General features: G+C 73.6%; 24 protein-coding genes and 2 pseudogenes (2 of these 26 cut by a window edge). 13 read left to right on the top strand and 13 right to left on the bottom strand.

The window, feature by feature from the left end:
* From ACZ7OH_RS21470 to ACZ7OH_RS21455, 4 genes are all read left to right on the top strand, one after another.
* On the top strand, positions 1-27 hold the final stretch of the coding sequence (locus tag ACZ7OH_RS21470; protein WP_470282371.1) for an NmrA family NAD(P)-binding protein. 864 nt of this gene lie to the left of the window's left edge; the window shows 27 of its 891 coding nt (coding positions 865-891); its start codon lies off the left edge, out of view; it ends in the stop codon at positions 25-27.
* A gap of 11 nt (positions 28-38) precedes the next feature.
* Positions 39-806 carry an SDR family oxidoreductase gene (locus ACZ7OH_RS21465; protein WP_470282370.1) on the top strand — a complete coding sequence of 256 codons (768 nt, stop codon included), beginning with the start codon at positions 39-41 and terminating at the stop codon, positions 804-806.
* A 78-nt stretch (positions 807-884) separates the two neighbouring features.
* Positions 885-1,778: a TIGR03619 family F420-dependent LLM class oxidoreductase gene (locus ACZ7OH_RS21460; RefSeq protein WP_470282369.1), complete on the top strand. Its 894-nt coding sequence runs from the start codon at positions 885-887 to the stop codon at positions 1,776-1,778.
* A 105-nt stretch (positions 1,779-1,883) separates the two neighbouring features.
* Positions 1,884-2,531: a response regulator gene (locus ACZ7OH_RS21455; protein WP_400905890.1), complete on the top strand. Its 648-nt coding sequence runs from the start codon at positions 1,884-1,886 to the stop codon at positions 2,529-2,531.
* A 1-nt stretch (position 2,532) separates the two neighbouring features.
* Here the strand turns inward: ACZ7OH_RS21455 and ACZ7OH_RS21450 are convergent, their stop codons facing one another.
* From ACZ7OH_RS21450 to ACZ7OH_RS21440, 3 genes are read right to left on the bottom strand one after another with little or no spacing between them, the layout of a single operon-like run.
* The gene (locus ACZ7OH_RS21450) at positions 2,533-5,274 is read right to left on the bottom strand and encodes an ATP-binding protein (RefSeq protein WP_470282368.1); all 2,742 of its coding nucleotides are present in this window, start codon (positions 5,272-5,274) and stop codon (positions 2,533-2,535) included.
* Between the two features lie 2 nt (positions 5,275-5,276).
* Positions 5,277-8,027 carry an AAA family ATPase gene (locus ACZ7OH_RS21445; protein WP_470282367.1) on the bottom strand — a complete coding sequence of 917 codons (2,751 nt, stop codon included), beginning with the start codon at positions 8,025-8,027 and terminating at the stop codon, positions 5,277-5,279.
* On the bottom strand, positions 8,011-10,581 hold the full coding sequence (locus tag ACZ7OH_RS21440) for a LuxR C-terminal-related transcriptional regulator (RefSeq protein WP_470282366.1): 2,571 nt from the start codon (positions 10,579-10,581) through the stop codon (positions 8,011-8,013). Before ACZ7OH_RS21440 ends, ACZ7OH_RS21445 begins: the two co-directional genes overlap by 17 nt.
* A 418-nt stretch (positions 10,582-10,999) precedes the next feature.
* Here ACZ7OH_RS21440 and ACZ7OH_RS21435 point away from each other — a divergent pair, with 418 nt between their 5' ends.
* The 3 genes from ACZ7OH_RS21435 (at position 11,000) to rfbB (ending at position 14,259) form a co-directional block, all read left to right on the top strand.
* Entirely contained in the window at positions 11,000-12,289 is a 1,290-nt protein-coding gene (locus ACZ7OH_RS21435) for a sensor histidine kinase (RefSeq protein ID WP_400904898.1), read from the top strand.
* 92 nt (positions 12,290-12,381) lie between these two features.
* Positions 12,382-13,269, top strand: coding sequence for a glucose-1-phosphate thymidylyltransferase RfbA (gene rfbA / locus ACZ7OH_RS21430; protein ID WP_470282365.1), 888 nt, complete (start codon positions 12,382-12,384; stop codon positions 13,267-13,269).
* An 18-nt stretch (positions 13,270-13,287) separates the two neighbouring features.
* The gene (gene rfbB / locus ACZ7OH_RS21425) at positions 13,288-14,259 is read left to right on the top strand and encodes a dTDP-glucose 4,6-dehydratase (protein ID WP_470282364.1); all 972 of its coding nucleotides are present in this window, start codon (positions 13,288-13,290) and stop codon (positions 14,257-14,259) included.
* Position 14,260: 1 nt separating this feature from the next.
* Here rfbB and ACZ7OH_RS21420 read toward each other — a convergent pair whose 3' ends face one another.
* A complete protein-coding gene (locus ACZ7OH_RS21420; RefSeq protein WP_470282363.1) occupies positions 14,261-15,715 on the bottom strand; it encodes an ArnT family glycosyltransferase in 1,455 nt (484 codons plus the stop codon).
* 206 nt (positions 15,716-15,921) lie between these two features.
* Here ACZ7OH_RS21420 and ACZ7OH_RS21415 point away from each other — a divergent pair, with 206 nt between their 5' ends.
* Positions 15,922-17,148, top strand: a complete 1,227-nt coding sequence (locus ACZ7OH_RS21415) for a macrolide family glycosyltransferase (protein WP_470282362.1) — start codon at positions 15,922-15,924, stop codon at positions 17,146-17,148.
* A gap of 4 nt (positions 17,149-17,152) precedes the next feature.
* Here ACZ7OH_RS21415 and ACZ7OH_RS21410 read toward each other — a convergent pair whose 3' ends face one another.
* Together ACZ7OH_RS21410 and ACZ7OH_RS21405 are read right to left on the bottom strand one after the other, a co-directional pair.
* Positions 17,153-17,992: an ABC transporter permease gene (locus ACZ7OH_RS21410; protein ID WP_470282361.1), complete on the bottom strand. Its 840-nt coding sequence runs from the start codon at positions 17,990-17,992 to the stop codon at positions 17,153-17,155.
* 4 nt (positions 17,993-17,996) lie between these two features.
* The gene (locus ACZ7OH_RS21405) at positions 17,997-18,968 is read right to left on the bottom strand and encodes an ATP-binding cassette domain-containing protein (protein WP_470282360.1); all 972 of its coding nucleotides are present in this window, start codon (positions 18,966-18,968) and stop codon (positions 17,997-17,999) included.
* Between the two features lie 141 nt (positions 18,969-19,109).
* Here ACZ7OH_RS21405 and ACZ7OH_RS21400 point away from each other — a divergent pair, with 141 nt between their 5' ends.
* The 4 genes from ACZ7OH_RS21400 (at position 19,110) to ACZ7OH_RS21385 (ending at position 22,807) form a co-directional block, all read left to right on the top strand.
* Positions 19,110-20,333 (top strand): macrolide family glycosyltransferase, encoded by a 1,224-nt coding sequence (locus ACZ7OH_RS21400; RefSeq protein WP_470282359.1) that lies wholly within the window; start codon positions 19,110-19,112, stop codon positions 20,331-20,333.
* An 85-nt stretch (positions 20,334-20,418) separates the two neighbouring features.
* A complete protein-coding gene (locus ACZ7OH_RS21395; protein ID WP_470282598.1) occupies positions 20,419-21,525 on the top strand; it encodes a cytochrome P450 in 1,107 nt (368 codons plus the stop codon).
* 352 nt (positions 21,526-21,877) lie between these two features.
* Positions 21,878-22,570 (top strand): helix-turn-helix transcriptional regulator, encoded by a 693-nt coding sequence (locus ACZ7OH_RS21390; RefSeq protein ID WP_470282358.1) that lies wholly within the window; start codon positions 21,878-21,880, stop codon positions 22,568-22,570.
* 69 nt (positions 22,571-22,639) lie between these two features.
* Positions 22,640-22,807 (top strand): hypothetical protein, encoded by a 168-nt coding sequence (locus tag ACZ7OH_RS21385; protein ID WP_400904872.1) that lies wholly within the window; start codon positions 22,640-22,642, stop codon positions 22,805-22,807.
* 177 nt (positions 22,808-22,984) lie between these two features.
* Here the strand turns inward: ACZ7OH_RS21385 and ACZ7OH_RS21380 are convergent, their stop codons facing one another.
* Together ACZ7OH_RS21380 and ACZ7OH_RS21375 are read right to left on the bottom strand one after the other, a co-directional pair.
* Positions 22,985-24,043 carry a ketoacyl-ACP synthase III family protein gene (locus ACZ7OH_RS21380; RefSeq protein ID WP_470282357.1) on the bottom strand — a complete coding sequence of 353 codons (1,059 nt, stop codon included), beginning with the start codon at positions 24,041-24,043 and terminating at the stop codon, positions 22,985-22,987.
* Entirely contained in the window at positions 24,040-25,254 is a 1,215-nt protein-coding gene (locus ACZ7OH_RS21375; protein WP_470282356.1) for a macrolide family glycosyltransferase, read from the bottom strand. The genes ACZ7OH_RS21380 and ACZ7OH_RS21375 overlap by 4 nt, the downstream gene beginning before the upstream one ends.
* 264 nt (positions 25,255-25,518) lie before the next feature.
* Between ACZ7OH_RS21375 and ACZ7OH_RS21370 the strand changes: the two genes are divergently transcribed.
* Positions 25,519-26,712 carry an aminotransferase class I/II-fold pyridoxal phosphate-dependent enzyme gene (locus ACZ7OH_RS21370; protein ID WP_470282355.1) on the top strand — a complete coding sequence of 398 codons (1,194 nt, stop codon included), beginning with the start codon at positions 25,519-25,521 and terminating at the stop codon, positions 26,710-26,712.
* A 43-nt stretch (positions 26,713-26,755) separates the two neighbouring features.
* Here the strand turns inward: ACZ7OH_RS21370 and ACZ7OH_RS21365 are convergent, their stop codons facing one another.
* From ACZ7OH_RS21365 to ACZ7OH_RS21345, 5 genes and pseudogenes are all read right to left on the bottom strand, one after another.
* Positions 26,756-28,006, bottom strand: coding sequence for an activator-dependent family glycosyltransferase (locus tag ACZ7OH_RS21365; RefSeq protein ID WP_470282354.1), 1,251 nt, complete (start codon positions 28,004-28,006; stop codon positions 26,756-26,758).
* A gap of 11 nt (positions 28,007-28,017) precedes the next feature.
* Entirely contained in the window at positions 28,018-28,776 is a 759-nt protein-coding gene (locus ACZ7OH_RS21360; RefSeq protein ID WP_470282353.1) for a thioesterase II family protein, read from the bottom strand.
* Positions 28,773-39,299, bottom strand: a pseudogene (locus ACZ7OH_RS21355) (type I polyketide synthase); the annotation flags it as partial. The pseudogene ACZ7OH_RS21355 and the gene ACZ7OH_RS21360, both read right to left, overlap by 4 nt.
* A gap of 19 nt (positions 39,300-39,318) precedes the next feature.
* Positions 39,319-48,204 (bottom strand): annotated as a pseudogene (locus ACZ7OH_RS21350) (type I polyketide synthase); the annotation flags it as partial.
* Between the two features lie 20 nt (positions 48,205-48,224).
* Positions 48,225-57,671: the 3' portion of a type I polyketide synthase gene (locus ACZ7OH_RS21345; protein WP_470282597.1), read on the bottom strand. It continues 14,979 nt past the right edge of the window; 9,447 of the gene's 24,426 nt are visible here — the last part of the coding sequence; its start codon lies off the right edge, out of view — the gene reads right to left on this strand; it ends in the stop codon at positions 48,225-48,227.

Here is a 57,671-nt window from a genome sequence, read left to right as displayed (position 1 = left end):
GGCAACGGCCCGTACTTCGTTTCCTGAGGAGCGAAACCATGGCATCCGTCCTCATCACCGGCGCGGGCAAGGGCATCGGCCGCGCCATCGCGCTCGAACTGGCCCGCCGCGGTCACCGGGTGATCGCCACCGCGCGCGATCCGCGGGTACTCGCCGACCTGCCCGTCGACCAGCGCCTGCGCCTCGACGTCACCGACTCCGACTCCGTCAGCCAAGCGATCCGGGACGCCGGCGAAGTCGACGTCCTGATCAGCAACGCCGGCGAAACCGTGCGCGCGCCACTGGAAACCGTTCCCCTCGACGAGGTCGACCGGCTCTTCCGGCTCAACACGCTGGGCGCGTTGCGGGTCGCCCAGGCCGTCCTCCCCGCGATGCGCGTCCGCGGCTCGGGTCACCTCGTCTTCGTTTCCAGCGTCCAGGGGCGGCTCGTGCTGCCGATCATCGGCCCGTACGCGGCCAGCAAATGGGCCCTGGAAGCGATCGCCGAGACGCTCGCCGTCGAAACGCGCCACTTCGGCGTCGAGGTGAGCATCATCCAGCCGGGCGCGGTTTCCTCGGGGGGCGCCGAACGCGCCAAGGTCTTCCTCGGCGACGAAGATCCGTACCTCCCGCTGTATGAGCAGCTCGCGGCCTTGCGCGGTGAAGTCGTGACACCCGAAGAGGTCGCTGTCACGGTGGCCGAGACGATCGAGCAGTCCGAGCCGCCGCTGCGCGTGCCCGCCGGGGCACCCGCCGCGAAAGCGTTGCGGGCCCGCAAGGACGCGCCGGAGGACGAACCGTTCTTGTTCGCGAAGATCGACTGGTAGGTGCTTGAACGAGCAACTAAACGCGAGTACTACTGGGGAGAGGATCCAAAGATCCGTTCGCTCTCCAGGGGAGAATTCATGCGTTTGGGTTTCAGCCTTCCGGTCTTCGGCAAGGCGGCCGCCACACCGGGCGGGGTCGCGCGGTACGCCCGTGAAGCCGAACAGGCCGGGGCGGCCAGTCTCTGGGTCGGTGACCGGCTGCTCTCGCCGGTCGCGCCCGTCGTGCCCTACCCGGGCTACGACACCATGCCCGAGGAGTTCCACACCGCCCAGGACCCGTTCACCGCGCTGGCCGTCGCCGCCGCCGTGACCGAGACCGCGATCCTCGGCTCCAGCACCATCAACGCCACCCAGTACCAGCCCGCGAACTTCGCCCGGCTGCTCACCAGTCTCGACGTCGCCTCCAACGGACGGCTGCTGCCCGGCCTCGGCATCGGCTGGTCGCCCGACGAGTACGCGGCCGTCGGCATCCCGATGAGCGAGCGCGGCAAGCGGCTGGACGACCTGCTCGACCTGCTCGAAACCTGGTGGACCAAGGACACCGTGTCGCACGAGGGCGTCGGCTACGCCATCGCCGAGTCCCACGTCGCGCTCAAGCCGGTGCGCAAGCCGCCGGTGCACCTGGCCGGCTTCGGCGAAAAGTCGTTGCGCCGGGTCGCCGAACGGGCCGACGGCTGGCTGCCCGTCTGGTCGGTGCCCGAGCAGTTCCCCGCGGACGTGCTCACCTCCACCCTCGCCAAGCTCCGGGCCGACGCCGAGAAGGCCGGGCGCGACCCGCAGGCGCTCGGCGTGGCGCTGCGCGTGAACGCCGCGCCCGGCACGGAAGCCGAGCAGATCGCCGAGGCGGTGACGAAGATCGCCGGCATCCTCGAGCCGGACCACACGTTCGTCGACCTGACCTACCTGACGAGCAGCGTGGACGAGCACCTCGACCTCACCGGCCGCCTGCTGGACCTGGTCGCCGAGGGCTGATGCGCGGGCGCGGAACCCGCCCGGGCGGGTTCCGCGTCCGGAGGCGGCGAGGGCCCGGTCAATGCGATACTGCGGGGTGTGCGCACCCAAGGGAAAGACGACAGCGTGATCCGCCTGGTGATCGTCGACGACGAGCCGATGGTGCTCGCGCACCTGCGTACGGTCCTGACCTCCGCCGGGGACATCGACATCGTCGGCCAGGCGCAGGACGGCGCCGAAGCCGTCGAGGCCGCCGGGCGCTTCCGGCCCGACGTCATGCTGATGGACCTGCGGATGCCCGGGGTGGACGGGCTGACCGCGATCGAGCGGATCGTCAAGCTCCCCGACCCGCCCGCCCTCGTCGCGCTCACGACGTTCGACACCGACAGCTACGTCCTCAAGGCGCTGCGGGCCGGCGCTTCGGGCTTCCTGCTCAAGTCGACGCCCCCGGAGGACCTGATCGGGCTGGTGCGCGTCGCGGCCGACGGGCACACGGTGCTGTCCAAGGAAGCCGCGCGCCGGATGGTCTCCGCGTCGGCCGGCGAGCACGAACGTTCCCAGGAAGCCCGGGAGCGCACAGCCGACCTCACCGACCGCGAACTGGACATGCTCGTCTGCCTCGGCGAAGGCATGTCGAACGCGGCCATCGCGGCCAAGCTGCACCTGTCCGAGGCGACGGTGAAGAGCTACGTCTCGCGGATGCTGACGAAGCTGGGCTGCGCCAACCGGACCCAGGCGGGACTGCTGGCCCACGAAGCCGGCCTCGCGGGCTGACTCACGCGCTGCTGCGAGCCCCGAACCCCCAGGCGCCGAACACTTCGGCGAGTTCCGCCCTCCCCGAGATCCCCAGTTTCCGGTAGCAGTTCGTCAGGTGCTTCTCGACGGCCCGCCGGCTCACGTTGATCTCGGCCGCGATCTCGCCGTTCGTCAGCCCGTCCAAGGCGAACGCGACCACCCGGCCCTCCGCCTCGCTGAGCGCGGCCGACGGCCCGGCCGGCTCCTCCACCCGCCGGCCGGTGAGCCACGGCGCGCCGCAGCCTTCCGCGAGCCGGTACGCCTCGCGGAACCGGTCGCCCGCGGCCGCGGCGTCGCCCAGCAACGCCCCCTCCGCCAGCAGTGCGCGCGCCAGCTCCAGCCGGTCGCCCGACGCCCGCGAGATCTCGATCGACTCAGCGAGCACGCGATCCGCCTCGGCACCCGAAGACAGGGACGCCTTGATCCGCAACGCGCGGCCGAGCGCGACCGGCGCGCCCCAGCCGCGTGCCCAGCGGACCTCGTCCTCGATCAGCTCGCCGGCCGACACGCGGTCGCCGAGCCGGCGCTGGAGCCAGGCACTCCACGTCCGCCACGGGAACACCGCCGGGTTCCGCCAGCCCGCGCGGTGCAGGGCCGCGCCGCAGTCGAGGAACCGCGCCAGCGCGCCGCGGGGGTCCTCGACCGCCGCCACCGCGCCGCGCAGCATCAGCAGCGCGGCCCGCACGTGCAGGCCGTGCCGCGTCAGTGTGGCCTCGTCGAAGTGCTCGACCAACGTGGCCGCGAGCCGCTCGTCCCGGGCGATGATCGCGACCGAAACCAGCGCCATCACCAGGGATTCGGCCGCTTCGGCCAGGTCGCCGCCGATCAGCTCGTACGCTTCCCAGGCCGTCGACCGCGCGCGGGTCAGCTGCCCGCTCTGGGCCAGCTCGGCCGCGCGCGCCGCGATCAGCGACGCCGGGCGGCCTTCGACCGTCTCCCCGACCGCGCTCTCCAGCCAGGACGACGGCTGCCCGGTCGAGCCCGCGGCGAACGCGCAGATGATCAGCAGCGGCGCGGTGCCCGCGAACTCCGTCGACGACGCGGGGGCGCAGCGCAGCAGCCGCTCGGTCAGCTCCGCCACGGTCCGCGCGGGCATCCCGGCGCTCAGCGTGGCCGCGTGGAGCAGCACGGCCAGCAGCTCGCGCTCGGCGAGCGTGCCGATCGGCGGCTCCGGGCCCAGCTCGCGCAGGCGGTCGACGGCGCCGGCCAGCAGCACCGGGTCTTCGCAGCGGGTGAGCCGGCTCCGCGCCTCCAGCCGGAGCCCGGCCTGCGGGCCGGCGTCCTCCGGCCGGACGCGCCCGACGAGGACGGCGGCTTCCGGCCGGAGGAACGCCGACAACGGCAGCAGGGTGACCGCCTCGGCCCGCTCCCGCGGCGTGGGCAGCAACCCGATCGCCTGCGTGAGGTGCCGGATCGCGGCGGGGACGTCGAAAGCGGCTTCGGTGAGCGCCAGGTCCACCAGCCGCCAGCCGCGCTCGGGGCCGTCGGGCGGCAGGTCGAGCAGCGCGCGGCGCAGGTAGCGCGCCGCCGTCCGGGGCCGCCCGCGCCGGGTCGCCGCGTCGGCCGCCGTGCGCAGCTCCTCCGGCATCCACGGCGACGGCGACGGCGCGGGCACTTCGAGCAACTGGGCCGCGACCGTCTCCGCGGCGAACCCGGCCTCGTGGAACACGGTCGCCGCGCGCACCCGCAGCCGCAGGTCCTCCGGCGCGGTCGTCGACGCCTCGACCGCAGCCCGCAGCACGGGCGCGGCGAACCGCGGCCGGGACGCCGGGCCGAGGATCCCCAGGCGCCCCAACGCCCGCACGGCCTCCGCGACGGCCACCGAGTCGCCGCCGGTCAGACGTTCGACCAGCCACAGCTCGGCGTGCTCGCCGAGCACCGCGATCGCCTTGGCGCACTCGCCCACGGCCGGGGGCAGCACGGCGAGCTGGGCGGCCAGCCGTTCCTGCAGCAACGACGGCCCGGTGCGGTGGTCACCGCGCACGGCTTCGGTGAGGAACAAGGGGTTTCCGGCGCTCGCCGCGTGACAGGCGGCGACGAACCGCGCGTCGCCGGCCCGGCCGTCGGACATCGCGCGCAACGCCGCCCCGACGCCGGCCTCGGAGAGGTTCGGCGGCCGGATCCGCGTCTTCGCCAGCTCCCACAGCTCGCGGATCGCGGGCCGGTCGGCGCCCGGGTCGCCTTCGCGGACCGCGACGACGAGCGCGCAGGGCAGGTCGCGGATCCGCCGCGCGCACTGCCGCAGCCACGTGAGGGACTGCCGGTCGCCGAGGTGCAGGTCGTCGACGAGCACGGCGAGCGGCCGGTCGGCGGCGACCGCGGCGAGCAGGCCGACCAGGCCGTGCGTGGTCAGGACGTCGTTCTGGCCGACCGGGTCCCACCCCGGCCAGCCCGGGGCGCCGGGGAACAGCCACCGCGCCGCCGAAGCGGGGCCGGCGAACCAGCGCGCGGCGTCGCGCTCGGCCGCGCCGGCGACCACCGGCTCGAGCACCTGGCAGGCCACCCCGAAGTCGAAGTCCTGCTCGGTCCGGCTCGCCGACGCCGCGAGCACCCGCATCGCGCCGGGCCGCGCCTCGGCGACCCGCAGGACTTCCTTGAGCAGTGCGGTTTTTCCCACGCCGAGCGGCCCGGTGAGCACCGTGACCGAGCCCTCCCCCGCCCCGGCCGCGGTGATCGCGCCGCACAGCAGGCGCAGCTCGGTCTCGCGTTCCGGCAGCGTCACGCCTACCCCTCCTCGCCGCCCGGGCGCCCCGCGGCGGCCAGCGCTTCGGCGAGCTGGCGCCGGCCCGCGATCCCCAGCTTGCGGTAGACGTTGGTCAGGTGGAGCTCGACCGTCCGCCGGGTCACCTCGAGCCGGTCCGCGATCTCGGCGTTGGACGTGCCCGCGGCGGCCAGGTCCGCGACCCGGCGCTGGGCTTCGGAAAGCACGGGACGCCGGTCCGGCACCCCGGTCAGCTCGCGCAGCCGGGCCAGCACGGCCGGCCAGCGGTACCGCGCCGCCAGCTCGCTCGCCCGCGCGAGGTGACCGCCGGCGTCGTCGGCGACCGCCGCCAATTCGCTCGCCCGCGCGAGGTGACCGCCGGCGTCGCCGGCGACCGCCGCCAGCTCCACCAGCGCCGTCGCGTGCCGCAGGTGGCTGCCGGTGCCGTCCAGCAGCCCGGCCGCCCGGGCCAGGTGCCCGGCGATGCCCTCCTCGTCAGGACCGAGGGCGAGCGCGATCGCCAAGTGCGCGCCGCCGACGGCGGCCCGGGTGCCCCACGCGTTCGCGGCCGCGAGCTCTTCGCCGAGCAGCAGCCGGGCGGCCGCCCGTTCGCCGGTCGCCACCAGGCACCGCGCCACGGCGGAGCGCCAGGGCAGCAGCTCGGGGTTTTCCCAGCCGCGCGCGGAAAGCCGGCGGCCGCACTCGCGCAGCGGGGCGAGCGCCTGGTCGGGCCGGCCCTCGCCGAGCAGCGTCGTTCCCTTGGCGTACAACAGGAACGCGCTGCCGAGCCCGGGCCCCGGCTCGACGTGGTCGCGGTCGAGCGTCCGCCGGGCGAGGTCGGCGCGGCCGGCTTCGAGGTGCACCCGCGCCTCGGTCGCGACGACCCGGGCGCGCAGCACCGAGTGCCAGTGCCGGGGCGGCACCAGCTCGTGCGCGTCGGCCAGGTCAGCCTCGGCGTCGTCGAGGAGCCCCGCGGCGAGGTGCCGTTCGGCCCGGTCGACGAGGGCCCGCGCGATCAGCGTGCGGGCGCCCTGGCGGCGTGCGCGCACGAGCACTTCTCCGCCGTGGGTGGCGGCTTCGTCGAGGTCCCCGGTCAGGGTCAGCGCGCGGACCGCCGCGGCGCGCGCGGTGAGCGAGCCGGCGTCGGCGATCGGCTGCGCCAGCGCGGCGCGCGCGAGCCCGCGCACCCGGGCGGGACGCCGGCCGCACCGGGCGAGCAGCACGGCGGCCACGGCGGCCTGCGCCGGCTCGGCCGGCCGCTCGGGCAGCGGCGGCATGCCGTAGCCGCCGACCGCGGACCGGTCCTGGGGTTCGCCGTCGGCCAGCCAGTACAGGGCGAGGAGGGCGTCGCGCTCGGCCGCCGAGACGTCCGGGCGGCGGAACGCGGCGATGAGCGTGCGCGCGCTCAGGCCGCCGCGCGCGTTGAGCAGGTCTGCGGCCAGCAACCGGTACCGGCCGAGCCCCGGACCGTCCACTTCGGACAGGACCTGGGCGAGGTGGCGGTCGCCCGCCTCCTGGTCCAGCAGCAGTTCCCCGGCGCCGAGGTCGATCAGCACGGCCGCGCGCCGCGCCGGGTCGAGCGGTTCCCGCAGCGCCCGCCGCAGCGACGCCGTCGCCTGCCCGTCGCGGCCGCCTCCCTCGCCCAGCCGGGCGGCCGCGCGCAGCACCTCGACCACCCACGGTTCGCCGATCACGCGGGTCCGCCGCAGGATCGCCGCGACGGCCGCGTTCGCGACGCCGTGTTCGTAACCCAGCTTCGCCGCGCGGGCGAAGAACGCGTCGCGGCTCTCCTCGTTCATCCCGCCGAGCGCGCGCTGGCCGACGTCCGGTCCGGCGAGCCCGCCGGCCGCGGTGAGCAGGCCGAGCGCGCGCAGCCGGGCGAGGTCCGCGGCGAGCCGGTCCGGCGGGCAGCCGGCGAGCTCGGCCAGCAACGCGGGCCCGAAACCCTCCTGGCACACCGAAACCGCGCGCAGCACCGCGAGGAGCCCGGCGGGCAGCCCGTCGACCAGCCGCAGCAGGCGCTCGGTGGCGACCCGCGTGAACAGCCCGCCCGGTTCCGGGGCTCCGGCCGGGTCCATGTGCAGCCGGGCGAGCGCCTCGCTCAGCACCGCCGGGTTTCCGCCGCTGCCGCGCACGGCGTGCTCGACGACCCCCTCGTCGGCGCCGGCGAGCCGCACGCGGACCAGGGCGGCCACCGCGGCGTCGCCGAGTGGCCGCAGCCGGACGTCGTGGGCGTCCGTCGCCGGCTCCCAGGTGTCCAGCCCGCTGGTCTCGCTGACCACCAGCAGCACCGGAACGTCGGCGCGGTAGCCGGAAAGCACGCGCAGCCACGCCCGGGTCGGGGCGTCGGCCCAGTGCAGGTCGTCGACGACGAGCACGAGCGGCTGCCCGCCGAGCCCGGCGTAGAGGTCCCGGCACAGCTCGCGCTCGTCGGGTGCGTCCGCGAGCGCCGGGAGCGCGACGCCGAGCCCGGCGAAAACCTCGTGCAGCACGGTGAATGGCTCGGTCCGGTCCGACGGGCAGCACGGCACGTGGGCCACGGGCAACCCGGCATCCCGGGCCGTCGCCACCACCGACGCCAGCAGCGCGCTGCGGCCGGAACCCGGCGCGCCGGTGACCGTCACGACCGCCGACCGCCCGTCGCGCAGGTCGCCGACCAGCCCGGTCAGCAACGCGGCTTCTTCGTCCCGCTCGGCCAGCCGCGTCCCCCGGACGCCGCGCTGGTACGGCACCCCGGCGACCGCGACGTCGTCGTCCCTACCCGGCGAGCCCATGCGTCCTCTTCGCGGCCTCCGGGGCCGCCGGTCCCGCGCTCGCCCGCAGCGCCGCGGCCAGCTCGGCGCGGCTGTCCACGGCCAGCTTCCGGTAGACGTTGGTCAGGTGCAGCTCGACGGTCCGCGGCGAGACGAACAGGGCGCTCGCGACGTCGCGGTTGCTCGCGCCGCCGGCGACCAGGTCGGCCACCTCGCGTTCGCGCAGCGTCAGGACGTCCGCGCGCGGCTGCCGCAGCCGGCCGCCGGACTCCTCGAGCAGGTCCCGGGCCAGCGCGCCGATCGAGCGCCACCCCGAGCCGGCGGCCAGCAGCGCGGCCTGGCGCAGGTGCCGGCGCGCGGTCTTGCGGTCGCCGGCGAGCGTCATCGCCTTGCCCAGCAGGAACTCCGACCGCGCGTACTCGACGCGGCACGGCGAGGTCGCCAGCACCCGGGCCGCCTCGGCCAGCAGTTCCACCGCCCGCGTCCCCGACGCGAGGACACCGCGGCCGACCAGCGCCAGGCCCCGGGCCGTCCCGGTCGGCCAGGTCGCGGCGAGCTCCGCCCCGCGTTCGGCGTAGCCGTCGGCTTCGCGGTGCCGGTCCGCGCCGGCGAGCAGCAGGGTGGCGGTGAACCACCAGGGCGCGAAGACGGGGTTGCCGATGCCGGCCTCGTCCTGCCGCCGGCCGGATTCGAGCAGCAGCTCCAACGCGCCGTCGACGTCGCCGCGCAGCGCGCGGCCCCGCGCCCGGCCGAGCAGCCAGAGGTGACGGTCCGCGGGCGCGGCGTCCAGTTCTTCCGGGCGCACCGCGTCCAGCAGCCGTTCGGCGGCGGCGAGTTCGCCGTCGTCGCGCAGGGCGGTCGCCAGCGTCGTCCGCACCATCAGGTCCGGGCGGTGGCCAGCGCTCGCCAGCACGGCGACGCGGACGTCGGAGAGCGCGCCGTCGCGGTCACCGCTCTCCCGCAGCACGCGGGAGCGGGCGGCCAGCGACCGGCCGAGCGCGGGTCCGTCGCCGCGCACCGCGGCTTCGGCGACCGCGCGGTCGAGGGCCCGCACCGCGTTCGGCGCGTCGTCGACCAGCCGCAAGGTCCGCGCGGCGGCGAGCAGGTCGTCGCTCGACGCGGCGGCCGCGGGCAGCCGGACGACGGCGCGGGCGCAGGCCGCGGCGACCTCGGTGCCGCGGCCGGTCAGCGCGAGCGCGGCGGCGCGGTCGGCGAGGTCCCGGGCGCCGGGGTGACGGGCCGCGGCCGCGTGGGGGGCGGTCGCGGCCCGGTCCCGGAGGAGGCCGCGCGCGGCCTCCCGGGTCGTGGCCGCGGCGGCGAGGGCCGCCACGGGCACCGCGGGCGCGGCGGTGCCGAACCGCCGGGCCAGCCGGTCGACGAGGCCGCCGACCGGGGCCCGGTGGCCGGGAGCCGGCGCGGTGGCCGCGAGCGCGTAGAGCACGGCGATGGCGCAGTGGTCACGCGGGTCGCGGGCGTGGCCGGCGGCCGTGCGCAGCTCCGCCATCGCCGCGTCCGGGTCGAGGCCGAGCCGGGCGGCGGCGAGCGCCAGCCGGACGTCGAGCCGGGCCGGCTCGGCGGCGGCCGCGCGGGACAGGTGGGCGACGGCGGTCGCCGGGTCGCCCCGGTTTTCCGCGGTGGCCGCGGCTTCCAGCGCGAGGTCGACCATCCAGCGCTCGTCGAGCCGCGGCAGCGCCCCGAGGTGCGGGGCGACTTCCGCAGCCGGGCGCGCGTCGTCGTTGAGCAGCCGCGCCGCATGCAAATGCATACGGGCGAGTTCGTCGGCGGCCGTTTCGGCGAGCAGGCGGGATCGGACGGACCGGTCGAGCACGCTCCCGGTGAAGAGATTGGCGCGGCGAATTGCGTCGAGCGCGATCCGCACCGGCCGTGCGGGCAGCCCGCACAAAGCGGCGACCCTGGTCACGTCCGGTTCGTCGAGGACCGCGACGGCGGTGGCCACGGTCCGCGCCTGCGCGGGGAGGCCGGCGAGCGCGTCGACCGGGCTCGGCGCGGTGACTTCCCAGCGGTGGCACCGGTCCTGCGCCCCGAGCTGCCCGAGCGCCCACACCCCGGGACCGGGCTCGCCGGGACGGCGGGACAGGACGATGAGAAACCGCTCTCCGCGGCCGCACCGGAGCAGGAAGTCCAGGAATCGCAGCGACGATTCATCGCACCACTGCGCGTCTTCGACGAAGATGACCGAATTCTTTTTCCGCAATGCGCCGGCCAGCAAAAGCGACCGCAATGTGCGGAATTTCCGGTGCAATCCGGAACCGTCTTCCGCGGGCAGTTCCAGGGTGCGCCGAATGGCGCCGCCGGGATCACCGGACTTCGTGAAGAGTTCGGCGAGCGCGTGGAACTCGACCGGCTCACCCGCCGCGTCGGCGTGAAAGCGAAAAATATTCGCAGACTGGCCCGGTGTCGCGGTTTCCAGGCCCGCGAGCAGGGCCCGGACGCCACCGCCGGGCGTCCCGTCCACCAGCACGGCCTGCGCGGACTCCGTCCACGCCAGTGCCGCGCACCGGGACAGGGCGCCCGGATCCCGGGCGAAGACCGGATTCGGAGTGGGATCCGACATGCCGCCATCGACCTTTCCTGCAAACCCGGCGAAACCGAGCCTTTTCCCGCAGCCCCCAGAGCCGCCGAAGGATCTGACCGTCCGAACAGTATTGACACCGCCGCCGGGAGGGAAACCACCGTCGGTGCCCGATGTGCGCCACTTCCTCCACTATGGAGTGACCGTACCAGGGGCGACCCTTGCTGTCAGCGAAGGCCACCACCCGTACGGGTGACATACTTGTAGCATTAGTCAGACCCCGAAACTGGACATTTAACCAAGACTTGAGGTGGGCTTCAGCGCTCGTGGGCCGTCGGGGTGAAGGGGAACCAACGAAAGTTGTCGGTCCGTCCACCGGCGGGCAACTTTCGTCGCTAGTCCGGCCCGGGAACCCGCGGACCACCGCCGGGACCGGGGTCCGGAAGCTACCGTGGAGCCCGTGTCGGACGTCACCACTCCCGGTCCCGGAACCACGCCGCGTGCGCGCCTCGGCACGCGGGCGGGGCCCAAGCACGAACTGGCGACCCTGCTCAGCCTGGCGGTGATCTTCGGCGCGCTCGACGTGGCGATCTGCCTCAACAGCCACCCGACCACCGGCTGGGCGGGCCCGCGCGCGGACCTGGTCCTGCAGCTGCTCGTCGACGTCTCGGTGCTCGGGCTGCGGCGGTTCCCCAAGACGGTCGCGGGCATCGCGCTGGCCGTGACGGTCGCGACGGTGGTGGCCGACGCACTCGCCCCGGGCCTGCTCTCCCCCGAGGACCCGGCCAGCCCGCTGATCCTGCCCCGCGTCACGTCGGTGATCGTGATCTTCCTGGTCCGCCTGGAGCCCCCGCGGGTGGCGTTCGCGTTCATCGGCGCGCTGGCGCTCGTCGGCAGTGCGCCGTGGGCGCCCAGCTGGACGCTCACCCCGGTCGGCCTGCTCAGCACGATCGGCCCCGCGGCGGTCGTGCTGTACCTGGACGCGCGCCGGCAGCTGCTGCAGGAACTGCGCGACCGCGCCGAGCGGGCCGAACGCGAGACGCACCTGCTGGCCGAGCAGGCCCGGTTCGAGGAACGCCGCCGGCTCGCCGCGGAGATGCACGACGTGCTCACCCACGGGCTCAGCCTGATGGTCCTGCACGCGGGGGCGCTCGGCATCAGTTCGAAGGAACCCGACGTCCGCAAGGCGGCCGAGGAGATCCGCGCCCGCGGCGCGATGGCGCTGGACGAGCTGCGCGACCTGGTCGGCGTGCTGAACACGACGTCGGCGGACGTGTCCGAGCGGCTGACGGGCCCGAGCCCCCGCACAGGAGCGCCGGAGCAGCCGGCGCCGGATCCCGCCACCCTGGTCGCGGAGTCGGTGTCGGCGGGGATCCCGGTGGAGCTGGACGTCGAGGGCGAGCGGTCCCGGCTGTCCCCGACGATCGCGCGCACAGTCCACCGGGTGGTCCAGGAGGCGCTGACGAACGCACGCAAACACGCGGCGGGCGCGGAGGTCCGCGTGAAACTGCGGTACCGGCCGGACGGGGTCGGGATCCGGGTCATCAACACCCGGCCGCGCCGGCAGCCGGACGAGGTGCTGGCGGGGAGCGGGTCCGGGCTGGGGTTGTCGAGCCTGCGCCATCGGGTGGAGCTGGTGGGCGGGACGCTGCAGGCCGGTTCGACGCCGGACGGCGGGTTCCGGATCGCCGCGGATCTGCCGGCGTACGTGCCCACGACGGAGACGCGCCAGAAGCCCGCGCACCGCTGACCCCGCTCCCGGGTCAGGACTGGAGATTCCCCTACTGCTCCCCCGCTTACTGTCGGCCCGTCACGAACTCCCGACCAGAACGCGGGGCCCCCATGAAAGGCATCATCCTGGCCGGCGGCAGTGGCTCCCGGCTGCACCCGGTCACGCTGGGCGTCTCCAAGCAGCTCGTCCCGGTCTACAACAAGCCGATGATCTACTACCCCCTGTCGGTGCTGATGCTGGCCGGCATCACCGAGATCCTGCTCATCTCGACCCCGCACGACCTGCCCGCGTTCAAACGCCTGCTCGGCGACGGCTCGGAGCTCGGCCTGCGGCTGGACTACGCCGAACAGCCCCACCCGAACGGCCTCGCCGAGGCCTTCATCATCGGCGAGGAGCACGTCGGCGACGACACCTCCGCCCTCATCCTCGGCGACAACATCTTCCACGGGCAGGGCTTCTCCGACGTCCTGCGCGCCGCCACCCAGGACCTCAAGGGCTGCGTCCTCTTCGGCTACGAGGTCTCCGACCCGCACCGGCACGGCATCGGCGAGTGCGACGCCGACGGCAACCTCGTCTCCATCGAGGAAAAACCCGCCCATCCCAAGTCGAACCGGGCGCTCACCGGCCTCTACTTCTACGACAACGACGTCGTCGAGATCGCCAAGGGCCTCAAGCCGTCCGCGCGCGGCGAGCTGGAGATCACCGACATCAACAACGTCTACCTCGACCGGGGCCGCGCCGCCTGCGTCGACCTCGGCCGCGGCTTCGCCTGGCTGGACACCGGCACCCACAAGTCGCTGCTGGACGCCGGGCAGTACGTGCAGACGATGGAAGCCCGCCAGGGCGTCCAGATCGCCTGCCTCGAAGAGATCGCGCTGCGCATGGGCTTCATCGACGCCGACCGGTGCTACGCGCTGGGCGAGCGGATCGGCAGCTCGGGCTACGGCGAGTACGTCATGGACTTCGCGCGCCGCGCGCGGCCGCTCACCGCGGTCTGACCCCGGAGGTTCCTTCCCATGCGCATGGTGGTCACCGGCGGTGCCGGGTTCATCGGCTCGGCCTACGTCCGCAACGTGCTTTCCGGCCGGTACCCGGGCTTCGAACCCGACGAGCTGGTCGTGCTCGACAAGTTCACCTACGCGGGCAACCGGGCGAACCTCGCGCCGGCCGCCGGCGACGAACGTCTGGACATCGTCGTCGGCGACATCTGCGACCCCGGCGTCGTCGAGCACGCGCTGACCGGCACCGACCTGGTCGTGCACTTCGCCGCCGAGTCCCATGTGGACCGTTCGATCGCCGGATCGGCGGAGTTCGTGCGCACCAACGTCCTCGGCACCCAGACGCTGCTGCAGGCCGCGCTCGAACGCGAGGTCGGCAAGTTCGTGCACGTCTCCACCGACGAGGTCTACGGCTCCATCGACGAAGGCTCCTGGCCCGAGACACACCCGATCGCTCCGAACTCGCCATACTCGGCGTCCAAGGCGTCCTCCGATCTGCTGGTCCGCGCCTTCCACACCACGCACGGTCTCAACGCCTCGATCACCCGCTGCTCCAACAACTACGGGCCCTACCAGTACCCCGAGAAGGTCATCCCGCTGTTCGTCACCAACCTCGTCGACGGCTTGCAGGTCCCCCTCTACGGCGACGGCCTCAACGTCCGCGACTGGCTGCACGTCGACGACCACTGCCACGGCATCCACCTAGTGGCCGAAAAGGGCCGGGCCGGCGAGGTCTACAACATCGGCGGCGGCACCGAGCTGACCAACCGCGAGCTCACCGAACGGCTCCTCGCCATCACCGGCCGGGACCACACCGCGATCCGGCCCGTGGAGGACCGCAAGGGCCACGACCGCCGCTACTCGGTGGACATCACCAAGATCACCACCGAGCTCGGCTACACCCCGCGCGTCGACATCGACACCGGCCTGCGCGACACCGTCGACTGGTACAAGAACAACCGCGGCTGGTGGGAACCGCTCAAGGGCTGAGTCACTGCGTGCGCAGCCGCGGCCACAGGGCGTCCCACGCGGTGGTCCGTCCACTGAAGACGGTCATCAGCTGCGGCACGACGTCCTGGTGGCGGGCGAACGCCCCGGCCACCGCCGGGCTCGCGTCGCCGACGAACAGGACGCTGTCGACGTTCTCGCCCGGGTGCCCGAAGTAGTAGTACCCGCGGTGGGCACTGTAGACGGCGGGAAGTCCCCGCTCCGCGCCGAAAAGCTCGAGGTCGGCGGCGAACGCGTAGCTGTCGGTCATGATCGCCGTCCTGGCCCGCTGCTCGGGCGGCAACGACCGGTACACCTGCACGACGGCGTCGGAAAGCTGGTCGAGCTGGCCGTCGGACTGCACGAAGACCTTGGCGGTCAACGGCACCAGCGGCAGGTCCGGGATCCGCTCGGCCCACGACTTCGGGTAGATCGGCAGCGCGACGAGCGCCTGGACGACCGACGCGGCGACGAGCAGCCAGCCGACGGCCTTCGCCACCGTGGGCCACTTGACGTCCTGCAGGCCGACGGCACCGGCGGCGAACAGCGGCGCGTACATGCTGTAGACGTAGTAGGACCGGCCGGAGGTCAGCAGGTAGGCCACCACGAGCAGCAGGAACGCGACGCCGAGGAAGCGGTACTCCCGCGTGATGAGCAGGCGCGCGAAGCCGAACAGCGCGAGCGGCACGCCGATCACCAGGCCCGGGCCCGACAGCAGTTCGAGCAGGAACGCGCCGGTCCCGGGGAACTCGGCCGAAACGACCTCGGACATCCGCGTGTACGGCCAGCCGTGCGCGGCCTGCCAGATCAGCGTCGGCACGGTGGTGAGCGTCGCGACCAGCGCGCCGAGCCACAGCAGCGGCCGGCGGACGAGGTCGCGCGGCCCGAAGACCAGCGACGCGGCGGCCAGCGCCACCCACAGCGCCGGGACCAGGAACTTCGTCTGCAGCGAGACGGCCGTGACGAGCCCGGCCGCGAGCAGCAGCCGGTCGTCGCGCACCCGGGTCCAGCGCACGACGAGCCACAGGATGAGCGACCAGAAGAACGGGTCGATCGAGTAGGTCGCGAGGTAGTGGCAGATGAGCGTCGCGCCGGACATCGCGTACGCGGCCGCGGCGAGCGTCTGCGCGACCCGGCGGCCGCCCAGCTCGCGCGCGGTCAGCGCGGTCAGCACGATCCCGCCGACCGCGGCCAGCGTCGCGGGCAGCCGCAACGCCGTCAGCGAGCCGGGGAACAGGTGATCCAGCCCGGCCGCGAGGAACGGCAGCAGCGGCGGCTGGTCGAAGTAGCCCCACGCGGGGTGGTCGCGGCCGGCCACCACGAAGTAGGCCTCGTCGAACGAGAACCCGTAGTTGCGGCTGGCGACGAGGAGCAGGACGCCGGCGACTCCCGCGATCAGGAGAACCGGGGTCCGCGCGAACGCCGTGCGGGTGCCGATGGTCTCGCTGGTAAGGGTCATACGTCGAGTAGACCCGCTCCGACCTGCCGGTTTCTGCGGCCGAGAGTGCTCATTCCGCACAACGAAAGTCGATCACGCCGCCCGGAGCCGCAACCTTCGTAGTCACTCGGAAGTGAGGTTTGAGCACAGAAGGTGAGGGTAGCGATTCCCCTAGACTTCGCCCGCGAACCGACGCTGAGCAGGGGTTTCCCGCGATACTGGCGACCATGACCCAGGGTCGGCACCTCGTGTTCTTCAGCTTTCCCGGCGTCGGGCACATCAACCCGATGCTGGGCCCGGTCGAAGCGCTCGCGGAGCGGGGCCACCGGGTCACGTTCTTCGTCGCCGAGCCGTTCGCGCACCTGCTGCGCGACAGCTCCGCCGAGACCGTGGTCTACCACTCCGACTTCCCCGCGTCGGTGACCAAAGTGGACAGTGCCGCGGACGCGGTCACGATGATCATCGACCTCATGCGCGAGGGCTTCGCGCCGCTCGAAGCGGCGCTGGAGCGGCTCTCCGGCGACCGGCCCGACCTGATCGTGCACGACACCATCAGCGGGAACGCCGCGCGGGTGCTGGGCCGGGCGTGGGACGTCCCGCTGGCCGAAAGCTGTCCCGTCTTCATCGAGAACGACGCCGACGAGATCCCCGGCGCGCCCCAGCCGCCCGACGACCACCCGGCCGCCACGGACTTCGACCACCGGGACCCGCGCCTGGCGCGGTTCGGTGAGGAGTTCGGCGCGGGCGTCTCGGCGCTGCTCACGCGGTACGGCCTGGACCCGCGGCTGGCAACGGCGAGCCTCTCGCCTGCCGGCGACGAGCTTCGCCTGGTCTACATCCCCCAGGCGTTCCACTACGGGAGCGAGACGTTCGGCGAGCGGTACCGGTTCGTCGGCCCGACCGCGGACTGCCGCGCGCTGGAGGGCCACTGGACCCCGCCCGGCGACGGCCGGCCGGTGGCGCTGATCTCGCTGGGCACGTCGATGAGCAAGGACCTCGGCTTCTTCACCGGCTGCATCGAGGCGTTCCGCGGCAAGCCGTGGCACGTGGTGCTGACGCTGGGCCGCGGCGCCGACCTGGCCGCGCTCGGCGAGCTGCCGCCGAACGTCGAGGCGCACGAGTGGATGCCGCACCCGTCGGTGCTGCGGTACGCGTCCGCGCTGGTCTGCCAGGCCGGGATGGGCAGCGTCCTGGAGGCACTGCGCTACGAGGTCCCGGTCGTCGCGGTCTCCCACAGCGGCGAGACGCTGGCCAACGCCCACCGCGTCGCGGAGCTGGGCCTGGGCCGGCACATCCCGGTGGCGTCGGCGACGGGCGCGGCGATCCACGAGGCGGTCGAGGCCCTGGCGGCCGACGGCTCGCTGACCGCCCGGCTCGCGCTGATGGCGAAGGAGATCGAGCAGGCGGGCGGCGCCCCCGCGGCCGCCGACGCCCTGGAAACCCTGCTCCCGTAAGCAGTCAGGCGGAGCGGCGGAAGCCCCGCGTGGCGATGATCGCGCCCGTCAGGCCGATCAGGCCGGCCGCGCCGAGGGCTGCCAAGCCGCCCGCTCCCACCGGGTTGCCCAGCGCCAGGTTGCGGGACGCGTCTACCGAATACGTCAGCGGGTTGACCGTCGCCACCGCGCGCAGCCACGCCGGCAGCGACGAGAGCGGCACGTACGCCGAAGACGCGAACATCAGCGGGAACATCACCATCGACGTCACGCCCTGCATCACCTCGACGTTGGTGATCCACACGCCGATGGCCATGAACATCCAGCTCAGCGACCAGCCCACCGCGATGCACATCAGCCACGCCAGCAGCACGCCGGTGAAGCCGCCGCCCGGCGAGAACCCGAACAGCGTCGCCGCCAGCACCAGCATGATCGCCAGCTGCAGCGCGTGCCGCACGACGTCGGCGAGGCTGCGCGCCACCAGCACCGACGCCGACGCGATCGGCAGCGTCCGGAAGCGGGCGACGACGCCGTTGCGCATGTCGTCGAGCAGTCCGACGCCCGACTGCAGCGCCACCGACAGCGACCCCATCACCAGCACCGCGGGCATCAGGTAGTCGATGTAGGACACCCCGGCCGGGAACGAGCTGGTGCCGGCCAGGCTCGCGAACACCTGGCTGAACAGGATCAGCACGATGAGCGGCTGCAGCAGGCCCAGCAGCACCAGCGCCCGGGACGCCACGACCGCGCGCAGCGAACGGCCGGTCAGGATGACGATCTGCATCGGCACGGAGGTGCCGCGCCACGGCCCGGATCCGGCCACGGTGGCCGCCGAGTCCGAAGTGGACAGTGTCGGTGCGCTCATCGGGTCAGAGCCTCTCGGTTTCGGTGCGGGGATCCCGTGGCCCGCCGGACAGGGCGAGGTACACGTCGTCGAGCCGCGGGTCCACCAGCGCCAGCTCGACCGGCTCGACCGCGACGTCGTCGAGGGCCCGGACCACGCGCACGAGGTCGGTGGACTTCTCCACCGGGACGGTCAGCGCGAGCCCGGCCAGTTCGTCCACTCCGGACACCCGCGGGTCCAGCCCGGCGGTCCGCACCGCGTCCGCGGCGCGTTCGGCGTCGGGCAGGTCGGCCAGGGTCAGGGTGACCGTGCGCTTGCCGACCTGCGCCTTGAGCGAGGCCGCGGTGCCCGCGGCGATCACCTTTCCCTGCGCCAGCACGACGATCTTGTCGGCGAGCCGGTCGGCTTCGTCGAGCATCTGGGTCGTCAGCAGCACGGTCGAGCCGTCGCGCACGAGCTGTTCCACGATCTCCCACATCGCGATCCGGGCCGCCGGGTCGAGACCGGTGGTCGGCTCGTCGAGGAAGATGACGTCGGGGTGGCCGACCAGGCTGGCGGCCAGGTCGAGCCGCCGCCGCATGCCGCCGGAGTACGTCTTCGCCGGGCGGCCGGCCGCTTCGCGCAGGCCGAACGCGGTCAGCAGCTCGTCGGCCCGTTCCTTGGCCGCCTTGGTGGAGGCGCCGAGCAGGCGGGCGATGAGGATCAGGTTGCGGAAGCCGGAAAGCTGTTCGTCCACCGACGCGAACTGGCCGGTGAGCCCGATGCGGCTGCGCAGGGCCACGGCGTCGCGCTGGACGTCGAGGCCCGCGACGCTGGCCCGGCCCGCCGTCGGCGTCACCAGCGTGGTGAGCACGTTGACCAGCGTGGTCTTGCCGGCGCCGTTGTGGCCCAGCAGGCCGCACACGGTGCCGCGCGGCACCTGCAGGCTGACGTCGTCCAGCGCGCGGACCTTGCCGAAGGTCTTGGTGATCCCCTCGGCCTCGACGAACAGGGTCACGGCCGTTTCCTTCCGCTGCGCCGGATCGGACACCGCTACAGTTAGCACACCGGGAAACCCCTTTCCCCGCACGGAAGCGCGACCCGAGGGGTTCGCCTAGACATGGTTGACCGGCCGCCGCGCGGGACTAGCTTTCGAACCATGACTCCCCCGTCGGGAAGCCACCTCGCCTTCCTCAACTATCCGGCCCACGGGCACGTCAACCCGACGCTGCCGGTCGCGGCCGAGCTCGTGCGGCGCGGCCACCGGGTGAGCTACGTCGTCGCCGAGCAGTACGCCGACGCCGTGCGCGCCACCGGTGCCACCGCGCTGCCGTACGAGTCCCACGTGCCGAAGTCCTGGGACACGGTGGCGATCCCGGAGGAGATCACCGGCGACGTCGTCGCGGAAGCGGGCCTCGCCCAGGCGCTGGAAGGCTTCGCGCCGCTGCGGACCGCGCTCGGCGCCTTCGAAGGCGACCGGCCGGACGTCTTCCTGTACGACGCCTTCGGCTACCCCACCGGGCGGCTGCTCGCGCGCAAGTGGGAGATCCCGGCCGTCCTGCTGTGCTCGACGTTCGTCGCGAACGAACGGTTCTCGCCGTACGCGGCCATGGCGGGCAAGGTCCCCGCGCCCGACCCGGCGCACCCCGCGCTCGCCAAGGCCGCGGCGGTGGTCGAAGACGCGCTCGCCGAGCACCTGCCGGGCACGTCCGCGGCCGAGTTCGCGCAAGCCCGCGAAGACACCAAGCTCGTGTTCCTGCCCCGCGAGTTCCAGCCCGGCGGCGACACCTTCGACGACGGGTTCGCCTTCGTCGGACCGTGCCTCGGCGACCGCGCCGGCGGCTGGACCCCGCCGGGCAACCGGCCGGTGCTGCTGATCGCCATGGGCAGCTTCGGCTACCACCGCCAGCGCGAGTTCTTCGCCTCGTGCCTCGAGGCGTTCGCCGGGACGCCGTGGCACGTCGTCATGACGATCGGCCGTCTGGTCTCGCCGGCCGACCTCGGCCCGGTGCCGCCGAACTTCGAGCTGCACCCGTGGGTGCCGCAGCCCGCCGTCCTGCGCCGGGCGAGCGGGTTCGTCTCGCACGCCGGGATGGGCAGCACCATGGAGTCCCTCGCGCTGGGCGTCCCGCCGGTGGTCGTGCCGCGCACGCTGGAGCAGGAGATCGTCGCCGACCGCGTCACCGAGCTCGGCCTCGGCGCCCGGGTCGACCCGGCCGGCGTCGACGCGGAAACGCTGCGGGCGGCCGTCACCGGCCTCGCCGAAGACGCCGCCGCGCACGAGCGCGTGGCGCGGATGCGCGAGCACATCACCGACGCCGGGGGTGCCGCGGCGGCCGCGGACCGCGTCGAGGCCCGACTGACCGCCCGACCCTGGGAGTGAATCCGAAGTGGACACCACCGAGCCGACCGCCGCCCCGGAGATCGCCCCCGACGGCGGCGCCGCCCTGCTGACCTGGCTGGAGAAGATGCGCGCCGACACGCCCGTGTGGCAGGACGGCTCGGGGGCCTGGCACGTGTTCCGCTCCGCCGACGTCCGCCGCGTCAGCACCGACGCGCAGCTGTTCTCCTCGGACACCACGCGCCTGACCTCGCCCGGCGACCAGGCGCCGCCGGGCACCCTGCTGGTCATCGACCCGCCCGAGCACCGCAAGCTGCGCCGCCTGGTCAGCCAGGCGTTCACCCCGAAGGTCGTCGCCGACCTCGAGCCGCGGATCACCGAGGTCACCCGGGAGCTGCTGGCCGCGGTCGAGCCGGACGCGACGGCGTTCGACCTGGTCGACGTGCTGGCCTACCCGCTGCCGGTGATCGTCATCGCCGAGCTGCTCGGCGTGCCCGCCACGGACCGCGAGCTGTTCCGGGGCTGGGCCGAGGCGCTGATGGCGCTGCAGGTCGACGACCCGAGCACCGGGGAGAAGCTCGCCGTCGCCATCGAGGAGATGGAGGCGTACCTCAACGCGCAGATCGCCGACCGGCGCGCGCGGCCCCGCGACGACCTGCTGACCCGGCTGGTGGAGTCCTCGATCGACGGCGAGCGGCTGACCGACGAGGAGGTCGGCAACTTCACCGCGCTCCTGCTGCTCGCCGGGCACGTCACCACCACCATGCTGCTCGGCAACGTCCTGCTCTGCCTGGAGGACGCGCCCGGCGGCTACGAGCGCGTCCGGGCCGACCCGGCGCTGGTCGAGCCGCTGCTGGAGGAGGTGCTGCGGCTGCGGCCGCCGTTCCCCCGCGTGGTCCGGGTGACCACGGCCGACGTCGAGGTCGCGGGCACGGTCATCCCCGCCGACTCGATCGTCTGGGCCTGGGTGGTGTCGGCGAACTACGACGAGCGCGAGTTCACCGCCCCAGGGCGGTTCGACCCGCACCGCAAGCCCAACTCGCACGCCGCGTTCGGGCACGGCATCCACTTCTGCCTGGGCGCGCCGCTGGCGCGGCTGGAGGGGCGCGTCGCGCTGGAGCTGCTGTTCGAGCGGTTCGAGCACCTGCGGGTGGCCCCGGGTGCGGAGGTCCCGTTCCACGCCGGCGGCGTGTTCGGCGTGCAGCGGCTGCCGGTCACGACCACCCCACGCTGACCCCGCGCGACCGCACCCACCGAAGGCCGCCCCGGGGGTGCCGTACCTGCGGCGGGGCGGACCACAGTGTTAGCGCCGAACCGCCGCACCGGCATTGACGGGCCATACCCCGTTGGCTAGCGTACGAGACGTCGTTTGGTTTGTTTCCAACGAAACGGACCGAAGCGGCCGGTGTCCGGGTGGACTCGAGGATCGTTCTGGGGAAGGAACTCGAGGTTTCCGCTGGGGTGGTGTGAAGAACCGTCCGGACTCCCCGCCGCGGACCCTCTTGAGGGGAGCTCGAGGGTCGTCGACGTCTTTTGTCCGTGGGCAATGCCTCGAACGTAGAACCGAATCTGGGGGTTCGAACTCGATGAACACGCGTCTCGATTCCGTGGTCGACCGGCCGGTCGCCGCACCGCACGGCCTCCCCGCCGCCACCGAAAGACAGAACCAGAACGTCCCGTCCTTCGACATGTCCGACGTCTGCATCGCGAATCTGGGTCCCGATCTCCGGGTCATCGAAGCCAACGGCGATTTCCTCCGGCAGCTGGGACGCACCGCGTCCGACGTTTTCGGACAGAGCTTTGTGGACTTCGTGCACCCGAGCGCCAAGCAGTTCACGCTGCAGCAGCTGGCGCGGCTGAACGAAGGCCGCCGGGACCGCTTCAGCGCGCGCCTGGTCGGCGTGCGGCCCGCGCAGCCGGTGCTCTCCGGCGGCCTGACGGGCATCGCGGTGCGCAGCCGATCGGGCCAGGTCACCACGATCGTCGTGCTGATCAAACCGGACCGCGCCGCGGATACCCCGCGGCCGGGCATCGAGAAGACCAAGCTTCTCAGCGAGCTCGACGCGAAGGTCCTCGAAGGCGTCGCCGCCGGGATTTCGACCGTGCAGCTGGCGTCGAAGCTCTACCTGAGCAGGCAGGGCATCGAGTACCACGTCGGCGCGATGCTGCGGCAGTTCAAGTCGCCGAACCGCTCGGCGCTGGTCTCCAAGGCGTACTCGCAGGGCATCCTCTGCATCGGCCAGTGGCCGCCGAAGGTGACCCCGCAGTACATCCGCTGAGCCGCTTTCAGCGGTGTGCGGGCGAAGATACCCTGCGCTATCCTGCGGGGGCACGGTTCGATTTCCAAAATGCCGGAAAGGGATGAACTGGTGGGAATTTTCGGAAAAAAGGAAGACGATTCCAAGAAGAAGCCGGCGGACACCAAGGCGGACAACGCCAAGGCTGACGACGAAAAGAACCGCAAGCGCCGCAGCCGCCTTTTGGGTGGCGCGTACGGCGGCGGCTCCGGCGGCTGAGCCGGCGGGCTGACGAGGCGACCGGATCGGGTGGGCCGAGGGAGACCTCGGACCACCCGATCCGCGTTTCCGGGGTCTGCGCCGGAGCCGTCATCGACTGTTGGTGAGTTTCCACCAACTCGGGCGGAGGCTACTCTGCGGCAACAGCGGTCGTACCCGCAGTGACGATCGGCGACCTCAGCTCGACCGGGGAACCACCGGCTCGGCCCACTCCGGCACGTCGAGGATCTCCACCACGGCACCCGCCACACTGACCCCCGGCGCGATCCCGACCATCAGCACGTGGTCCCCCGGCGCCAGCTGCCCGGTCCCCAGCATGTTCGCCAGCGACGCCACCTGGTCACTCGCCCCGAGGTGCCCCAGCCCCCGCCCGAAGTCCCAGTTCGACTTCTCGAGGGGGATCCCGAGCATCGCCAGCAGGCCGTCCTCGACGTACTTGCGCGAACCGTGGTTGTAGGCGATGCGGCTGACGCCGTCGAGCCCGATGCCGGCCTCGGCCAGCACACGGTCGATCAGCTCGGACCGCGTTTTCAGCAGGTTGAGCCCGCTGTGCAGCATCGTGTCGCGGTGTTCGAAGCCGAAGAAGTCGATGCGCTCGGCGAAGTCCATGAACCGGCCGATCGTCGCGCCCGGCGGGAACATCGGCTCGTCGCCGCGGTGCATGCCCTCCAGCTCCGGCACCGTGATCGAGCCGGCCGACTTCAGCCGCGCGAAGCCCGACGTCGTGTTCAGGACGACCGCCGTCGCGCCGTCGCCGATGATGAAGTCCGGGCGCAGGCAGCGCCAGCGGTTGACCAGCGGGGACGTCGAATTGTCCGACGCGACCGTCATCGCCGTCCCGCCGCCGCGCGCGATCAGGTACGTCGCCGCCAGCTCCAGCGCCCCGAACATGCCGTTGCAGCCCTGCCGCAGCTGCGCCGCGAGCAGGTCGCCGCCGACCAGGTGCCGCTGCAGCCAGAACTGCGGGAACCAGCCGTCCGGGCCCGAGTGGTAGTTGTCGGCGTAGAGCAGGACGTCCAGCGCCTCCGGGTCGACGGCCGCCCGCGCGACGGCCTGCTGCCCGGCCCAGAGCGCCATGTCCGGGGCCGGGGTCTCGCCGGCGCAGGCCGCGCCGGTCAGCCCGGTCGCCTCCGCGTCTTCGGCGGTGATCCACCCCTGCTCGATCGCGTGCCCGACACCGGTGGTCTCGGGCACGTACGTGCCGATCCCACTGAGGTAGACGTCCGCCAGCTTCACTTCGCCTCCACTTTCGGCCGCAGCCACGACTCGACGGCGTCGGCCGCGCGGATCTCCCCGCCGGCCAGCGCGACCTGTTCGCTCATCCACCGGACCCGCTGGGCGACCACCGGATCGCCCGCGGTCTTCGTGACGGCGTCGAGCAGTTCGGCTTCGGTGACGTCGGTCCGCGACACCACGCACCCGAGCCCGAGGTCCGCGACCCGCGCCGCGGTCACCACCTGGTCGCTCTGGGACGGCGTCAGCACCATCGGCACGCCGTAGTGCAGCGCCTCCATGGTGCTGCCGAGCCCGCCGTGGGTGACGAACACGCGGGTGTGCGGCAGCAGCGCCGCGTGCGCGACGAACGGGTGCGCCTCGATGTTCTCCGGCAGCGGCCCGAGCTCGGCCGGGTCGACCCACCGGCCGAGCGTCAGCACGACGTGCCACGGCTGCCCGGTGAAGGCGCGCACGCACTTGCGGAAGAAGCCGACCTGCTCGCGGCTGCGCGAGGTGCCCAGCGAGATCAGGACGACCGGCAGCCCGTCCGCGGGCGGCGTCCACTCCCCCGGCGCCACCGTCCGGTCGAAGGACGGACCGACGAACGCGAAGCGCTCGTCGAAGGTCTCGCCGTGGATCTGGAACGCCTTGGGCAGGTAGACGAGGTGGTAGGGCGGCTCGCCGCCGGCGGTGTCCACATCGGACAGACCGTGCTCGGCCAGCAGCCGCTGGGCGTGCTCGACGAACGCGGTCAGCTCGGGGTCGGTGAGGTCGGGCGGCTGGGCGGCGTCGGACTCGGCCTGGGCTTCGTTCAGCCGGAAATGGGCGTTGGAGGCGAACTCCGGGCACGACTCGACGGCCGGCACGGACCACTTCCGGGCGACCAGCCGCGCCGTCTCGGACGCCGCCAGGTCGTGCAGGACGAGGTCCGGCGGGTCGTCGGCGAACCGGGCCATGGCGGCCGGCAGCGGGGCGAGCCCCTCGCCCATGAACGCCAGCATGGCCCGCAGCGCGTAGCCGTCGGACGCGGTGTCGCCCAGCCCGGTCGCCCACGGGAACGTCGAGGTGTAGGGCAGCACTTCGGCGCCGGTCGCCGCCACCTTCGCGGCGAACTCGTCGACCACGGCGAAGGTGACGCGGTGGCCGCGGCGCACCAGCTCGGCGACGACCGGGAGGACCGGCGCGACGTGGGCGTACGCGGGGAAGCTGAAGACAGCGATGTGCCTGCTCACCACCGAATCGTCGGGCACCGTCCCCTCCCGGTGAAGTGGCTACCACGCGAGGTCTGGCGGTTTCCCCCGAGTCCACTTGGCACAGTGCCGCCTCCGGCACGACTAGGGGCTTCCACAGAGTTCTCCGGCAAAACCGGGCACCGGTACCCGCCGTCCCTATCCTGCAGACGACCCGTCGAGGGGGAACTCAACAGTCGTTTAAAAGCAACGAAATGCACGTCGCCGCGGGTAAGGGCAGTCCGCGACCCTTGGGGAAGGACCTTCATGAAGACGAGCGTTGACGACCTGGCCCTGTTCGGCGGCCCGATGGCCTTCGAGAAGACCTTGGTGGTGGGGAAACCGAGCACCGGGGACCGGGCGAAGTTCTACGAGCGGCTCGAAGTGGCCCTGGACAGCGGCCGCTTGACCAGCGGCGGCCCGCTGGTCAAGGAGTTCGAGGCGCGGATCGCCGACCACACCGGCGCGAAGCACTGCGTCGCCACCTGCAACGGCACGATCGCCCTCGAAGTGATGGCGCGGGCGGCCGGGCTGACCGGCGAGGTCATCATGCCGTCGATGACCTACGTCGCGACCGCGCACGCGATGCGCTACCTCGGGTTGACGCCGGTCTTCTGCGACCTCGACCCGGCCACCGGGTGCATCGACCCCGAGCAGGTCGAAAGCCTGATCACCGACCGCACGACCGGCCTGGTCGGAGTGCACCTGTGGGGCCAGCCGGCCGCCATCCAGGAACTCGAGAAGATCGCCGAAGTGCACGACCTGACCCTGTTCTTCGACGCCGCGCACGGCATCGGCTGCACCTTCGGGCCCCAGCCGCTCGGCGGGTTCGGCAAGGCGGAGATGTTCAGCTTCCACGCGGCGAAGGTCGTCACCACGTTCGAGGGCGGCGCGATCGTCACCAACGACGACGACTTCGCCCAGCTCGCCCGCTACACCCACAACTTCGGCTGGGGCGAGGAGCACGTCACCGAGTTCGCCGGCACCAACGCCAAGATGAGCGAGGCGTCGGCGGCCATGGGCCTGACTTCGCTGGACGCGCTGCCCGCGACCATCGCCGCCAACGAGGCGCACTACGAGGAGTACACCGCCGAGCTGGACGGGCTCCCCGGCCTGGAGATGCACCGCTACGACGAGGACAACCGCAACAGCTACCAGTACAACGTCGTCAAGGTGGACGAGCGGGAGTGCGGCCTGTCCCGCGACACGATCCTCGAGCTGCTGCGTGCGGACAACGTGCTGGCGCAGCGGTACTTCTCGCCATGCGTGCACGAGTGCGAGCCCTACCGGACCGAGCGGCCGGTCTCGCTGCCGGCCACCGACGCGTTCTCGCGCCGGGTGCTGACGCTGCCGACGGGGCCGTCGGTCACCAGCGAGCAGGTCCGCGAGGTGTCGGCGCTGGTGGCGTTCGCCGTCGAGCACGCGCCGGAGATCCGCCGCCGCCTCGCCGCCCGCGCCTGACGCCGTCGTGAGTGAGAAACGGTGTTCTGACACTGTTTCTCACTCACGACCGCTCGGCGACCAGCTTCTCCAGGTCGGCCACCAGTTCGTGCGGGGTCGGCTGGGCCAGGGCGAGGTCGCGGAGGCGACGAGCATGGGCCGCGAAGCTCGGTTCTCCGACCAGTCTCGCCACCGAGGTTCGCAGGTCGTCGGCCGTGAAGCCGTTGTGCGTGAACAGCAATCCGGCACCTTCGTCGACCAGGCGCTGAGCGCGCAGCAGGTGGTCGGCGATCGGCGTGGTCACCGTCAGCTGGGGCACGCCGGCGACCAGCGCCGCGCCGTAGCTGCCGAAGCCGCCGTGGTGCACGATCGCCGAGCAGCTCGGCAGGACCGTGTGCAGCGCGACCGACTCGACGACCCGGACGTTCGCCGGGACCGCGTCCAGCGCCTTCCGCTGCGCGGGTACCAACGCGGCGATCACTTCGATGTCCAAAGTAGACAAAGTGGCCAGGATGTCCGGAATGGACACGTAGTCGCCGCCGAACGCGTCCGTGTTGGACGAACCCAGCGTCAGGCACACCCGCGGCCGGGACGGTGGCTCGCGCAGCCAGTCCCAGACCACCGCGCGGCCGTTGTAGGGCACGTGCCGGACCGGCAGCCGCCGGACGCCGGAGCGCGCGCCCAGCGGCTCCGGCAGCGGGTCGATCGTCGCCTGGCCGGTGACCAGCTCCTCGGCGAACTCCACGCCGTACGGCCGCCCGGTCAGCTCGATCCAGTCGTACAGCGGGTCTTCCTGCTGCTCGACCGGCTGGTCGGCCATCAGCTTCAGGAACGTGACGCGCATCGCGCACCAGACATCGGCCCAGCACAGCTGCCGGACGTGCGCGGCGCCGCAGGCCTTCGCCGCGATCGCCCCGGCATAGGTCAGCGCGTCCCAGACGACGAGGTCCGGCCGCCAGTCCCGCGCGTGGGCGACGAGGTCCGCGACCATTTCGTCGTTGTAGATGGCGAACCCCGCCCACACGGTGAACGTGTAGCGCTGGTGCAACGCCTCCCAGGTGTGGGACGCCGGGTCGGTGTCGTTCCAGTTCGCGATGTCGGCTTCCTGGGCGTCGCGGTTCTGCTTCATGCCCTCGTGCATCGTGTTGTCCGCGCCGACCGGCACCGCGGTCAGGCCGGTGCCGGTGACGACGTCGGCGAACCCCGGCGACGCCGCGACCCGCACCTCGTGCCCGGCCGCGACGAGCGCCCAGGCCGTCGGGACCATGCAGTACAGGTGGGACTTCTCGTCCAGCGTCACGAACAGCACGCGCACGGGTTCGCCTTTCAGTGGTGACCGGACAACGCGCCCGCCAGCCGCGCGGAGATCAGCCGCAGCACCTCGGGCTGGTGGTCGGCGAGGAAGAAGTGCCCGCCGCGGAACACCTTCAGCTCGAACTCGCCGTCGGTGTGCTCTGCCCACGCACGAGCCTCGTCGAGCGTGGTCTTCGGGTCGGCGTCGCCGGTGAGCACGGTGATCGGTGTGCCGAGCTTCGGCCCCGGCCGCTGGACGTAGGTCTCGGCGGCCCGGTAGTCGTTGCGGATCGCGGGCAGGGCCATCCGGAGGATCTCCTCGTCGCCCAGCACGGCCGCGTTCGTGCCGCCGAGCCGGCGCACCTCGGCGACGACGCCGTCGTCGTCGAGCAGGTGCACGGACTCGTCGCGGCGACGCGACGGGGCGCGCCGCCCGGAGGCGAACAGGTGCAGCGGGGTGACCCCGGTCCGTTCCAGCCGGGCGGCGACCTCGAACGCCAGCGTCGCGCCCATGCTGTGGCCGAACAGCGCGAACGGCTGCCGCGTCCGCTCGGCGAGCACCTCGGCGAGCCGGTCCGCGAGCACGGGCAGGCTGTCGATCCCGGGCTCGTGCCGCCGGTCCTGCCGTCCCGGGTACTGGACGGACAGCACCTCGACCGACCGGCCGAGCCCGGCGGACATGGGGAAGTAGAAGCTGGCCGAGCCGCCCGCGTGCGGCAGGCAGAACAGCCGGACGGCGCCCTCGTCCGCCTCGTGGTAGCGGCGGAGCCACAGCTCCGGGTCGTCAGTCATGCGTGAACTCCGTCCTGGAGGGTGGTCACGAGCCAGCCGCGCACGGTCCCGGCGGTGGTGGCGGCGTGGTCCTCGACCATGGTGAAGTGGTTGCCCGGCACGTCGACGACGGTGTCGGCGGTGTCCCAGTGCGTCTGCCACTCCTCGGGCGCCAGCGGCTCGCCGGCGACCGGGGGTTCGGACGAGCGGACCAGCAGGAGCGGCACCGGCAGCTTCACGGGTTCCCAGCCGGCCATCAGCCGGAAGTACCAGCTCATCGCCGACAGCCGCGCGGCGTCCATCGGGGCGAACACCTCTTCGCGGTCGAACATGCCGCCGAACAGCTCGTCGCGGAACCGGTCCAGCGGCGAGTCGGCGCGCGGCAGGTAGCTGTCGAGCAGCACGACAGCGAGGGGTGGCGTGCCCCGCTCGTCGAGGAGTTCGGCGGCGGCGTGCGCGAGCATCCCGCCCGAAGACGAGCCGAGCAGGACGAACGGCTCGCCGTCGGCAGCCCGCAGGACCGCGTCGGCCTGCACCTCGGCGACCGCGCGGACGCTGGCGGGCAGCGCCTCGCCCTTGACGAACCCCGGCGCCGGCAAGGCGTGCACATCGCGGTCGCCGCGGAACGGCGAGGCGAACCGGGCGTACTGGTGCACCCCGGCCAGCGCGACGTACGAGCTGAAGCAGATCAGCTTGGGTGTCCGCTCACCGGCAGCGAGTTTCACCGATCCGAGCTGGGTGTTCAGGTCCGCGGCCGAGTCGAAGGTGGGGCGGAGCAACGCCGCGTTCTGCAGCAGCTCGAAGCCTTCCTTCATCTTGCCGAGTTCGCAGGCCGTGCGGAACAACGCACCGAGCGTCTCACCGGCGTCCACAGTGGACTTTTTCGGTTCCTCGGTGACGTTCAGCTCGGCCCGCAGGTGGGCGGCGAGGTCCTCGGGGGTCGGGAAGTCGAAGACCAGCGTCGGCGGCAGCCGCAGGCCGGTGGCCGAGCCGAGGGTGTTGCGCAGCTCGACCGCGGTGAGCGAGTCGAACCCGGCGACGAGGAACCCGACGTCCGGGCGCACCGCGTCCGGACCGGCGTGCCCCAGCACGGTGGCCGCGGCGGTCCGGACCAGGTCCAGCAACACTGTTTCCCGGTCCGCTTCGGACTTTCCGGCCAGCGCCCGGTGCAGAGTGTCCTTTCCGGCTTCTTCCGCCGTCACGGCTCGCCGAGCCGGACGTACCAGTCCCTTGAGGACGGTCGCGGCCGAACCACCGGACAAGTCCAGCTTCGCGGGGACCAGCGCAGGTTCGGTGAGCGTGGTAGCGGCGTCGAACAACGCCAGCCCCTGCTCGACCGACAGCGCCCGGACGCCGCCGCGAGACATCCGCTGCCGGTCGGCGGAGTCCAGTGCGGAGCTCATCCCGGTCTCCCACAGTCCCCAGGCCAGCGCCTGGGCGGGCAGGCCGCGAGCGGCCCGGTGGGCGGCGAGAGCGTCGAGGAAGGCGTTGGCCGCGGCGTAGTTGCCCTGCCCGGGCGCGCCGAAGGTGGCCGACACCGACGAGAACAGCACGAACGCCGAGAGGTGCCGATCCGCGGTCAGCTCGTGGAGGTGCCAGGCCGCGTCGACCTTGGGCCGCAGCACGGTGTCCAGCCGTGCCGGGGTGAGGCTGTCGATGACGCCGTCGTCGAGCACGCCGGCCGCGTGCACGACCGCGGCGAGATCGGGGATCCCCGCCAGCAGCGCGGCGACCGCCTCCCGGTCCGCGGTGTCGCACGCGGCGAGCCGGACGTCCGCGCCGAGTGCGGTCAGCTCGTCCCGCAGGTCAGCGGCACCGGCTGCGCTCCGGCTGGCCAGCACGAGCCGCCGCACGTCGTGCGCGGTGACCAGGTGCCGGGCCAGCACCCGGCCGAGGCTGCCGGTGGCACCGGTGAGCAGCACGGTGCCATCCGGCCCGAACGGCCGCTTCCCGGTGGCGGACTCGGCGGTGGCCCGGCTCAACCGGGCGGCGAGTAGAGTGCCGTCGCGCAGGGCCAGCTGCGGCTCGTCGCTGAGCACCGCGGCCGGTAAAGCCGCCATGGACGGGTCGATCGATGGGCCGGGCTGGTCTCGGCCAACCGCGACCGCGGCCGGCAACGCGGCCATCGACCTCTCGATCGACGAGCTGGAGTGCTCCCAGCCGCCCGCGACCCCCTGCGCGCCATCACCCGAGAGCCCCTCAACCGACGTGTCGAGGTCGATCGGCCGGGCCCGGCCGGGGTGCTCCCCGCCACCCGCAACCGCCCGCGCGCCATCACCCGGCAACCCCTCGGCCGACTCATCGAGGTCGACCCGGCCGGGATGCCCCCAGCCACCCGCGGCCGGGAGGGCGTCAGCCGACGTGTCGAGGTCAATCAGCCGGACCCGGCCGGGGTGCTCCGCCTGCGCCGAGCGGACCAGGCCCCAGATCGGCGCGGCCGCCAGGCCGGGAACGCCATCGCCGGCCGTCGCCGCCACCGCGCCGCGGGTTACCACGACCAGCCGGGAGGCGGCGAACCGCTCGTCCGCCAGCCACTCCCGCAGCAGGCCCAGCACCTCGTGGGCGGCCGACCGGGCGACGCCCGGCAACGCCCCGGCCGCCGGCGTCCGGACGGGGGCCAGTACCACTTCCGGCACGGCCATGCCGAGCCCGACCGCGGTGCCGAGCGCGTCGACGTCCACATAGGACTCGCAGGTGACGCCGCTCGCGTCGAGCGCCGGGCCGATCCCGAGGTCGTCGGCGCCGAGGACGGCCCACCTCCGGGCGCCGTCGACCGGCACCGGCGGGACCGGTCGCCAGTCCAGCCGGAACAGCGAGTCGTGCGCCTTCCGGGCCGGCTGGGGCCCGTCGGCCAGCGGCCGCAGCACCAGCGCGTCGACCGACGCCACCGCGCGGCCCGCCGGGTCGGCCAGGCTCAGCTTGACCGTGTCATGGCCGTTCGGCGTCACCGTGACCCGGACCGAGGTGGCCCCGCTCGCGTGCAGCGTCACCCCGCTCCAGGAGAACGGGAGGTAGGTAAGGCCCGCCCACTCGGCGACCGTGCCCAGGACGTGCAGCGACGCGTCGAGCAGCGCCGGGTGCAGGCCGGACCGGGCCGCGTCCGCGTGCTCCTCCGGCCGCAGGGCCACTTCGGCGTGCACCTCGTCGCCGTGCCGCCACGCCGCCCGCAGGCCCTGGAACGCCGGGCCGTAACCGAACCCGCTGTCCGCGGTGTAGAGACCGTCGAGATCCAAGGGCTCGGCACCGACCGGCGGCCACTCCCTGACGTCTTCGGGGGCGGGACCGGGCTCAGCGGTCAGGCGACCGCTGGCGTGCCGGGTCCACGGCTCGTCGTCGAGTCGCGAGTGGACGGTCACTCCCCGCGTGCCCGACTCGTCCCGCGTGCCGACGACGACCTGCAGCTGCACGCCGCCACCGGTCAGGTCCAAGGGCGTCTCGATGACCAGCTCGTCGATGCGGCCCGCGCCGACCTGCTCGGCCGCGCGCAGGACCAGCTCGACGAACCCCGTGCCCGGGAACAGCGTGCGGCCCGCGACGACGTGGTCGGCGAGCCAGGGGTGGGTGCGCGGCGAGACGCGGCCGGTGCACACCACGGTGCCGTTCTCGGCGTTCGTGATCGACGCGCCCAGCAGCGGGTGGTCCGGGCGGTCGAGGCCCGCCAGCGTGACGTCCCCGGCCGCGGCCAGGTCGAACTCCGGCCAGAACCGTTCGTGCTGGAAGGCGTACGTCGGCAAGGACGCCGGGTCGCCGGTTCCACCGAGGACGCGGGCCCAGTCCACTGTGGACCCGCTGACGTGCAGTTTCGCCAGTCCGGTCAGCAGGTCCCGCGGTTCGTCCTTGCGCAGCAGCGCGGTGACCACCGCACGGTCGTCGAGACAGGCGGCGGCCATGGCGGTGAGCACGCCGTCCGGGCCCAGCTCGGCGAACCGGGTCACGCCCAAGCCGGCGAGCGTGGTGACGGCGTCGGCGAACCGGACGGTCCCGCGGGCCTGGCGCAGCCAGTACTCCGGCGAGGTCAGCTCGGTCGCGGGCGCCCCGGTCAGCGTCGAGACGACCGGGATGGCCGGAGGGGCGAAGGTGACGCCGTTCAGGACCCGACCGAAGTCCGCGAGCATCGCGTCCATGTCCGCCGAGTGGAAGGCGTGCGAGACGCGCAGCCGCCGGGTCTTGCGGCCGGTCCAGTGCCGCTCCACCTCACGGACACCCTCCTCGGCACCGGAGACCACGACGGACGTGGGCCCGTTGACCGCGGCGACGTCGACCCCCGCGGGCAGCGTCGGCACGACTTCGGCCTCGGTCGCCTCGATCGCCAGCATCGCACCGCCGGCCGGGAGGGCCTGCATGAGCCGGCCGCGCGCGGCGACGACCGCGCAGGCGTCGGGCAGCGACCACACGCCCGCGACGTGCGCGGCGGCCAGCTCGCCGATCGAATGCCCGGCGAGCCGGTCCGGCCGGACACCCCAGGACGCCAGGAGCCGGAAGAGGGCCACTTCCACCGTGAACAGCGCGGGCTGGGTGTACTCGGTCCGGTCGAGCAGGTCCGGTTCGGTGTCGATCACCTCGCCCAGCGGCCGGTCGAGATGGGTGTCGAACTCCGCGCAGACCTCGGCGAAGGCGTCGGCGAACGCCGGGAACTCGCGGCGCAGCCCGGCACCCATGCCGAGCCGCTGCGCGCCCTGGCCGGTGAACAGGAACGCGGTCCCGCCCTCGGCGCGCACACCCGTGACGACGCCGGACGCGGGCCGGTCGGCGGCCACCGCGGCCAGGCCCTTGACCAGCTCGTCCCGGTCCTCACCCACAACGACCGCCCGGTGCCCGAAGACCGTACGGGCGGCCAAGGCCGTACCGATCTCGGCGGAGTGGTCAGCGACGTGGCTGAGCAGCCGTTCGGCTTGACCCCGCAACGCCTCCGGACTGTGGCCTGACACGCTCCACGCCGTCAGCGATCCGGAAACGGCACTTTCACGGGAAAGTGCGACTTCGGGCGCGGCCTCGATGATGACGTGGGCGTTGGTACCACTCACGCCGAAGGACGATACGCCGGCACGGCGCACGCGGTCGCCGTCCGGCCACGGCACGGACTCCGACAGCAGCTGGACGTCGCCGTCGGTCCAGTCCACATGGGACGACGGCACCTCGGCGTGCAGGGTCTGCGGCAGCAAGCCGTTCCGAAGCGCCAGCACCATCTTCATGACCCCGGCGACTCCCGCCGCGGCCTGCGTGTGGCCCACATTGGACTTGATCGAACCGAGCCACAGCGGACGATCGCGGTCCTGGCCGTAGGTGGCGATCAACGCCTGCGCTTCGATCGGGTCGCCCAGCGACGTCCCGGTGCCGTGGGCTTCGACAGCATCCACATCGGACGCTTCGAGCCCCGCGTTCGCGAGTGCCGCCCGGATCACGCGTTGCTGCGACGGTCCGTTCGGCGCGGTGAGCCCGTTCGACGCGCCGTCCTGGTTGACCGCGCTGCCCCGCACGATGGCGAGCACCGGGTGCCCGTTGCGACGCGCGTCGGAAAGCCTTTCCAGCACCAGCATTCCCGAGCCTTCGCCCCAGCCGGTGCCGTCGGCGGTGTCGGAGAAGGCTTTGCACCGGCCGTCCGGGGCCAGCCCGCGCTGGCGGCTGAACTCGACGAACGAGCCGGGCGTCGACAGCACCGTGACCCCGCCGGCGAGCACGAGCGAGCACTCCCCCGTGCGCAGCGCCTGGATCGCCCAGTGCAGCGCGACCAGGGATGACGAGCACGCGGTGTCGACGGTGACGGCCGGGCCCTCTAGGCCGAGCGCGTAGGAGATCCGGCCCGAGAGCACGGAAGCGGCGTTGCCGGTGCCCAGGTAACCTTCGGCGCTCTTCGGCGCCAGTGCCAGCAGGGCCGGGTAGTCCTGGCCGTTGGTCCCGGCGAACACGCCCACCGGCGCGCCGCGCAGCGACTCCGGGTCGATCCCTGCGCGCTCCAGGGCTTCCCACGACGTCTCGAGCAGCAGACGCTGCTGCGGGTCCATCGCGAGGGCCTCCCGCGGCGAGATCCCGAAGAAGGCGGGGTCGAACAACGCGGCGTCGTCGAGGAAACCGCCTTCTCGGGCGTATGACGTGCCTTCGCTGTCGGGGTCCGGGTCGTAGAGCGCGTCGAGGTCCCAGCCGCGGTCGGCCGGGAACCCGCCGATCGCGTCCCGGCCCTCGGCGAGCAGCGCCCACAGCTCGTCCGGGGTGCGGACGCCGCCGGGGAACCGGCAGGCCATCGACACGATCGCGATCGGCTCGTCGTCGGTCCAGGCCGCGACGGGCGCCGGTGCCACCGGTGCCGCGTCGCCGGCCAAGTGCGCGGCCAGCGCGTTCGGGGTGGCGTAGTCGTAGATCAGCGTGGCGGGCAGGCGCTGCCCGGTGGCCGAGGCCAACCGGTTGCGCAGTTCGACGGCGGTCAGCGAGTCGAAGCCGAGGTCTTTGAACGCGCGGTCCGGCTCGACGGCCGCCGCGCCGGCGTAACCGAGCACCAGCGCCACGGCGGTCCGGACGACGTCGAGCACGTCGGCCGGCCGGTCGGCGGGCTCGGCGGCCGCCCGCGGCGGGACGAGCCCGGCGAAGATCGGCGGCAGCGCCGGGGCGGCACGCAGCACGTCGAAGTCGAACCGGATCGGCAGCACGGCGGGCTCGCCGCCGCGGCAGGCCGCGTCGAACAGCCGGAGACCCTCCACAGTGGACAGCGGGATCATGCCGGTGGCGCCCAGGCGGCGACGGTCGCGATCGGCGAGCCCGCCGGTCATGCCGCCGTCCTGGGCCCACAGGCCCCAGCCGAGCGCGAGCCCGGGGAGGCCGTGGTCGCGGCGGTGGCGGGCCAGCGCGTCGAGCCAGACGTTGGCCGCCGCGTAGTTCGCCTGCCCCGCCGGGCCGAGCGTCCCGGAGATCGAGGAGAACACGACGAACGCCGTCAGCTCGGTGCCCGCGGTGAGTTCGTGGAGGTTCGTGACGGCGTCGATCTTGGGGCGCAGCACGGCGTCGAGGCGTTCGGGGGTCAGCGCCGACACGACGCCGTCGTCGAGGACCCCGGCCACGTGGACGACGCCGGTCAGCGGCCGGTCGTCCGGGATCGTCGCCAGCAGGGCGGCCAGCGCGGCGCGGTCGGCAGCGTCGCAGGCCGCGACGACGGGTTCCGCGCCCAGCTCGGTCAAGTCGGCGATCAGGTCGGCGGCGCCGTCGGCGTCCGGGCCGCGTCGGCTCGCGACGAGCAGGTGACGCACGCCGTGGTCGGTGACGAGGTGCCGCGCGATCTGCGCGCCCAGAGCCCCCGTCCCGCCGGTGACCAGCACCGTCCCTTCCGGACCGAAGGACGCGGACGGGCCCGGCTCAGCTGCCTTGGTCAGGCGGGACGCCCGGATCTCGCCGTTACGCACCAGGAACTCGGGTTCGCCGGTGGCGAGGGCGGCGGGTAACAGCCGCGCGGCCGCCGGGTCGTCGACGTCGGCGAGCACGAACCGGCCGGGGTTCTCCGCCGCGGCCGAGCGCACCAAGCCCCACACGGGCGCCTGCGCGAGGTCCGAGACGCCCTCGGCGACGGCGGCACCGCGGGTCAGCACGACCAGCGTACGGCCGTCAAACCGCTCGTCGGCCAGCCAGGAGCGCACGAGGTGCAACGCGCGGCGCGCCGCGTCACCAGGGGTGTCCACTTCGGACCGGGACAGGAAGGGGGCGACGAGGACGTCGGGTAGCGAGCCCGCCTCGGCGACGCCGTCGAGGTCGGGGTGGCAGGCCAGCGCGCCCAGCTCGGCGAACAGGGCGGCGGCGAGTTCGCGGTGACCGGAACCGAGCAGCGCCCAGGTCGCCGGGACGGGCTCCCCCGCCGGAACCGGCACCCAGTCGAGCTTGAGCAGGGCGTCGCGGGTGGTGTCGCCGACCGGGCGGGGCAGCTCCGGCCAGTAGGTCTCGCGCTGGAACGCGTAGGTCGGCAGGGCGCACGGCCGCGCACCGGGGAACAGCGCGCCCCAGCGGGCTCGCGCGCCTCGGACGTACAGCGTCGCGACGGCGGTCAGCGCGGTCCGGACTTCGTCGCGGTCCTTGCGCAGCAGCGCGGCGGCCGTCGTGCCGGGCAGGCACTCCTCGGCCATGGCGGTGAGCACGCCGTGCGGCCCGACCTCGAGGAACCGGGTGGTCCCGAGGTCCGCGAGCGCCGCCACGGCGGCGGCGAACCGGACGGGCTCCCGGACCTGCCGGACCCAGTAGTCCGGGGTGGTCAGCTCGTCGGTGAGCGGGGTCCCGGTCACGGTCGAGACGATCGGGAGCCGCGGCCGGGCGTAGGTGATCCGCTCCGCGACCCGGCCGAACTCCGCCAGCATGGGGTCCATCAACGGGGAGTGGAAGGCGTGGGAGACGGTGAGCCGCCGGGTCCGGCGGCCGAGTCCGGCGAAGTGGCGCTCGATCTCGTCGGTGCCGTCGCCGGACACCACGACGGAGTCCGGTCCGTTGACGGCGGCGAGCGAGACGGTCTCGGTGAGCAACGGCGTCACTTCGGCTTCGGTGGCTTGGACGGCGACCATCGCCCGGCCGCGTGGGAGCGCCTGCATGAGCCGTCCGCGGGCCGCCACCAGCTCGGCCGCGTCGGCGAGGCGGAAGACGCCGGCGACGTGCGCGGCCGCCAGCTCGCCGATGGAGTGCCCGGCCAGGTGGTCGGGTGTCACGCCCCAGGACTCCAGAAGCCGGAACAGCGCGACCTCGACCGCGAACAGCGCGGGCTGGGTGTAGGCCGTTTCGTCGAGGTCCACTCCGGACTCGACGACCGTCTTGAGTGGATGGTCGAGGTGGCGGTCGAACTCCGCGCAGATCTCGTCGAAGGCATTCGCGTAGGCCGGAAATCGGTCGTAGAGTTCGCGGCCCATGCCGGCGCGTTGGGCACCCTGGCCGGTGAACAGGAACGCGGTCAGGCCTTCGGTGACCACGCCGCGTACGAGGACCTCCTCGCCGTTGGCGAGCGCGCGCACTCCTTCGGCCAGCTCGCCGGCGTCGCCGATCAACACGGCTCGGTGCTCGAAGGCCGACCGAGTCGTCGCGAGCGCCAGCCCGATCCCGGCGGGGTCGCCTTCGATACCGGCCAACCGCGCGGCTTGGGCGCGCAGGGCGGCGTCCGACCGTCCGGAAAGGACCCACGGCACGACGGACTGACATTCCTCGTGCCGGGTGTCCTCTTCGGCCGGTGGCGCGGCCAGGAGCACGTGCGCGTTGGTCCCGCTCACGCCGAACGCCGAGACGCCCGCGCGGCGCACCCGCCCCTCGTCCGGCCACGGGACCGGCTCGGTCAGCAGGCGGACGTCGCCGGCCGACCAGTCCACCTTGGACGACGGCTGATCGACGTGCAGGGTCTTCGGCAGGACACCGTTGCGCAGCGCGAGGGTCATCTTGATCACGCCAGCAACCCCGGCAGCGGCCTGGGTGTGTCCGAGGTTCGACTTGATCGACCCGAGCCACAACGGCGTCCGGCGTTCGCGGCCGTAGGTGGCCAGCAAGGCCTGCGCCTCGATCGGGTCACCCAAGCTCGTCCCCGTACCGTGCGCTTCGACGGCGTCCACATCGGACGGTGTCAGCCCGGCGTCGGCGAGTGCGGCGCGGATGACGCGTTGCTGCGACGGGCCGTTCGGGGCGGTGAGCCCGTTCGACGCGCCGTCGGAGTTGATCGCCGAGCCCGCGACGATCGCGAGCACGGGGTGGCCGTGCCGGCGGGCGTCGGACAGCCGTTCCAGCAGGACGACGCCGGCGCCTTCGCCCCAGCCGGTGCCGTCGGCGGTGTCGGCGAAGGCCTTGCAGCGGCCGTCCGCGGCCAGCCCCTGCTGCCGGCTGAAGCCGATGAACGCGCCGGGCGTCGTCATGACCGTGACCCCGCCGGCGAGCGCGAGTTCGCATTCCCGTTCGCGCAGCGCGTGCGCCGCCCAGTGCAGCGCGACCAGCGACGACGAGCAAGCCGTGTCGACGGTGACGGCCGGGCCTTCCAGGCCGAGCGCGTAGGCGATCCGTCCGGAAAGGACACTGGCGGCGTTGCCGGTGCTCTCGTAGCCGTCGCCGACGCCGGGTGCGAGGCTGAGCAGTCCCGGGTAGTCCTGGCCGTTGGTGCCGGCGAACACGCCGACCGGCTCGCCTCGCAGCGAAACCGGGTCGATCCCGGCGCGTTCCAAGGCCTCCCAGGAGGTTTCGAGCAGCAGCCGCTGTTGCGGATCCATGGCGAGGGCCTCGCGGGGCGAGATCCCGAAGAAGGCGGCGTCGAACGCGCCCGCGTCGCGGACGAACCCGCCCTGGCGGACGTAGCTCGTGCCCGGGTGCGCCGGGTCGGGGTGGTAGACGGCGTCGAGGTCCCAGCCGCGGTCGTCCGGGAAGTCCGTCAGCGTGTCGGTGCCGGTCTCCAGGACCCGCCAGAGGTCCTCGGGCGTCTCGATGCCGCCGGGGAACCGGCAGGCCATGGCCACGATCGCGATCGGCTCGGGCGCGTACGCCTCGGCGGCCCGCAGCCGTTCCCGCGTCTCGTGCAGGTCGGCGGTGACCTTGCGCAGGTAGCCGAGCAGCTTCTCCTCGTTCACGTCGCCCCCCTCACGCGAGCCCCAGCTCGTTGTCGATGAAGTCGAAGATCTCGGTTTCGCTGGCCGTTTCGAGCTTCTGCCGCGTGTTTTCCGCCGGTTCCGCGGCGAGGCGGCCGAGCAGGGCCTGCAGCCGGCTCGTGACGCGGGTTCCCTGCTCGGCGGTCAGGCCGGCGAGGGCCGCTTCGATGCGTTCCAAGGCGGCGTCGGCCGGGTCGGCGGGCCCGAGTTCGCGGCCGAGGTGCGCGGCGAGCGCGGCCGGGGTCGCGTAGTCGAAGCCGAGCGTCGCGGGCAGGGCCAGGCCGGTGGCGGCGGCCAGGCCGTTGCGCAGCTCGACCGCGGTGAGCGAGTCCAGGCCCAGTTCCTTGAACGCCAACCCGGGGTCCACTGTGGATGGTCTGGCGTAGCCGAGCACTGCGGCGACTTCGGCGCGTACCAGGTCGAGCAGTGCGCGGTCGCGTTCGGGCCCGGTCAGGGCGTCGAGCTTCGCGCGGAAGCCGACTTCGGGGGTGGCCCGGCGGGCTTCGGGCAGGTCGTCGAACAGCCGTCCGGCGCGGAACTGCTCCCAATCGAAGTCGGCCACCGTGATGACCGGCTCGCCGGTGGTGAGCGCACGGTGCAGGGCGGCGGTGGCCAAGGCGGGCGCCATCGGGCGGATCCCGCCGCGTTCGGCGCGGGCCGTGGTCCCGGCGGCCATTCCGGCGCCGGCCCACGGCCCCCAGGCGATCGAGGTGGCGGGCAGGCCGAGCCCGGCCCGGTGTTCGGCGAGCGCGTCGAGGACGGCGTTGGCGGCGACGTAGTTGCCCTGCCCGGCCGCGCCGAGCGTGGCGGCGAGGGAGGAGAACAGGACGAAGGCTGAGAGGTCCCGGTCGCGGGTGAGCTCGTCGAGGTTCCTGGCCGAGTCCACTTTGGATCGCATGACGGTCGCGATCCGGTGCGGGGTAAGCGAGTCGAGGACGCCGTCATCGAGGACGCCGGCGGCGTGCACGACGGCGTCGAGATCGGGAAGCCCGTCGAGGAGTTCGGCGACGGCGTCCCGATCGGCGAGATCGCAGGCGGCGATCGTGACTTTGGCACCGAGCGCGCTGAGTTCGGCTTCGAGGTCGGCGGCCCCGGGAGCGGCGGGCCCCCGCCGCCCGACGAGGACGACGTGCGGCGCACCGGTCCGGGCCAGCCACCGGGCGACCTCGGCCCCGAGGGCGCCGGTGCCGCCGGTGACGAGCACGGTGCCGCGAGGGGTCCAGGGCTCGGCGGGGGTGATCGGGGCGCGCATCAGCCGGCGGGTGAAGGTGCCGGCGGGGCGGATGGCGAGCTGATCTTCCCCTCCGGTGGCGGCGAGGGCGGCGATGAGGCTGGTCAGTTCGGGTTCGCCGGGGTGGGCGGGCAGGTCGGCAAGGCCGCCCCACCGGTCGGGGTGTTCGAGGGCGGCGGTCCGCCCCAGCCCCCAGATCCCGGCGGCGAGGGGTTCGCCGAGGGTTTCGTCTCCGACGGCAACGGCCTCGGCGGTGACGTGCCACAGCGGCGCGGTGACGCCGGCATCGCCGAGGGACTGGAGGAGGGTGGTGCTGAGCGCAAGCCCGAGTGGGACGGACGGGAGGTTTGGAGTGGCGTGGACGGCCAGGCCCAGCAGTGAGAGAACGCCGGCGACGGGATCGGGACTGGTCTCGCCCAGCAAGCGGGCCGCGGGCTCAGCGCCAGCCACTGGACCGCCAGCCAATGCGCGACCGGCTTCGCCGAGCAGGCGGTCGGCCTCGCTGAGCGCCGGCTCGCCACCCGAGCTGACCCCCAGCAGCCGACCAGCCAGCTCGTCCCGGTCGAGATCGCTCTCCGCGAGCGTCACCGGTACCGGCTCGGCTCCAGCCTCCGCGAGCGCCGACAACACTCCCTTGACCAGCGGGTCACCATCGCATCCGGCGGGCACCGCCACCAGCCACCGGCCGGTCAACCCCACCCGCGGCCCGTCCGCCACCGGCCGCCAGGACACCCGGTAGCGCCAAGCGTCCGAAGGCGACCCGCTCGAAACCGCCGGCTCCGGCCAAAACACCCGGCGCTCGAACGGGTACGTCGGCAACGTCACGCGCCGCGTTCCCGGTGATAGCGGCGTCCAATCCACCGTCTGCCCGCTCACGTGCAGCGACCCCAGCGCCAGCAGCGCCGTCGACACCTCCGGCCGGTCCTTGCGCACCATCGGGACCGAGCCCGAGGTCAGCGCCGACAACGTCCCGTCCGGACCCAGCTCCACCAGCCGCGTCACTCCGGCCGAACGCAGCGTCTCGACCGCCGCCGCGAAACGCACCGGCTCGCGCACCTGGCGGACCCAGTACTCCGGGTCCGTCAGCTCCTCCGCGACCCGCCCGGTCACCGTGGACACCACGGGAACGCGCGGCCCGGCGTAGCCGATCCCGCGCGCCACCTCGGCGTAGTCCTCCAGCATCGCGTCCATCCGAGCCGAGTGAAACGCATGCGAGACCCGCAAATCCCTAGACTTCACCCCGCGCTCGGTCAGCTCGGCGGCGATCTCCGCCAACGCGTCGGCCTCGCCGGACAGGACCACCGACCGAGGCCCGTTCACCGCCGCCAGGTCCGCGCGGCCCGCCGCCACCGGGAGAACCTCCTGCTCAGCGGCCTGCACCGCGAGCATCGCGCCCCCGGGCGGCAACGCCTGCATCAGACCGGCGCGGGCCGCGACCAGCCGGCCCGCGTCCGCCAGCGAGAACACCCCCGCCACGTGCGCCGCCGCCAGCTCGCCGATCGAGTGCCCTACCAGGTGGTCCGGCCGGACGCCCCACGACTCCAGCAGCCGGAACAACGCGACCTCGAAAGCGAACAGCGCCGGCTGCGTGTACCCCGTCCGGTCGAGCGCCACGGCGTCCTGGAACACGACGTCCCGCAACGGCCGGTCCAGTGAGGGGTCCAGCACTGCGCACGCCGCGTCGAACGCGTCCGCGAACGCCGGGAACCGCGCGTACAGCTCCGCCCCCATCCCCACCCGCTGCGAACCCTGTCCGGCGAACAGCAGCCCCGTCGCCCCCGGGACGGCCTGCCCGGTGACGACGCCCGGGCCCTTCCGGCCCGACGCCACCGCGGCCAGCCCGGCCAGCAGGTCGGCCCGGGACGCGCCGACCACCACCGCACGGTGGTCGAACGCCGCCCGGCCGGCCAGGGTCAGGCTGACGTCGGCCGGAGCGGCGTCCGGGTCGAAGGCCGCGAGCCGGCGCGCCTGCTCGCGCAACGCCGAGTCCGACCGGGCCGACAGCGGCCACGCGACGACACCGGCGTCGACGGGCGTGACTTCCGATACCGGCGGCTCCTCGATGATGACGTGGGCGTTCGTGCCGCTGAAGCCGAACGACGACACCCCGGCCCGACGCGGTCGGTCCCCGGCCGGCCAAGGCTGCGGAGAGGTCAGCAACGCCACCGCCCCGCCGGTCCAGTCGACGTGCCGCGACGGCTCTTCGACGTGCAGCGTCTTCGGCAGGACGCCGTGGCCCAGGGAAAGGACCATCTTGATCACCCCGGCGATGCCTGCCGCCGCCTGCGTGTGCCCGATGTTGGACTTCAGCGATCCCAGCCACAGCGGCGTGGAGCGGTCCCGCCCGTAGGTCGCCAGCAGCGCCTGCGCCTCGATCGGGTCGCCCAGCGCGGTACCCGTGCCGTGCGCCTCGACGGCGTCCACATCGGACGGTGAGAGCCCGGCGGCGGCGAGCGCGGAGCGGATGACCCGTTGCTGCGACGGCCCGTTCGGCGCGGTGAGCCCGTTCGACGCGCCGTCCTGGTTCATCGCCGAGCCGCGCAGCACCGCGAGCACCGGGTGCCCGAGCCGCCGCGCGTCCGACAGCCGCTCGACCAGCACGACGCCGGCGCCTTCGCCCCAGCCCGTGCCGTCCGCGTCGTCGGCGAAGGCCTTGCACCGGCCGTCCGCGGCGAGGCCGCCCTGCCGGGAGAATTCGACGAACGCGCCGGGCGTCGCCATCACCGTCACGCCGCCGGCCAGGGCCATTGCGCACTCGCCCGCGCGCACCGACTGCGCGGCCAGGTGCAGTGCGACCAGCGACGCCGAGCACGCCGTGTCCACGGTGACCGCCGGGCCGCCGAGGCCGAGCACGTACGACACCCGGCCGGAGACGACCGAAGCGGCGTTCCCGGTGCCGACGAACCCGCCGAAGTCCTCGCCCGAACCCGCGAGGACCGCCGGGTAGTCCTGCCCGTTGGTCCCGAGGAACACCCCGACGTCCGGGCCGCTCGCCGGGTCGACGCCGGCGCGTTCCAATGTCTCCCAGGCCGTTTCCAAGACGAGCCGCTGCTGCGGGTCCATCGCCAGGGCTTCGCGCGGCGAGATGCCGAAGAAGGCCGGGTCGAACTCCGTGACGCCGTCGACGAACGCGCCACCGCTCGTGACGACCCCGGCCGCGGCGAGGCCCGGGAGGTCCCAGTGCCGGTCGGCGGGGAAGCCCGAAACCGCGTCGCGCCCGGAAACCAGCAGTTCCCACAGGTCTTCCGGCGTCCGCACGCCGCCGGGGAACCGGCAGCCCATCGCCACGACGACAATCGGGTCCTCTGTGGACACTGTGAGCGGCGAGACCACCGGTGCTTCGTCCGCCGTGCCCGCCAGGTGCGCGGCCAGGTCGGCGGCCGTCGGGTAGTCGTAGATGAGGGTCGCGGGCAGGTCCGTGCCGGTGGCCGCGCCGAGGCGGTTGCGCAGCTCGACGGCGGTCAGCGAGTCGAACCCGAGGTCCTTGAACGACTTGCCCGAGGGAACCTCTTCGGTGTAGCCCAGCACGGCAGCGACTTGACGGCGCACCAAGGTCAGCATGTCCACATCGGACGGCACCACCACCGGAGCACCCGCCGCCTCGGGCAGTTCGCTCAGCAGGCGGCTCGGTCGCACGGCGGTGAGCGCGGGGCCGTAGACGGGCCAGTCGACGTCGGCGAGCGCGACCGCGACGTCGCCGACCCCCAGCGCCCGGTCGAGCGCGGTCACCGCGAGGTCGGGGTCGAGCGGCGTCAGACCGCCACGGCGCAGCCGGTCGCGGACGGCGGTGTCGGCCGCCATCCCGGCGTCGGCCCACGGTCCCCAGGCGAGCGACGTCGCCGGGAGCCCGCGAGCCCGCCGGTACGCGGCCAGCGCGTCGAGGTAGGCGTTCGCCGCCGCGTAGTTGCCCTGTCCGGCCGAACCCACGGTGCCCGCCAGCGACGAGAACAGCACGAACGCCGAGAGTTCACGGCCTTCGGTGGCCTCGTGCAGCACCCGGGCGGCGACCGCCTTGGCCCGCAGCACGCGCGCCAGCTGGTCCTGGGTGAGCCCGTCGAGCACGCCGTCGTCGAGGACGCCGGCCGCGTGCACCACGGCGGTCAGGTCCGGCAGGGACTCCACGAGTGCGGTGACCGCGTCCCGGTCGGTGCAGTCGCAGGCCACGACCGTGATCTCGGGCCGGGTCGGTTCGGTCGCCGCCTTGCCGCGACGGCTGGCCAGCACGACGCGCGACGCGCCGCGGTCGAGCGCCCAGCGCGCGAGGTGGCCGCCGAGCGCGCCGGTGCCGCCGGTGATCAGCACCGTCCCCGACATTGTCCACTCAGGACAGTCACCGGACACGGCCGCGCGCGCGAGCCGCCGGGCGAAGACCCCGGAGGTCCGGATGGCGACCTCGTCTTCGGCGCCGTCGGCGAGCACTCCGCACAGCCGGTCCAGAGCACGGTCGTCGAGCTGCTCGGGCAGGTCGACCAGACCACCCCACCGACGCGGGTGCTCCACCGCGGCGGACCGGCCGAGACCCCACACCTGGGCCTGCTCCGGATGGTCGAGGGGGTCGGAGCGGCCGGTCGAGACCGCGCCCCGCGTGACACACCACAGCGGCGCGGACCAGCCGAGCGTGCCGAGCGCCTGCACCAGCTCGAGGGTGTCCTCCACGGCCAGCAGCGAAAGGACCCCGGCGGGCTCGTCGCCCGGCAAGGCGGCGACGGCCGGGACGTGCAGCAGGTCCGCGCCCCGGTCGCGCAGGCCCTCGACCACGTCGTCGGCACCTTCGCCCACCACGAGCCAGCGGCCGGACAACCGGGTCGCGGTCGTCCCGGTGACCGGGCGCCAGCCGATCCGATGCCGCCAGTTGTCTATTGTGGACTCCACACGGGTTCGGCGCCGCCAGGACGCCAACGCGGGAAGCACTTCGCTGAGCGGCGCTTCCGAAGGGACGTCGAGGGTGCCGACCAGCGCGGCGAGGTCCTCGCGGTCGACCGCCGACCAGAACTGCTCCGCGCCGGTGTCCACGACGTCGGGAGACTCCGGCGAAGTGAGCCAGAAACGCTCGTGCTGGAAGGCGTACGTCGGCAGTTCGACCCGCCGGGCGCCGTCGAGCAGGGCCGTCCATCCGGGCGCACCGCCGCGCACGTACAGCTCGGACAGCGCCGTGAGGACCGACTCGCGCTCATCACAGCCGGCGCGCAGCACCGGCACGACGGGCACGCTCGCCATCCCGGCGAGGGTCCCGTCCGGGCCGACCTCGACGAAGCGCGTGGCACCGCGGTCTTGCAGAGCCGTCATGCGGTCGGCGAACCGGACCGGTTCGCGCACGTGCCGCACCCAGTACTCGGGGTCGGTCAGGTCGGCGGGCTCACCGGTGACGATCGGCAGGCGCGGCGCCGAGAAGGTCAGCCCGGCCACGACCTGCCGGAAGTCGTCCAGCATCGGCTCCATCAGCACCGAGTGGAAGGCGTGCGACACGCTGAGCCGCTTGGTCTTGCGCCCGCGGGACGCCAGCTCGGCCGCGGCCGCCAGGACCGCGGCTTCGTCGCCGGACAGGACGACGGAGTCGGCCGCGTTGACGGCGGCGAGGTTCACCCGCTCACCGAGCAGGGGCGCGACCTCGGCTTCGGTCGCCTGCGCGGCGACCATCGCCCCGCCCGCGGGAAGAGCCGCCATCAGCCGCGCCCGCGCCGCGACCAGCGTGCAGGCGTCGGCCAGCGAGAGGACCCCGGCGACGTGCGCCGCGGCCAGCTCGCCGACGGAGTGCCCGGCCAGGAAGTCCGGCTTCACGCCCCACGACTCGAGAAGCCGGAACAGGGCGACCTCGACAGCGAACAGAGCGGGCTGCGTGTAACCCGTGTCGTCCAGAGACTCGCCCGAGATCGCTTCGGCCAAGGGAAGATCGAAGCCCGCGCACACTTCGTCGAACGCCGACGCGAACACCGGAAAAGCGGAACGCAGCCCCGCACCCATCCCGATCCGCTGGGAACCTTGGCCGGAGAAGAGGAACGCGGTCTTGCCCGCCTTGCCGACGACACCGTCCACAACGGACGCCGACGGCTCGCCGGCCGCCAGCGCGTCCAGTGCGGTCACCGCCGAAGCGGTGCCGTCCGCCAGCACGACGGCCCGGTGTTCGAACGCTGACCGCCCGGTGACCAGCGACAACGCGGTGTCCGCCAGCGTCGACCCCGCCGACAAGTGCTCCCGCAGCCGGACAGCCTGGTCGCGCAGGGCTTCGCGGGACCGGGCGGACAGCGCGAGTGGAACCAAGCCGTCCACCGTGGTCGCCGCGGCGGGCGCCGAGTCGTAGCTCTCCAGGATCACGTGTGCATTTGTGCCGCTGATGCCGAACGACGACACCCCGGCCCGGCGCGGGGTCTCCCCCGCCGGCCACTCGACGTTCCCGGTCAGCAGTTCGACGCGCCCGGACGTCCAGTCGATGTGCGGCGACGGCTCGTCGACGTGGACCGTGCGCGGCAGCAGCCCGTGCCGCATGGACAAGATCACCTTGAGCACCCCGGCGACGCCGGCCGCGGCCTGCGTGTGGCCGATGTTCGACTTCACCGAGCCGAGCCACAGCGGCCGGTCGCGGTCCTGGCCGTAGGTCGCCAGCAGCGCGTGCGCCTCGATCGGGTCACCCAGGGTGGTGCCCGTGCCGTGCGCCTCGACGACGTCCACATCGGACGGTTCGAGCCCGGCGCTCGCCAGCGCGGCCCGGATGGCCTGCTGCTGGGCCGGGCCGTTGGGCGCAGTGAGGCCGTTGGACGCGCCGTCGGAGTTGACCGCCGAACCGCGGACCACGGCCAGCACCGGGTGGCCGTTGGCCAGCGCGTCGGACAGCTTTTCGACCAGGACGAGCCCGACGCCTTCGGACCAGCCGGTGCCGTCGGCGGCGGCCGCGAACGGCTTGCACCGCCCGTCGGGCGCGAGCCCGCGCTGGCGGCTGAACTCGAGGAACATGCCCGGCGTGGACATCACCGTCACCCCGCCGACGAGCGCGAGCGAGCACTCGCCGCGTCGCAGGGATTGGGCGGCCCAGTGCAGCGCGACCAGCGACGACGAACACGCCGTGTCCACGGTGACCGCCGGGCCCTTGAGCCCGAGCTGGTAGGCGACCCGGCCGGAGATCACCGCGGTCGAGTTGCCGGTGAGCAGGTGCCCTTCGACGCCGTCGGGCAGCGCGGTCAGGCCGGAGCCGTAGCCGGTGGACGTGCCGCCGACGAACACCCCGGCTCGCGTGCCGCGCAGCGAGAGCGGGTCGATCCCGGCACGTTCGACGGTCTCCCACGCGGTTTCGAGCAGCAGCCGCTGCTGCGGGTCGGTGGCCAGCGCCTCGCGCGGGCTCATCCCGAAGAAGCCGGGGTCGAACTCGGCCGCGTCGTACACGAACCCGCCCTCGCGGACGTAGCTGGTGCCCGCCTGCCCGGCGTCGCCGGAGTACAGCGCCGCGGGCCAGCCGCGGTCGGCGGGGAAGCCCGCCATCCCGTCGCCGCCGTCGGCCAGGAGCTGCCAGAGCTGTTCGGGAGTGCGGACACCGCCGGGGAACCGGCAGCCCATCCCGATCACCGCGACCGGTTCGGCGTCGCGCTCCTCCACCTCGCGCAGCCGCTGGTTCGCCGCGCGCAGGTCGGTGGTGACCTTCTTGAGGTAGTCGAGCAGCTTCTTCTCGTTGTCGGAGGTCACGCCCCGAACTCCTTGTCGATCAGGTCGAACAGCTCATCGGCGGAGGCCGCCGCCACTTCGTCGTCCAGCCGCGGTTCCCCGGTCCACCAGTCGAGGAGGGACCGCAGCCGCTCGGTGATCTCGTCCCTGCCCTCGTAGCCGGCGGGCAGCGCGGCGAGGGAACTACGCAGCTCGTCAACGGCGCCGGTCGCGGACGGCGCGCTCTCGCCGAGCAGGTAGCCCGCCAGCTCGCGGACGGTCGGGTAGTCGAACACCAGCGTCGCGGGCAGCCGTTTCCCGGCGACCGCGCCGAGCCGGTTGCGCAGCTCGACCGCGGTCAGCGAGTCGAAGCCCAGTTCGGAGAACGCCTTGGCCGGATCGATGTCCACTGTGGACGCATGGCCCAGCACCGCGGCGACCTGCCCGGTCACCAGGGCCACGACGAGGTCTTCGCGCTCCGCGAACGGCGTCGCGGCGAGCCGCTCGGCCAGGCCGGCGGGCGCGGCGTGCGCCACCTCCGCGACTGCCCGCCGTGCCGGGGCGGTGGCGAACGCCCGGAACAGCGGCACGCCCGAGGACGCCAGCGCGGCCGGGTCGACCCGCATCGGCACCACGGCCGCTTCGCCGGAAGCGACACCCGCGTCGAGCAGGGCGAGCCCGAGTTCGGCGGACAGCGGCAGCAGGCCCGCGCGGGCCATCCGGTTCAGGTCCGTCTCGGTCAGGCCGCTGGTCATCCCGGCCGACGCCGACCACGGCCCCCATGCGAGCGCCACCGCGGGCAGCCCCAGGGCGTGCCGGTGCGTCGCGAAGGCATCGACGAACGCGTTCGCGGCCGCGTAGTTCGCCTGCCCGGCGCCGCCGAACAGGCCGGCGGCCCCGGAGAACAGCACGAACGCGGTGAGGTCGGCGTGCCGGGTCAGCTCGTCGAGGTGCACGGCGGCGTCGACCTTGGGCCGCAGCACCTTGTCCAGTCGGGCCGCGTCCAGGGAGCCGACGACGCCGTCGTCGAGCACGCCGGCGGTGTGCATGACGGCGCGCAGCGGGTGTTCGGCGGGGATCCCGGCGAGCAACGCGGCCAAGGCGTCGCGGTCGGCCACATCGCACGCCGCCACGGTGACGGTCGCGCCCAGCCCGGTCAGTTCGTCCCGCAGCTCGGCCGCCCCTTCGGCCGCGAGGCCGCGGCGGCTGGTGAGCAGCAGGTGCCGCGCGCCGTGCTCGGTGACCAGGTGCCGGGCCAGCAGCCCGCCGAGGCCGCCGGTGCCGCCGGTGATCAGGACCGTGCCTTCCGCGTCGAGCGGCGCGGGCACGGTCAGCACGACCTTGCCGACGTGCCGGGCCTGCTGGAGGTGCTTGAACGCCGCCGGGGCGCGGTGGACGTCCCACGCGGTGACCGGCACCGGCCGCAACGCGCCGCGGCCGAGCAGGTCGAGGACCTCCCGCAGCAGTTCGGCGATCCGGTCGGGACCGGCCTCGATGAGGTCGAACGCCTGGTAGGCGACGCCGGGGTGGGCCGCGGCGACCTCGGTGGCGTCCCGGACGTCGGTCTTGCCCATCTCCAGGAACCGGCCGCCGCGCGGCAGCAGCCGCAGGGAGGCGTCGACGAAGTCTCCGGCCAGGGAGTCGAGGACGACGTCGACGCCCCGGCCCTCGGTGGCCGCGAGGAACCGCTCCTCGAAGTCGAGGGTGCGCGAGGACGCGATCCGGTCGTCGGCGAGACCGTGGTCGCGCAGGGCGTCCCACTTGCCGGCGCCCGCGGTGCCGAACACGTCGGCGCCGAGGTGCTTCGCGAGCTGGACCGCGGCCATGCCGACGCCGCCGGCCGCGGCGTGGATCAGCACGGTCTCCCCCGGCTGGACGCGGGCGAGGTCGACCAGCGCGTAGTAGGCGGTGAGGAACACGATCGGCACGGACGCCGCCTCGGAGAAGGACCAGCCGTCCGGGACGCGGGCGACGAGCCGCTGGTCGGCGACCGCGACCGGCCCGAACGCGCCGGGGAACATGCCGAGCACCCGGTCGCCTGCTGCCAGCCCGGTCACCCCGGCGCCGACCTCGGTGACGACGCCCGCGCCCTCCAAGCCCATCTGCCCGGCTTCGCCCGGGTACATGCCGAGGGCGTTGAGGACGTCGCGGAAGTTGACGCCCGCCGCGCGGACGGCGATCCGCACGTGCCCGTCCGGCAGCGGGCCCTCGACCTCGGGGCACGGCAGCAGGGTCAGGTTTTCGAGGGTGCCCTTGTCGACGACGTCGAGCCGCCACGGTCCGGTCGCGGGCGCGGCGAGCACCCCGCCCGCGGTTTCCGCGCGCACCAGCCGGGCCGCGTGCGGTTCACCGTCGCGAAGGGACAGTTGCGGCTCACCGGTGCTGAGGGCGCCCGGGATGGCGGCGAAGGACGCTTCCGTGCCGTCGACGTCCACCAGCAGGAACCGGCCGGGGTTCTCGGCCTGGGCCGAGCGCACCAGGCCCCAGACCGCCGCGTTGGCGAGATCGGTCACCTCGCCGCGGTGCGCCACCGCGCCGGAGGTGACGAACACCAGCTTCGCGCCTTCGAGGGTGTCCTCGGTCAGCCAGCGCTGCACGGTTTCCAGGGCGAGCCCGGTGGCCGCGCGCACCGCGGCCGGGAGGTCTGCCGCACGGTCCGGCACGAGCGGCGCGAAGACCACCTCGGGTGGCGTGCCACCCTCGGCGCTGAGCGCGTCGATGTCCACATAGGACTTGAGCGGGCCGGACGTGCCGAGCTGGACGCCGAGCTTGTGCGGGTCCGGGCCGAGGACGGCCCAGGCCTGGGTGTCCGGTTCGGACCCGCCGGTCAGCGGGACCCAGTCCACTTGGAACAGTGACTCGTACAGAGGCCGTCGCTCGGTCAGCAGTTCGGCGGAGACCTGGCGCATGGCCAGCGAACCGACGGTGGCGACCGGGTTGCCCGCGGCGTCGGCGATGGTCAGTGCCAGGGCGTCCGGCCCGGCCAGGCTCAGGCGGACGCGCAGCGCGGCGGCGCCGGACGCGTGCAGGGTCACGTCCGACCAGGAGAACGGGAGGCGGCTCTGCCCCGACCCGGCCAGGGGCAGGTAGAGCAGGGCCTGCAGGGCGGCGTCGAGCAACGCCGGATGCAGGCCGAAGCGCCGCGCGTCTTCGCTGGCCGGTTCGGGGAGCGCGATTTCGGCGAAGACGTCGTCGCCGCGGCGCCACGCGGCGGTCAGGCCGCGGAAGGCGTCCCCGTAGGCGAACCCGCCGGCCGCGTAGGTGTCGTAGAAGTCTTCCACGGCAATGGGTTCCGCCTGCGCGGGTGGCCACTCGGTCAGCAGTTCGCCGGGCTCTCCGGCGTCGACGGCGAGCAAGCCGGTGGCGTGCAAGACCCAGTCGTCGGTGCCCTCGACCCGCGAGTGCGCGGTGAACGCCCGGCCGCCGTCCTCACCGGGGGCCCCGACCGAGCACTGCAGCTGGACGCCGCCGCGCTCGGGCAGCACCAGCGGCGCGGCCAGCGTCAGCTCTTCGACCCGCGCGCAGCCCGCCTGGTCGCCGGCGCGGACGGCCAGCTCGAGGAACGCCGTGCCCGGCAGCAGAACCTGGCCCATGACCTCGTGGCCCGCCAGCCACGGGTGTGTGGACAGCGCGAGCCGGCTGGTGAACAGCACCTCGTCGGAACCGGCCACGGAGACCGCCGCGCCGAGGAGCGGGTGGTCCACCGCGGTGAGACCGGCGGCGGTGACGTCGCCGACCGGCAGGCCGGTCAGGTGCGGCCAGAACCGCTGGTACTGGAACGCGTACGTCGGCAAGTCGACTCGGCGCGCGCCGGTTCCGGCGAACACGGCCATCCACTCGGGACTCTGCCCGTGGACGTGCAGCTCGCCGACGGCGGCCAGCACGGTGACCCGCTCGTCGCGCCCCGCGCGCAGAGTGGGCACCGCTACGGCCGCTTCGACCATCGGCGTGAGGACGGCGTCCGGCCCGATCTCGACGAACCGGTTGACCCCCAGACCCTGCAGGGTCGTGACGGCCTCGGCGAACCGCACTGTCGCACGCACCTGGCCGACCCAGTACTCCGGCGTCAGCACGGACGTGACCGCACCGGTCACCGTGGACACGATCGGCAGGGTCGGTTCGGCGTAGGTGATCTGCCCGGCCACCTTCGCGAACTCGGCCAGCATCGGATCCATCGACGGCGAGTGGAACGCGTGGGAGACCGTGAGCCGCTTGGTCTTGCGGCCCAGCGCGGTGAAGTGCTGCTCGATCCCGTCGAGGTCGTCGCCGGAGACCACGATCGACGTCGGCCCGTTGATCGCGGCGATGCTCACCGTGTCCGTGAGCAGCGGCGTGACCTCGTCCTCGGTGGCGGCTACGGCCAGCATCCCGCCTCCGCCCATGCCCCCGCCGCCACCCTCAACGGAGTCGCTCCGCGACACTGATCTGACTCCGGGCAGCGCCTGCATCAGCCGGCCGCGCGCGGCGACCAGCCGGCACGCGTCCGCCAGGGAGAACACCCCGGCGACGTGCGCGGCGGCCAGTTCGCCGATCGAATGCCCGGCCAGGTACTCGGGGCGCACACCCCAGGACTCCAGCAGCCGGAACAACGCCACCTCGACCGCGAACAGCGCGGGCTGGGTGTAGCCGGTCTCGTTCAGCAGGCCTTCGTCGCCGAAGACGACGTCGGCCAGCGGCCGGTCCAGTTCGGTGTCGAAGTGCGCGCACACCGCGTCGAACGCCTCGGCGTACACGGGGTGCGCGTCGTACAGTTCGCGGCCCATGCCGAGCCGCTGCGCACCCTGTCCGGTGAAGAGGAACCCGATCCGGCCTTCGCTCGCCGGGCCGGGGAGAGGCCCGTCGACGAGGTCACGCAGACCGCGCAGCAGCTCGTCGGTCTCGGTGCCGATCACCACCGCGCGGTGCTCGAACGCCGAGCGGCCGGTGGCCAGCGACCAGCCGACGTCGGCCGGTCGCTCGTCGGCCAGGCGGTCGGCCAGTTGTGCGGCCTGGGCCCGCAGCGCCGCCTCGGACCGTCCCGAAAGGACCCACGGCACCGGGCCCGACCACGCCGAATCGGCCGATGTGGGTTCTTCGGGGGCCTGCTCGACGATCACGTGGGCGTTCGTGCCGCTCACGCCGAACGACGAGATCCCGGCCCGGCGCGGGTGCCCGTTCGGCGCCCACTCGACGGCGTCGGACAGCAGCCGCACGTCGCCGGACGTCCAGTCCACATGGGACGACGGGACGTCGGCGTGCAGCGTCTTCGGCAGCAGGTCGTGCCTCAGCGCCAGGACCATCTTCATGATCCCGGCCGCGCCCGCGGCGGCTTGGGTGTGCCCGATGTTGGACTTGACCGAGCCGAGCCACAGCGGCCGGTCGCGGTCCTGCCCGTAGGTGGCCAAGACGGCCTGCGCCTCGATCGGGTCGCCCAGCACCGTGCCGGTGCCGTGCGCCTCCACGGCGTCCACTTCGGACGGTGCCAGGCCGGCGTCGGCCAGCGCGGCGCGGATCACCCGCTGCTGCGACGGCCCGTTGGGGGCGGTCAGGCCGTTCGACGCGCCGTCCTGGTTGACCGCGCTCCCGCGGACGAGGGCGAGCACCGGGTGACCGTTGCGGCGCGCGTCCGAGAGCCGTTCGAGGAGCACCATCCCGGCGCCTTCGCCCCAGCCGGTGCCGTCGGCGTCGTCGGAGAACGCCTTGCAGCGGCCGTCGAGCGCGAGCCCGCGCTGGCGGCTGAACTGGATGAACCCGGACGGGGTCGACATGATCGTGACGCCGCCGGCGAGCGCCAGCGAGCACTCCCCAGCCCGCAGCGCCCGAGCCGCGAGGTGCACCGCGACCAGCGACGACGAGCACGCCGTGTCGACCGTGACGGCCGGGCCTTCCAGGCCGAGCGCGTAGGAGATCCGGCCGGACACCACGGAACCCGCGTTGCCGGTCATGGTGTAGCCCTCGACGCCCTCGTCGTCGCCGAGCGCGAGCAGCGGCGTGTAGTCCTGGCCGTTGGAGCCGGCGAACACGCCGACCGGGCCGCCGCGCAGCGACGCCGCGTCGATCCCGGCGCGCTCGACGGCCTCCCACGCCGTCTCGAGCAGCAGGCGCTGCTGCGGGTCCATGGCCAGGGCCTCGCGCGGGTTGATGCCGAAGAACGCCGCGTCGAACCGGCTGGCGCCGTCGAGGAACCCGCCACGGCGGGTGTAGGACGTGCCCTGGTGGTCGGGGTCCGGGTCGTAGAGCGCGTCGAGGTCCCAGCCGCGGTCGTCGGGGAAGTCGGTGATCGCGTCCGCGCCGCCGGACAGCAGGGCCCACAGGTCCTCCGGCGACCGCACGCCGCCGGGGAACCGGCAGGCCATCGAGACGATGGCGATCGGGTCGTCCTCGACGGCCTTCGGCGTGGCGTCCACTGTAGACGGCGTGTCGGCCGGCTCGCCCAGCTCGGTCTTGAGGTGCGCGACCAGCGCGGTCGTCGTCGGGTAGTCGAAGATGAGCGTCGCGGGCAGCTTGAGCCCGGTGGCCGCGGACAGGCGGTTGCGCAGGTCGACCGCGGTCAGCGAGTCGAACCCGAGGTCGGTGAACGCGCGGTTCGGCTCGACGTCGCCCGGCCCGGCGTACCCGAGCACGCCGGCGACCTGGGTGCGGACGAACTCCAGCACGTCGCGCTCGCCCACACCCTGGGTGTGCTCCGCCGCGGCTTCGATCGCCGCGCGGGCCTCGGGGATGCCGAGCAGCAGCGGGCTCGGCCGGACGGCGGTGAACGACGGCACGTACCGCGCCCAGTCGACGCCCGCGACGGTCAGCGTGGTCTCGCCGTGGTCGAGCGCCTGCTGCAGTGCCGCGATCGCCAGCTCCGGGTCGAGCGCCTGGATGCCGCCGAGACGCTGGCGTTCGGCGACGGCCGCGGCGTCGGCCATCCCGGTGTCGGCCCACGGACCCCAGGAGATCGAGGTCGCGGGCAGCCCGAGCGAGCGCCGGTGCTCGGCGAGCGCGTCGAGGTAGGCGTTGGCGGCGGCGTAGTTGCCCTGGCCGGGGCCGCCCCAGACACCGGCCGTCGAGGCAAACGAGACGAACGCCGTCAGGTCGAGGTCGCGGGTCAGTTCGTGCAGGTGGAACGCGGCCAATGCCTTGGGCTTCAGCACGCCCATCAGCCGGTCCGGGGTGAGTGAGTCCAGCACACCGTCGTCGAGGACACCGGCGGCGTGGACGACGGCGGTCGGCGGGTGCTCGGTGAGCACGGCGGCCAGGGCGTCGCGGTCGGCGACGTCGCAGGCCACGACGGTCGCGCGGGCGCCGAGCCCGGCAAGTTCTTCGCACAGCTCGGCCGCGCCCGGGGCGTCCGCGCCCCGGCGGCTGGTGAGCACCAGGTGCCCGGCGCCGCGACCGGCCAGCCAGCGCGCGACCTTCGCACCCAGCGCGCCGGTACCGCCGGTGACCAGCACGGTTCCGTCCGGCGTCCACTCACGGACCGGCGGGGTCGAGCCGAGCGGGGACCGCAGGAGACGACGGGCGAAGACGCCGGACGCGCGGACGGCGACCTGGTCTTCGTCGCCGGTGAGCGCGGCGACCACCCGGGCGGCCGCGCGGTCGTCGAGGTCGGCGGGCAGGTCGAGCAGGCCACCCCAGCGGCCGGGGTGTTCGAGCGCGGCCACGCGGCCGAGGCCCCATACCGGCGCCTGGGCAGGCTGGCGGAGCGCGTCGGCCTTGCCGGTCGAAACGGCGCCACGGGTGAGCGTCCACAAGGGAGCGTCGCCAACGGCTTGGATCAGGGTGAGCGTGTCGACGAGCCCGCGGTAGGAGACGTCGGTCCCCAGCAGGGACACGATCCCCGCCGGTTCGACGTCCCCGATCCGCTCGGCCAGGACAGCGCGGTCGAGGCCGGACTCCACCTCGATCGTGACGACGTCCGCGCCGAAGCGGTCCAGGGGCAGGGCGGTCTCGTCGCCCGGACGGCGCACGACGAGCCAGGTGCCCTCGAGGCGTGGTGAGGTCTCGACGGTGACCGGCTGCCACCCGACGCGGTACCGCCAGTTGTCCACTGTGGATTCTTCGCGGCGCTGCCTGCGGTAGGCGGCCAGCGCGGGCAGCAGGCCTTCGACGGCGGGCGCGTCGAGCCCGAGCGTCCGGGCCAGCTCACCGGCGTCGTCGCGTTCGACGGCCGACCAGAACCCGGCGTCGGCGGCGTCGGAGGCCGCGGCGACGTCGCCCGGGCCGGGCAGCGTCGGCCAGTAGCGCTGCCGCTGGAACGGGTACGTCGGCAAGTCCACAATGGACCCGGTGAGCACGGGCGTGAAGTCCACGTCGACACCGCGCGCCCACAGTTCGCCGGCCGAGGTCAGGAAGCGGGCGAGCCCGCCTTCGTCGCGACGCAGCGAGCCGGTGACGACGGCGTCATCGAGAGTTCCGGCGATCGCGCTGCCCAGCACCGGGTGCGCGCTGGACTCGACGAACACGTCGAAGCCCTGCTCGCCGAGCGCCACGGTGGCGGGCGCGAACAACACGCGCTGCCGCAGGTTCCGGTACCAGTAGGCGGCGGTCAGCTCGGTCGTGTCGAGCCAGTCGCCGGTGACGGTCGAGTAGAACGGGATCCGCGCCGCGCGTGGGGTCACCGGGGCCAGCACGTCGAGGAGCTCGGCCTCGATCGCCTCGACGTGCGCGGAGTGCGACGCGTAGTCGACCTGGACCTTGCGGGCCCGGACGCCGTCGGCCGCGCAGCGGGCCAGCAGCGCGTCGACCTGGTCCGGGTCGCCGGAGACGGTGACCGCGGCGGTGCCGTTCAGCGCGGCGAGGGACAGGCCGGGCGGCAGCTCGAGGTCTTCGGCCGGCAGCGCCACCGACGCCATCGCGCCCCGGCCCGCCAGCGACGTCCGGATCACCTGGCTGCGCAGCGCGACCACCCGTGCGCCGTCTTCCAGGGAGAGCGCGCCGGACACGCAGGCGGCGGCGATCTCGCCCTGGGAGTGGCCGATGACGGCGTCCGGGCGGACGCCGTAGGACTCCCACAGCGCGGCGAGCGACACCATGACCGCCCAGCACGCGGGTTGCACGACGTCCACCCTGGTCAGGGCGTCGGCGTCACCCAGGACGTCGGTCAGCCGCCAGTCGACGAACGGGTCGAGCGCGGCCGCGCACTCGGCGAGCCGGTCGGCGAACACCGGCGCGGCTTCGGCGAGCTCGAGGGCCATCCCGACCCACTGCGAGCCCTGGCCGGGGAAGACGAACACGGTCTTGCCGGGCGTCCCGGCGACTCCGCGCACGGCGGGGTCGGCCAGCCCGGCGAGCAGCTCGGCCCGGTCGGCGCCGACGACGACCGCCCGGTGCTCGAACGCCGACCGCGTGGTGGCCAGGGACACCGCGACATCGGCGACGTCGGACTCCACTGTGGACAGCAGCTCGGCTTGCCGTCGCAGGGCGTCAGCCGTGCGCCCGGACAGCAGCCACGGCACCGCGGCCGGCGTCTCGCGCTCAGGTCGTCGCGTGGTTTCCGTGGCCTGTTCGAGGATCAAGTG

It is taken from the genome of Amycolatopsis sp. NPDC114478 (assembly GCF_055633805.1).
This window is presented reverse-complemented; position numbering and strand designations above follow the sequence as displayed.

What these genes read in the sequence shown, in the direction of transcription:
- ACZ7OH_RS21465 (WP_470282370.1), top strand. Translation starts at nt 39, where the DNA reads ATGGCATCCGTCCTCATCACCGGCGCGGGCAAGGGCATCGGCCGCGCC.
- ACZ7OH_RS21460 (WP_470282369.1), top strand. Translation starts at nt 885, where the DNA reads ATGCGTTTGGGTTTCAGCCTTCCGGTCTTCGGCAAGGCGGCCGCCACA.
- ACZ7OH_RS21445 (WP_470282367.1), bottom strand. Translation starts at nt 8,027, where the DNA reads ATGGGCTCGCCGGGTAGGGACGACGACGTCGCGGTCGCCGGGGTGCCG.
- ACZ7OH_RS21440 (WP_470282366.1), bottom strand. Translation starts at nt 10,581, where the DNA reads ATGTCGGATCCCACTCCGAATCCGGTCTTCGCCCGGGATCCGGGCGCC.
- rfbA (WP_470282365.1), top strand. Translation starts at nt 12,382, where the DNA reads ATGAAAGGCATCATCCTGGCCGGCGGCAGTGGCTCCCGGCTGCACCCG.
- rfbB (WP_470282364.1), top strand. Translation starts at nt 13,288, where the DNA reads ATGCGCATGGTGGTCACCGGCGGTGCCGGGTTCATCGGCTCGGCCTAC.
- ACZ7OH_RS21420 (WP_470282363.1), bottom strand. Translation starts at nt 15,715, where the DNA reads ATGACCCTTACCAGCGAGACCATCGGCACCCGCACGGCGTTCGCGCGG.
- ACZ7OH_RS21415 (WP_470282362.1), top strand. Translation starts at nt 15,922, where the DNA reads ATGACCCAGGGTCGGCACCTCGTGTTCTTCAGCTTTCCCGGCGTCGGG.
- ACZ7OH_RS21410 (WP_470282361.1), bottom strand. Translation starts at nt 17,992, where the DNA reads ATGAGCGCACCGACACTGTCCACTTCGGACTCGGCGGCCACCGTGGCC.
- ACZ7OH_RS21400 (WP_470282359.1), top strand. Translation starts at nt 19,110, where the DNA reads ATGACTCCCCCGTCGGGAAGCCACCTCGCCTTCCTCAACTATCCGGCC.
- ACZ7OH_RS21395 (WP_470282598.1), top strand. Translation starts at nt 20,419, where the DNA reads ATGCGCGCCGACACGCCCGTGTGGCAGGACGGCTCGGGGGCCTGGCAC.
- ACZ7OH_RS21390 (WP_470282358.1), top strand. Translation starts at nt 21,878, where the DNA reads ATGAACACGCGTCTCGATTCCGTGGTCGACCGGCCGGTCGCCGCACCG.
- ACZ7OH_RS21385 (WP_400904872.1), top strand. Translation starts at nt 22,640, where the DNA reads ATGCCGGAAAGGGATGAACTGGTGGGAATTTTCGGAAAAAAGGAAGAC.
- ACZ7OH_RS21370 (WP_470282355.1), top strand. Translation starts at nt 25,519, where the DNA reads ATGAAGACGAGCGTTGACGACCTGGCCCTGTTCGGCGGCCCGATGGCC.
- ACZ7OH_RS21360 (WP_470282353.1), bottom strand. Translation starts at nt 28,776, where the DNA reads ATGACTGACGACCCGGAGCTGTGGCTCCGCCGCTACCACGAGGCGGAC.